The sequence below is a fragment of the Neisseria sp. 83E34 genome (assembly GCF_001308015.1).
In the GTDB taxonomy this organism is placed as follows: domain Bacteria; phylum Pseudomonadota; class Gammaproteobacteria; order Burkholderiales; family Neisseriaceae; genus Neisseria.
Map to the genome: position 1 here is coordinate 115343 of NZ_LGYH01000004.1, position 57671 is coordinate 173013.

The following is a 57671-nucleotide window of genomic DNA, read 5'->3' on the forward strand; positions in this document are numbered from 1 at the left end:
TTTTATGCTTGCCGGCATCCAGGCATTTACCGTTCAGCGAGCTGCGGATGGTTTTGCCTTCGCGATACCATTTCTGGTTGCTTTTGCCATGACATTGGTAGGCGATAACGGGTGCGCCGTCTTGGGTTTGATTGCCGGCCACATCCAAACATAATCCTTGTATGCGGATGCTGTCATTGTGGAAAGTGAATTGTTGGTTGCTTTTACCGTGGCAAGTATGGGCGATGATATCTTTATTGTTAACACCACTCAAATCAAGACATCTGTCATCGGGAGTTCGGATAAGGTAGGTGCTTGATTGCTCATGCTTGCGTGGCAGCGGGTTGAGCTCAGAGCGGGGCGCTTCTGTGTGGATATCGGGAATGGTGTTATACCCGTCGTTAGGATGGCCGATATAAATGCAGCCGCCAAGCAAAAGAGGTACAAGATACAGACTGTGTTTCAATTTCATAAGTTTCATAAGTTGTTTCCTTGTTACATTGTGTTTGATTAATTTTGTAGACTTTCAGACAAGCATATTGCTTGTATTGCTATGAAGTTGGATATTTTGTACAGGCTCTTTACGTGCAGCAGGTTTTGTATTTCCTGCGGTCGCTGCCTTGTATGAAATATGTGTTTCATAGCAAGATTTTGAAACATTCAGTTTCATAGTTTTTATGGGTTATTGTGCTTACAAATGCCTGTATGACATTTTTCAGACAGGCATTTATGTTTAACGGCACTATTTGAAAAATTATTCTTTATCTTCTTTGTTTTCTTTTTTCGGTGCGGGTTTTTTCGCAGCCAAACCTAAAGATTTTTGCCATTGGGCGGGCGATTTCACCAGCTCTAAGGCTTTTCTCAATTGGTCGTCTTTAGCCGGATTGGGTTCGCGGCGAGAAGAAAGATCTTCTTTTTCTTCTTTTTCATCTTTTGCACCGGGCGAAGATGAGGCTTCGTCTGGCTCGAAGATGTTGCCGTTAACTTCTGTACCGCCGCTTGGATTGCCGATGTGGCCGGCAAGGTCGGCTTCTCGGCTTTCGAATAAGCGTTTTTTATCTTTCACTTCCACATCGGGCACGATGCCTTGCGCTTGAATCGAACGGTCGTTAGGTGTGTAGTAAAGAGCGGTTGTCAGTTTGACCGCGCCGCCGTTGGAAAGGGGTAACACGGTTTGTACGGAACCTTTACCGAAACTTTGCGTACCTACGATAACGGCACGTTTATGATCCTGCAATGCACCGGCCACGATTTCGGAAGCCGAAGCCGAACCTGAGTTAATCAGGATGGTAATCGGGATGTTTTTCATTTCGGCAGGCACGCCAACCAGCGGGTCTTGCCCCATACCGATCATATAGTCTTTCTTGACGGCGGAGAGTTTCAAGCCTTCTTTGCCGTCGCGCCCTTTGGTGCTGACTACCGGCTGGCCTTCTTTTAGAAATGCAGCCGACACACCAACAGCGCCGTTAAGTAAACCGCCCGGATCGTCACGCAAATCAATAATCAAGCCTTTGAGTGCGCCGCTGTTTTGTTTATGCAGGGTTTTGAGGGCATCGTTTAAAGCGGTGACAGTGCGCTCTTGGAATTGGCTGATGCGTACATAGCCGTAGCCCGGTTCGAGTAGCTTATAGCGCACGCTTTTCACTTTAATGATGGCGCGGGTGATTTTTACGGTAATCGGCTTATTAACGTCTTTACGTGAAAGAGTTAATGTAATGGATGTGCCGGGTTTGCCGCGCATTTTTTTCACAGCTTCGTGTACGGTCATGCCGCGGGTGGATACGCCGTCGATTTTGGCAATAAAGTCACCGCTTTTTACCCCGGCACGTTCGGCCGGCGTATCTTCAATCGGAGCAATTACTTTAACGAAGCCGTCTTCTGCACCGATTTCCATACCTAAACCGCCGAATTCTCCAGAGGTTGATTCTTTAAGGTCGGTATAGTCTTTTTTGGTCATAAACTCAGAATGCGGATCCAAACCGGCAACCATGCCTTTCATGGCGCCTTCAAGCAAAGCTTCGTCGGTTTTGTCTTGGTAATAATTGGCTTTAATCTGCCCGTATACCTCAGCCATGGTGCGGATAGACTGCACGGGCAGTGAGCTTTGGCTGTCTTTTTCTGCTGCATAGCTCTGAACACTCAGGCTCAGTATCACGCCGCTGAAAGCGCCGAGGGTATAAAGAGCGACTTTTTTCAAAGTGGAATTGGCCATTATTTTTTGCTTTCTCTTTCTTTCTGTGTCTGTCGGAGACAGTTGCGAACTGTGGAACTTTATTGGATTTGTTTTTCAGTATCAACCAATCACGGGTAAAAATATGCTAATGAATCGTTACCTTATCCATGAAAGTGGGTTCATGGGCTGGTTGCGGTAACGGACTTCGAAATACAAACCTTGCTCGCCGGCCGGTAATGTGCCGCTTGTACCGATGTAGCTGCCGGAGCCTACGTTTGCACCGCCGCTCACACCGATACTATTAAGGCCGGTATAAATGCTGACATAGCCGCCGCCATGATCGACCACAACGGTATTGCCGTAGCCGCCGAGCGTGCCGGCATAGGCAACGGTGCCTGATGCGACACTGCTTACGCCGGATGGCGGGGTGGCGAAGAATACGCCGCGCCATGTGCCGCCGCTGGCACGCGCTTGACCGAAACGGCCGGTAACGCTGCCGCCGACGGGCTTGCGCAATCTGCCCTGCATACGGCTGAAGCTGCTGCCTTGACTTTGATCCGGCCCGGATAAGGCGCGGTCTTCAGCAGTAAGGTTGCCGCGCGGAGCAGTGTTGTTTTTTTGTTTGGTTTGTTTTTGCGCTTGGTTGGATTTGTTAATACGCTCTTGAGCAGCCTGTTTGCGGCTTTGTGCTTGAGCTTTTCGGTTAGCGGCGGTGCGTCGGGAAATATCGGCAAGGATGTTGTTTAAGCGGCGTTCGTCTTCGCGTAGTTTGGTAATTTTCTGGGTTTGACTGCTGATTTGGGCGTTGAGCTCGTTGCTTTGCTGCTGCGCTGCGCTGCGGGTTTTTCCCAATTTTTTGAGCGCGGCTTGTTGGGCCGCTTTGAGTTTTTTCAGGCGGTTCAGCTCGGCATCAATGGCTTTTTCTTGCTGCTCGAGCTCTTTTTGCTGCTTAACCAGATTGTGTATCACTTTTTCGTTGGCCTGGTTAATGTGTTTGATATATTCCAGATAACGGGCTTTTTGACCGGGCTCGGCATTTTTTAGGAACAATGAAATAGAGTTGGGTTGGCGGTTTTTATAGTGGCCTGCGAGCAGACGGGTAATTTGGGCTTTTGTGCCGGTAACTTCGGTTTTGACTTTTTCTAACTCGTTTTGTAATTTCTGCAACTGATTCCAGGCTGCGTTTTGCTGGCGGGTGATGGCGGCCAGCTCTGCCCGGGCTTTTTCTAATGCTTTCAGACTGGCATTTAATGCTGCTTGCGCGCGGCGTTGGGCGGCCTGTTTTTGTTTCAGGTCGGTTTGCGCATTGCTGATGGCTTTTTGGATATTTTGCAGCTCTTTTTGGCCGGGCTGGGCAAATGAGGGAAGGCTCAGACACAAAAGAACAGTGAGCAATAGGGGCTTCAGTTGCATGGTTAATTATAGTTAAGCAGACGAAATCTTGCTGATTATAACGGATTTGTGCGTGCCGAACAGCCCTATTGTATTTAGTGGATTGATACCCATATTAGCCGTTATCTTTACGGAATGAATTAATAATATGAAATCCAGCATGAATCTGACAGATCATTTTCTGATTGCCGCTCCTTCTATGAACGATATGTTTTTTGAAAACAGTGTGGTTTATCTATGCGAACACAATGAAGACGGTGCACTAGGTGTCATTATCAATAAGCCTTCGCCGGTTACGATGGATTTGGTGTTTGAAGCGGCAGGGCATCATACACCGGAGCGTTTTAAAGGGGAGTGGGTGATGATGGGCGGCCCTGTGCAGATTGATCGTGGTTTTGTGGTGCATATGCCGATCGGTTCCTGGCAGAGCAGTTTGGCGGTAAATGATCATGTGGCAATGACAACTTCACGCGATATTATCGAGAAACTCAGCCAGCCGGACTTGGTTCAAAAAGCTGTGATTACCATTGGTTATGCGAGTTGGTCGAAAGGGCAGCTCGAGCAAGAGCTGATGGACAATTCTTGGTTGACTGTGTCTGCTGATGAGCGGATTTTATTTGATTTGCCGCATGAGGAGCGCTACGAAGCGGCAATGGCGAAACTGGGTGTTTCTCCGCAAACGCTGATGGGAGGCGCAGGCCATGCCTGAGGCAATCAAGGTGCCGAGAGGTACGGTTTTGGCTTTTGATTTCGGTGAGGTACGTATCGGGGTGGCGCAAGGTGATGCGGAAATCGGTTTGGCACATCCGCTCGCGACGGTAACGGGTGAGAGCAATGAAGCGAAGTTTGCCGCGATTGATAAGCTGGTTAAGGAATGGCAGCCGCATTATTTTGCTGTGGGTTTGCCTACGCATACGGACGGCGCGGAACATGAGTTGACCCGGTTATCACGCAAATTTGGCCGTCGTCTGCATGGCCGTTATAAGCTGCCTGTGTATTGGGTGGACGAGCGCTTGTCGTCGGTTTATGCAGAGGGTTTGTTGGCTGAGGCGCAGGTGTTTGGCCGTAAACAGAAAAGCGTGCTTGATCAAGTAGCGGCGCAGGCGATTCTACATAGTCTTTTTGAAAGTGGTGCGGTTGAATGGTTTGATGGAAATAATAACGGCGATACAATGCCTGTCTGAAAAATAATCCAAGATGTTTTTCAGACAGGCATTGTGTTGCATGATTTAGTTGAAGTAGCGTAGTCGGCTATAAATCAATATGTTTGGTATAAGGAAATGAAATGAATTTGATGGATACTTTAATCGGTGCGGCAAGCTCTGCACTTGGCGGTTCGGGCAGCCAGAATACGGCGTTGCAACTGGTTATGCAGCTGATGCAGCAAAACGGTGGCGCGGGCAATCTGATTAACCAGCTTCAACAAGGCGGCTTGGGCGATATATTGAATTCGTGGGTTTCCAACCAAAGCAGCAACGAATCGGTTTCCGCCGCCCAGATACAGGATGCTTTGGGTAGCGGCGCGTTGGAAAAAGCAGCTTCTGCGGTGGGCGTGGACAGTACGCAGGCGGGTAATCTGTTATCACAATATCTGCCGCAAATTATCGACAGCCTAACTCCGAACGGCAGTGCAGCAGATGCGGATGGTTTCGGTTTGGATGACATCGCCCGTATTGTGATGCAGAATTTTCTGAAATAAGTGCTGCTTTGGTAAAGCAATGCCTGTCTGAAACGTTTCAGACAGGCATTGTTGTTTATTCGTTATAATGTTTGCGTTTTAAATGCTGATATACCTTTAATTAAGGAACACAAGAAATGGAACGAGAAAAAATCCCTGCATCTGTAAAAGCGAATATTTTGGGAGAAGCGCTGCCTTATATCCGTCATTTTTCCGGCAGCACTTTCGTGATTAAATATGGCGGCAATGCCATGACCGAAGAGCATTTGAAAGAGGGTTTTGCCAAAGATGTGACCTTGCTCAAACTGGTTGGCATTAACCCTGTGATTGTGCACGGCGGCGGGCCGCAGATTAACGAAATGCTCGAGAAAGTGGGTAAGGAAGGCGTGTTTGTACAAGGCATGCGGGTTACCGATACGGAAACCATGGATATCGTGGAAATGGTGTTGGGCGGCCATGTAAACAAAGAAATTGTTTCTTTACTCAATCAAAACGGCGGTAAAGCGGTTGGGATTACAGGGCGTGACAACCATTTTATTAAAGCAAAAAAACTGTTTATCAACACGCCTGAGCGCAACGGAGTGGACATCGGCCAAGTGGGCGTGATCGAAAGTATAGACTGCACTTTGATCACCCAAATGATACGTGGGGGCTACATTCCTGTTGTAGCGCCGATTGGTGTCGGGCGGCAGGGTGAAGCGTTAAATATCAACGCTGATTTGGTAGCGGGCAAGCTGGCGGAAGAATTGAATGCGGAAAAACTGATTATGATGACCAACATCACGGGCGTGATGGATAAAGACGGTAATCTGCTAACCAACCTGACTCCGCGCAAGATTGACAACCTAATCGCAGACGGTACGCTCTACGGCGGCATGTTGCCGAAAATCAGCTCGGCTATCGAGGCAGCTACCAACGGCGTGAAAGCCGTGCACATTATTGACGGGCGCGTGCTGAATGCTCTGCTGTTGGAAATTTTTACCGACAAAGGTGTGGGTTCGATGATTTTGGGCAAGGAAACAGAGTAAAGCCGGTTTACACTTAATTAAACAATGCCTGTCTGAAAAGATTTCAGACAGGCATTGTTTAATAAGCTTACACTTTTTGTTTAACCGATGATTTCTAAATCTACGCCTTGGCTGCGGCCGCGACGGCTGCGCAATTGGATATCGAGGCGTAAGTCGTTGGCTGAATCGGCATTTTTAATGGCTTCCTGGAAGCTGATAGAACCTTGCTCATACAGTTTGTATAAAGCCTGGTCGAAAGTTTGCATACCGATATCGGTCGATTTTTTCATAATCTCTTTGATGTTGTGGATTTCGCCGCGGTGAATCAAATCGGAGATTAGCGGGGAATTCAGCAACACTTCCACTGCGGCAATACGCCCTCTGCCGTGTTCCAATGGGATTAGGCGTTGTGAAATAAAAGCCTGCAAGTTTAATGACAGATCAGTTAAAAGCTGGTTGCGGCGCTCTTCGGGGAAGAAGTTGATGATGCGGTCAAGCGCTTGGTTTGAACTGTTGGCATGCAGTGTGGCCATGCACAAGTGGCCTGTTTCGGCAAACGCCAAGGCATATTCCATGGTTTCACGGTCGCGAATCTCGCCAATCAGAATCACATCAGGCGCTTGGCGCAAAGTGTTTTTCAAGGCGGCAAACCAGTTTTCCGTATCTACCCCCACTTCGCGCTGGGTGATGATGCAGTTTTTATGCTGATGCACAAATTCAATCGGGTCTTCAATGGTAATAATGTGGTCGTTACCGTGTTCATTACGGTAGTCGATTAGCGAGGCCAGCGAAGTGGATTTGCCGGAACCTGTGCCACCGACAAAAATAACCAGGCCGCGTTTGCGCATAACCACTTGCTGCAAAACAGGCGGCAGATTCAATTGCTCGAAAGAAGGAATTTCGCTGCTGATCTGACGGAACACCAAAGCGGTTGCGCCGCGCTGCACCATAGCGTTTACGCGGAAACGGGCTGTGCCGGGCAGCTGGATTGCGAAATTACATTCGTTGGTGGTGGTGAATTCTTCAAGCTGCTTCGGGTTCATCACTGAAGCGGCGATTTCTATGCAGCGCTCGGGCGTGAGCGGCTGGTCGTTTAAACGGGTAATTTTACCGTCGAGTTTTACAGCCGGAGGAAAGCCTGTGGTTATGAATAAATCAGACGCTTTGTATTGCACCATGTACCGAAGCCATTGGTAAAGCTCGTCTTTTGTGTCAATTGAATCGTGTAATGTGTTATCCATGGGTGAGGCAACCTTTAGAAGACAATGGTATTGTTTATTAAGTAATGAAAGTGTTTGAAATGTTTAAAGTTCTTTTTTCTGATATGGCACTCTTTCGCGTCGAGTGCGCTTGCAGGAAGGCGGAACCGTGCAATTATATCAGACCATATGTATAATCGGACTTAAGTTCCCTTGCTTTTACAGGTTTTACAACAAATGACCGAAACCAACATTAATAAGAAAACAAATAGACACAGTTTCAGCCTTGCTTGTGTTGCAGTAAGGTTGCATTATGCCTTTGTGAACGATAGCAGCCGGTCGGAAGGAAGCCTATGAAAGCCAATACGATTGCCATTATTGGTGCGATGGAGCAGGAAATCGAGCTCTTGAAAAATTTGATGCACCATCCTGAAGAAGAAAAATTCGGTAATTTCACCTTTTACCGCGGCAGCTTATTTAATAAAGAAGTGATTCTTTCACTCAGCGGCATCGGTAAAGTGAATGCTGCTATTGCAACTACTATGGCAATTAACCGCTATCAGGCCGACTGCGTGATTAATACGGGCAGCGCCGGTGGGTTGGGTGCGGCTTTACAGGTGGGCGACGTAGTGGTGGGTACGCTGATTGCGCACCACGATGTGGATGTGACCGCATTCGGTTATAAAATCGGCCAAGTGCCGAAATTGCGGCCTGCGTTTGAAAGCGATACTGATTTGGTTCGCGCGGCGGGTAAAGCGGCAAGGGTTTTTGCCGGTGCGCGGATTCATAAAGGTTTGATTGTGAGTGGCGATCAGTTTATTCATAGCGTGGAGCAGGTGGCGCGTATCCGCCAGAATTTCTTTGGTGTGCAGGTGGTGGAAATGGAGGCTGCGGCGATTGCGCAGACATGCGAGCAATTCGGTGTGCCGTTTGTCATAATCCGCGCCGTATCGGATTTGGCTGATGAAAAAGCCAATATCAGTTTTGAAGAATTCTTGGAAACGGCGGCGGTCAATTCCGCCAAGATGGTTAATTCGATTATCAGCAGTCTGTAATCCAGAAAGGCCGGTAGTATGGGTTTCAGACAGGCATTTCCGAAAAATAATTGCCAATCTGTGTGTTACAGGATAAAACTTTGGCTTAAACCCGCGTGGATTGGGATATGGTTTGCGGCGGTTTATTTTGCCGGTAATGCTTTGGTGTTTTGTGTGAAAGGCGGTAGTTTGGCCGCGCCGTTAAGCTATATAACTGCTTGGCCTTTTTCTCTTTTCTCTTCGGAATATACGGATCATTACGGCAGCTTTCTGATGCTTAATTCAGTGTGTTGGTATGCGGTGGGGCATGTACTGTATAACATCTGCCGCATCATTAACCGGGGCGTGCCGGCAATTTCTGTGATGTTTATGTTTGGTTATGCTGCGATACTTGCGTTGGTATTTGTGTTGCTGTAAACAAGAATTGGTAAGCGATATGAACAATGCCTGTCTGAAAGGTTTTCAGACAGGCATTTTGTTCGTTTGGAATGCTTATAACTAAAGTGTATTTAGTTACAATTTTATGTTCTTTTTCAAATGGCCGTGTAGTCTTTAATATGTGCCGGCTGTTGTTGTGTTATGGAATCTAACAATGCCTGTCTGAATCGTTTTTCAGACAGGCATTAAGATAAGGTGGAATGATGCTGTTGTTGAAAACACAAACTGTTTTGCCCGGTTTCAAGCTTACACTTGGGTTGAGTATGCTGACGCTTTCTCTGATGGTGTTGATGCCGTTTGCCATGTTGGTTGTTGCGGTAACGGGCATGGGTTGGGCGGGTTTTGTGGAGCAAATTGCCGAACCGCGCACATTGGCTGCTGTGTGGCTGACTTTGAAAACCTCTTTTTTTGCGATGTTGGCCAATGTGGTGTTCGGTACTCTGGTAGCGTGGGTGTTGGTGCGTTACCGCTTTTGGGGAAAAGGGTTGGTAAATGCCTTGGTTGATCTGCCTTTTGCATTGCCTACCGCGGTAACCGGTGTAGCGCTGGCCACGCTTTATGCACCCAACGGCTGGCTTGGTAGTTGGCTGGAACCTTTCGGTATCAAAGTGGCGTTTACGCCGCTTGGAATTTGGGTGGCACTAGTGGTAGTGAGCCTGCCGTTTATTGTTCGCTCCGTTCAGCCGGTGCTGGAAGAATTGTCTCCAGAATATGAAGAGGCAGCGGCATCTTTGGGGGCGAACCGTTTTACAGTGCTTTATCGCGTGCTATTGCCGGAAATTTCGCCTGCTTTGTTAACCGGTGCGGGTATGGCGTTTGCAAGGGCAACGGGTGAATATGGTTCTGTGATTTTTATTGCGGGAAACATTCCGATGGAATCGGAAATTCTGCCTTTGATTATTGCCGGCAAATTTGAGTTGTTTGATGTGAACGGAGCAAGTGCGGTAGCTTTGTTTATGCTGGGTATTTCGTTTGTGATTTTATTTGCTTTGAATATTTGGCAATGGCATTTGAATAAGCGCGGGCGTTGAGCCTGCTTTGCGGAGTAAGACTATGAATACAGCTAAAACCAATCCCCTTCTTACTGAGTCGCGTATTGTACGTTATGTCTTAATCGGCACTGCATTGTCGTTTCTTGGGCTGATGCTGGTGGTGCCTTTAGTTGCCGTGTTCTGGAACGCTCTGGAAAAAGGATGGCAGCTTTATCTTGCTGCGCTGACTGAGGCGGATGCTTTGCATGCGGTTAAGCTGACAGTGTTGATTGCGGCAATAGTGGTGCCGGTAAATATAGTCATAGGTATCGCGCTGGCTTGGCTGCTCACACGTTTTGATTTTCGCGGCAAGCAGCTGTTCACTACATTGTTGGACTTGCCTTTTTCTGTGTCGCCGGTAGTAGCGGGCTTGATGTTTGTACTTTTATTCGGTGCTAACAGTGTGATGGGGGCTTGGTTGGAGGCGCATGGTGTTCAGATTGTGTTTGCTTTGCCCGGGATGGTGTTGGCTACCTTGTTTGTAACTTTTCCGTTTGTGGCACGCGAGCTGATTCCTTTAATGCAAGCACAAGGCGATAGCGAAGAACAGGCCGCCTTGATTCTGGGGGCGAGCGGCTGGCAGATGTTTTGGCGCATTACTCTGCCTAATATCAAATGGGCGCTGCTTTACGGGATTATTCTGACTAATGCGCGTGCTATGGGTGAGTTTGGTGCGGTGAGCATGGTATCCGGCCATATCCGCGGACAGACTAATACACTACCTTTGCAGGTGGAGATTTTATATAACGAATATAATTTTACCGCTGCATTTGCTTTATCCAGCCTGCTGGCTTTGCTGGCTTTGTTGACTTTGCTGCTGCAAAACATGTTGGCCTGGAGGCGGCAAAAACAGCTTGGGTCGGCCGGTAATTGAAGATATGCCTGTCTGAAACAACTGTATTACATTCGACCGGAATGACTTGATAGGAGCCTGGTTATGACTATACGTATCGAACAACTCAACAAATACTTCGGCAGTTTTCATGCTTTGAAAAACATCAGCCTTACGATTCCGACGGGCAGTCTTACCGCGCTGCTTGGGCCTTCTGGCTGCGGAAAAACCACCCTTTTACGAATTATTGCGGGTTTAGAGCAGCCGGATGGAGGCGGTATTTTCTTTGATGATGAAAATGTGACCCTCAAACATGTGCGTGACCGCAAGGTTGGTTTTATGTTTCAGCATTATGCGCTATTCAGGCATATGAATGTGTTCGATAACATTGCTTTCGGCTTACAGGTGCTGCCACGGAAAGTCAGACCGGCCGAAAGCCAAATTAAAGAGAAAGTTTACAACCTGCTTCAGCTGGTGCAGCTTGAGCATCTCGCCAAAGCTTATCCCGGACAGCTTTCTGGCGGTCAGCGCCAACGTATCGCTCTTGCACGCGCGCTAGCTACCGAACCGAAGCTTTTACTATTAGATGAGCCGTTTGGTGCGCTGGATGCCAAAGTAAGGAAAGAATTGCGTCATTGGCTGCGTCAAATCCATCATGAGTTGGGCATTACCAGTGTGTTGGTTACACATGATCAGGAAGAAGCGCTGGAAATGGCCGATAGAATTGTGGTGATGAATCACGGTGTAATTGAGCAAACGGGTAGCGGTGATGATTTATATCATGAGCCTGAAAATGTGTTTGTTACCGAATTTCTCGGTGAAGTGAACGCATTTGAAAATGCAAAAATAGAGCAAGGCAGTCTGTTTATTGGTGGTTATGAAGAAAAACTGGATGGCAGGGGGCATGAGCGGCAAAATGTCATTGCTTATATTCGCCCGCATGATTTGGGATTATCTGTAAAAGCGGACAGCAATAGTATCGGAGCAGCCGAAGTAGTTTCTATACAAACCACCGGCCCTATGGTTCGGCTTATGTTGAAGCATTCGGGCAACAATCGGCTGTTGCAAGTATTGCTTCCGCACAATGAATACCGCGCCGAGTCATTTGTATTGGGGCAAACGGTATGGCTGTATCCTAGAAAGCATATTGTATTCAAGTTACCCGAAATGGTGGAATATGTGATTTAAATTAAATGGCAGATAAAGCATCCGTCATGCTCGGGCTTGATCCGAGCGTTTTCTTTACTTTTCCCAATTTCAAGCCTGAGTATGACGGATGTATTGCTCAAATTTGTTCAGTAAGCGGTACAACATAAATGCCTGTCTGAAAATTTTCAGACAGGCATGGCTTATTATTTTTAACGGTAAGCTTATTTGGTGGTCAGTTGATCAAACAAACCGCCGTCGGCGAAGTATTTTTTCATAATCTGATCCCAAGAGCCGAACACCTCCGTCGGACGGAATGTTTCGACTTGCGGAAACGTTGTTGCGTTTGCCGCCAACACATTTTTGTCTGTCGGTCTCAGGTAAAGTTTGGCGCCAAGCTCTTGGGCTGGTTGGCTCCATAAATAATTCAGATATTCGGTTGCGGCTGCCGTTGAGCCTTTTTTATCGGTAACGCTGTTTACGACTGCAACGGGGCTCTCCATTAGAATCGAATAACTGGGATACACGATTTCAAAATTGCCATTGCCCAATTGTTTTGCCGCTAAATTGGCTTCGTTTTCAAATGTAATCAACACATCGCCGATATTGCGTTGAACAAAAGTGGTAGTGGCCGCCCGCCCGCCGTTTTCAAACACTGGAATATTCTTCAAGAGTTTCTTGGTAAATTCAATTGCTTTGTTTTCATCATTATGGTTGGTTTTTAGCGCATAAGCATAGGCAGCGAGAAAAGAGTAGCGGCCGTTGCCAGAGGTTTTGGGGTTGGCAAACACCACTTTGATGTTGTCTCTAACTAAATCTGACCAATCTTTAACTTGCAGCGGGTTACCTTTCCGTACCAAGAAAACCGTAGTGCTGGTAAAGGGGACGGCATTATTCGGAAACTGTTTTTGCCAATCGGGGGAAACTAAACCTTTTTGCACCAGTAAATCTATATCCGAGCTTTGATTCATAGTAACTACATCTGCCTGCAAGCCGTTTGCTACCGACAATGCCTGCTTGCTGGAGCCACCGTGTGATTGTTGGATATCAATGGTTGAGTTGGGATGTTTGCTTGCGTATTTTTTTGTAAAAATAGGGTTGTATTGTTTGTAGTAATCACGTGTTACATCATATGAAACATTCAGCAAAGTTGTTGCGGCGGCGTTATCACTCGGGGCTGATGCCAGCTTGGTATCGGGCTCGGGGGCGCAGCCGGATAGGGAGAGTGCCGTGAATGTGAATAAGGCGATCAAATATTTTGGCTTCATTTTATTTCCTTTTGCTTAATTTTAGGGATTACTTCTTCATTTTAAGAAAGAGTTTTTAATAAGAAAAAGAATGAATGATTGTTAACTAATGCTTCTTGGTTATATAGAACCGCTTCTGAAGATGCGGGGACAAAAGCTTTAAAAAATGCTATCCTCTAATCTTTTACATTTCTAGCGATAAGATGAAAAAGCTGATACCCATCGGAGTTTCCGGTATAGCCTTGGTAGCGGCAGCCGTATTTGGCGGTGCCCCTTATTTTCTCGGACAAAAAGCCGAACAGGCCTTGAGCGAGCAGCATCAGTTGCTTGCCAAAACCAGCTTTCTCACGGTCGAATCCTATCAATATGAACGCGGCTGGTTCGGTGCGACGGAAACCACCGTTGTCAGATTGAAACCTACTTTGCTGAAAAATATGCAGCAATATTTGCCGGACAATTTAAAAACGATTCTGAACGAGCCGGTTACCATGGTAAACCATATCAAACACGGGCCGTTTGCCGGTGGTTTGATGCCTGTTAGTGCGAAGGTGGAAACCGAATTCAAATATCACCCGGAAACACAAAAAGCGCTGAAGCGGTTTTTTGGCGATCAAGCGCCATTGGTTCTGACTAATGTGATTCACATGAACGGTTCCGGCCAATTGCAAGCCAGCGTGCCTGCTTTCGATTATGAAGAGTTGTCAGGCATTAAATTGAACTGGAAAGGTTTGAGCGGCAATACCGATTATCAGCCCGGCTGGTCGGATTACAGTCACAGCTATCAAGCTCCTGCTTTGTTTGCCAAATTGGCAGACAAAGGTGATGTATCGCTGGAAAATCTGCAAATTAATACGCAAACTCAAGACGGCAAAACCCAGTTATCGCTTGGCAACAGTAGTTTTAAGCTGGATAAATTTTCAGTCGTATGGAAAGAGGGCGTTGATTACAATGTGAAAATCAACGAGCTGATTAATCTGGTAACCGATTTGCAGATTGGTGCTTTTATTAATCCTACCGGTCAGGTAGCGCCTTCGAAAATTGTGGTGGACAAGCTGCAATTTGATACCAAGATGGCAGAGAACGGGGATTGGATTAACAGTGAAGGGAAGTTCCGATTTGCCAATTTGGTTTACGGTGAAGAACAATACGGCCCTTTGAATATTGATGTGGCTGCCGAGCACCTTGACGCTAAGAGCCTTTTGATATTGAAAAACAAAATGGCTGAGGCTGCATCCAAAGAAATGACCGGCCAGCAAATTCAGGATATGTTGATTCAGGCGGCAAAAAACGAAGCTGCAGGCTTGTTTATCAATAATCCTGTAATTAAAGTGCGCACTTTTGATTTGAAGATGCCGCAAGGTAAAGTGCAGTCTAGCGGGGAGTTGCGCTTTAATGGTCTTACCCAACCTGATTTGAATAATTTCAACGCGTTGATTAAAAAAACGTATGCCGATTTCAAATTTCAGGTTCCGCAAAAACTGCTGGAAAGCTTGGTAATCAATCAAGCACGCAATGTGTTTACGGTTAATGCTGAAGATGCTGCCGAAGGTCGCGCCAGCCTTGATGATATTAATGAAACTTTGCGCCTGATGGTTGAGAACGTAGTAGCTTCAATGAGTCGTGATGGTTATATTACGGTAAACAACGGCGATATCAGCACGCAAATGGTTTTGAAAGATAGCCGGTTGCTGTTTAATGGAAAACCGCTCAGAAGTGAGCCCGATGATGTGGACATTGATGACGTGGTTGAACCTAACGAGTCACAGGCAGCAAGTTCCCAACAAGCTGCAAGTCAGCCTAAAGCGGGCGGTTGATTGACTTAAAGGCTGAGGCAGCCGATTTTACTTCGGTTCATTTCAATGCCTGTCTGAAAACTATTTTCAGACAGGCATTGTTTAATTTGCAGTGTCTGCCGTTAAGAATTGATTTACACCGTTTTCGCAACGTGTCAGCTTATTGTCCAGCGTTTTGTTTAAAAGCGCATCGTTGTGCGGCAGAGCATCGCGTTCTGCTTCGTGATGCCATAGGTGGTAGGCAATTCCGCCGAATTTCAGGTTGCGGCGTTTTAAGCCATGATGATAGAGGCGGGCGACAAATTCGCTGTCTTCTCTGCCCCAGCCGACAAATTCATTGTTAAAGCCGTTAACTGCCAATGCATCTTCCCGGAAAAAGCCCATATTGCAGCTTTTAATGGATTTATGGCTCTGGCTTTTTTTGCGCCAGATGAATTTACTTAAATGACCGCAGCGCAACGCTGCTAAGCGTTTTTCTATTCCTTTGTCGAAAAGAGAAACGGGTTCTGTTTGGTCGGGTCGGCTGAGCAATTCCGCGGTTTTCTCTTGGGTAAGCATAACGCGCGAGCCTTGGATAAGCGTGTTTTTTTGGGCGGCTTGTATGTGGTCGCGGATAAACTCGGGATGCAGCACCATATCGCCATCAATAATCACCATATATTCACCGCTGGCGGCTGCGATGGCACGGTTGCGGGCTTGAGCGGCACGAAAGCCTTCGTCTTCCTGCCACAGGTGTTTGACCGGGATGGGACTTTTTGAAGCGAATGCACGGATGACTTCTGCCGTATCTTCACGGGAACCATCATCAGCAATTAGGATTTCAACGGGCTTGACGTTTTGTTGAAGCGTGGAGTAAAGCACTTTTTGCAAGGCATCTGGGCGGTTGTAGGTAGTGATTAACAGTGATACGTTCAATGCTTGGTTACGCTCATTTAGTTTGATGTATTTGTAAAAAGAACCGGCAGCATTGGAAAAGGAGATGGTAAACCCGTCGCTGCCATATTTAAAACCTTGTTTGATGAAATAGTTTTTAATAAAAGAAGAAAATCCGTGCAAAGTTGCGCTGCCGGCAGAGGTGCGTTTGGTAAAACGGAATTGGTCTGCATAAAGTGAAGTGTATTGCTGCATTTTTTGAATCAAACCATCGGCAGAATCAAAAGAATAATGCAAAAGTTCGCCTTTTAGAGCAGCAATTTGGGTTCCTTCCGGTTGCTCTAATGATTCATGAACTTGACGGTCGTTAAAACGTGTGTGTTTGCGGTTGTAGAGGCGGCAGATTATGTCGGGATACCAGCCGCAGCCTTTGATTGCACGGCCGCGATAATGATTTAAGCGGGAGAGGGTGTATATGCGGTTGGTTTGCGATAAATCCGCTTGGCGTATGCTTTGCATCAACTCGGGTGTAACGATTTCATCGCTGTCTATGCTGAAAATCCAATCATGGCGTGCAAGCTTGGCCGAAAGGTTTTTCATGGGGCCGAAACCGATGAACTCGTGTTTGTGTATGCTTACGTTGTTAAAACATGCAGCGATTTCGAGTGTGCGGTCGGTCGAACCGTTGTCTAATAGTAATACTTCGTCGAAACCGCTCAGGCACTGTAATACCTCTGCTAGGTATTTTTCGGAATTTTTAACCATCATGGCAGCGGTAACGGGTATTTTTTCGGCAGTGTCGTTCATTTTCATATTCGATATTTTAAGGAGAGAAGGCCGTCTGAAATATTGCAGACGGCCTTTCTGTTTGTTTTCAGACAGGCATTCTTAAGATCTAAGGCAATTGCCCGATAGATAAAGCCATTTCTTCAAACATTCTATCTGCATCAACTTCGGTTACCCAATAAGCATTTGCCGGTTTGCCGGTTGAATTCCACCAATCCACCACACACGCGCCCATGGTTAATTCGCTGGAAGTTTCCACTTGAACATAGCATTCGCGACCTTGGAATAATTCGGGAAACACCGCGCAAGTAATCGCGCAGGGGTCATGCAACGGGCCGCCTTCGGTGCCGAATTTTTGAATGTCGTATCGCTCATAACTTTGCAGAATGCCGGCCAAACGCGGGCCGTTTTTATTATTCTGCTTGCGCAACACATCCATACGTGGGGTGGTAATGCATGCTTTGTGGGTTACATCGAGCGGCAAAATGGTTGTGGGTACGCCGCTTTGCAACACGATTTGTGCGGCGTGCGGGTCGCAATAAAAATTGAACTCCGCCGCGGGCGTGATGTTACCCGCTTCGAAATAATTGCCGCCCATCAAAACAATCCGTTTGATAGCACGCGCGCAGTCCGGTGCAAGCGTTAAAACTTGGGCGATATTGGTTAACGGGCCGATAGGGCAGATGACAATGCTGTTGTCTTCTGCTGCACGTAAAGTATCAATCAAATAGTTCACGGCGTGCTGCTCTTGTAACGGGCAACGGGGGGAATGGCGTTCAACGCCGTCCAAACCAGTTTTGCCGTGCACCTCTTCGGCGGTAACCAGATTCCGCAGCAGCGGTTTGGCAACACCTGAATACACAGGAAAATTTTCCTTTCCGGCCCAATCGCAAATAATCCGTGCATTTTCAGAGGTATAGCGGATACCTACATTGCCGGCTACTACGGTAACCGACATAAAGTCAATCAACCCGCGTTTGGCTAAGCCATGTGCCATCAGAATGGCTGCTGCGTCATCTTGGCCTGGGTCGGTATCAATGATTAAGCGGATTTTTTCAGACATATTCAAGCGCACCGATAAAAATTAGGAGGAAGTTGGAAGTGTAACGCAGCCAAGATAACGATACAATATGCGCTTTTCTTAATTTCAGACAGGCATTGTTGAGATATGCGTTTGGTGCTGGCCCCGATGCAGGGGTTAACTGATGATGTGATGCGTGATTTATTAACGCGTATTGGTGGTTTTGACGAGTGTGTGAGTGAGTTTGTGCGTATCACGCACACGGTGCATTCCCGTGCGACTTGGTTAAGATATGCACCTGAAATTGCACACGGTAATAAAACATTTTCAGGTGTGCCGTGTACAGTGCAGCTTTTAGGTAGTGATGCAGAAAATATGGCAGTCAATGCGTTGGCAGCAGTGCGGTTTGGCGTGGAAAAAATCGATCTCAACTTTGGTTGCCCCGCACCTACGGTAAATAAGCATCAAGGAGGCGCAGTTTTACTGAAGGAGCCGGACAGAGTGTTCCGTATTGTGAAAACCCTACGGGATGCTTTGCCCGAACATATACCACTTACGGCAAAAATGCGTTTGGGTTTTGAGGATAAAACGCTCGCTTTGGAAAATGCCTGTGCGATTAATGAAGGCGGCGCCTGCGGCTTAACCGTACATGCACGCACTAAAGTAGAAGGTTACGAACCGCCTGCCCATTGGATATGGGTGCGTAAAATTGCTGAAGCTGTGGATATTCCGGTTACGGCAAACGGTGATGTATTCACTTTGGCTGACTATATAGGGATTAAAGAGGAAAGCGGTTGCGACAGTGTGATGCTGGGTCGTGGGGCTGTGATGGTGCCGGATTTGGCAAGGCAGATTAAACAGTATGAAAACGGCGAGCCGGTTCGGCCGATGACGTTTGCAGAAATCATGGATTGGATTTTGTTGTTTGTGGATTTGTGCGTAGAGAAAGAAGGAGAAAACAAATATCCTGTTGCAAGAGTGAAACAGTGGTTGGGAATGATGAAAAAAGCGTATCCTTATGCTGATGGGCTATTTCAGTATATCCGGTCTATAAAAGAGATAAGTGGTATAAAAAAAGCTTTACGAGAGTATAAATTTCAGATAAAAAGAGTTCTTTAATTATTTGATATTTGGGCAATTATTGAAAATTTAAAGATTACCGGGGAACAAAAATGAAATTTAAATATCATATGCCAAGTTCAAAATTCAAACAACATGAGCTCACACATATGCAAGAGATAATAAACCAATCCAAAGAAATTCCTATGTCGGACATTGAGAATGGTCAATTAATCGCGCAGGAATTAAATTCAGAAGGAGCTTTAGCCTTAGAAGAGCAGGAAACTTACCAACTTTTTACTGAAAATTGGGTGGTTCCGGAAGATCAAATACAAACCGCTTATAATCATATCGGTTATACACATTTAGCAAAAAATGCTTCTGTTGATGTTGCCGATGATTCAAGTGCTGTTGATAGTGGTGCAGAAGAGATAGCGCCTATCAATGACTCTGGCTCAGGCAAAATGCCTTGGATTGTTGGCGGTTCGGGTTTATTGTTGGCCGGTTTGGCTGCAGCAGCTGCCGGAGGTTCATCCGGCGGTAGTTCAGATGATGGTCAAGAAAAAACAGCCCGAAAACGGAGTATGGGAGAGGAACGCTCCGCAACACAGCCTGCTGCATCTACTGAAGAACATTCAGGTGAAGAGCATTCAGCGAAAGAAGATCAAACACCAAGCACTGCCGGAGTAACAGCTGAATCGCCTGCTGCTTCGGCTGAGGAAGCGAAACCTGTTGAGGATCCTGTTTCTTCTCCGCCTGCCGGTGATATTAAACCACCGGAAGAGCCTGCTCCTAAGCCGGAAACAAAAGTAGAAAATTCAACACCAGAAAACAATAATGTGCCGGAATCGACTCCTTCGGTTAAAGAAAACGTTGTGCCGGAAACAACAGAGGGCACCGGCAATATCGTTGACCCTAATCATTCTGCGACAGAACAAGCAGAGCCTGTACCGCAACCTGCAGTAAACGGCAAGCAAAGTGGTTTGACGCTGGATATCGCCAAACATTTCTATTCTGCAGATGTGATTAAAAAATACATTGATACCATCAGCAAATCAGGCGGTACGTTTTTGCAACTGCATTTATCGGATGATGAAAATTACGCGTTTGAAAGCACTGTGCTTGATCAACGCGCTGCGAATGCTACCCAAAATGAAGACGGTACTTACACCAACCCAAAAACGGGCAAACAGTTTTTGAGCTACGAGCAGATTGCCGATATTGTGTCTCATGCTAAAGCCAAAGGTGTGGAGCTGATTCCGGAGATAGACACACCTAATCATATGGATGCAATCTTTGATTTGTTGGAGCATCACAAAGGTGCGGATTATGTGCAGAGCATCAAATCCGAAGTGGTAAACGATGAAATCAAGATTACTGATCCTAAGGCTATTGATTTTGTGAAAAGCCTTTATACTGAAGTAATCGGCTTGATGCAGGGCAACAGCAAACACTTCCATATCGGCGGTGATGAATTTGGTTACAGTGCTTTGAACAATCACGAGTTCATCACTTATGCCAATACCTTATCGAAATTCTTGGACGAACAAGGCTTGAAAACACGTATGTGGAACGACGGCCTTTTGAAAACCAGCTTGAAAGAATTGAACCCTGCAATCGAAATTACCTATTGGAGTTACGATGGCAATCCGGGTGTTGATTCGGTGGCTGCTGATCGTCGCGCAGAGCGCGCAAGCATGAAAGACTTGCTGGACGAAGGCTTTGATGTTTTGAATTACAACTGGTATTACTTGTATTTCGTACCCGATGACGGCGTAACCAATGCCGAAAGCGGCGCACATATGGCCAGCGATATTCAAGCTATGTGGGATTTGGGCGTTTGGGATGGTAAAGACCATTCCGACCTGATTACAAATACCGGTAAGGTAATCGGCTCGTCTTTAACGATTTGGGGCGAAAATGCCGATAATCTGACTGATGATCAGATTTATGAATGGAGCGCCAACGGTTTGGCCGCGTTAATCAGCAAAACCAATGCGGATTCAATTAATAAAGACGATTTGTCGAGAGTAACTTTGGATATTACGAAAGAAAATCGAGATGGTGAAGTAATCAATCTGAAGAGTTCTGCTTCTGAATTGGTTGATGTTTCTCTGGCTGACGATTTGCTTTCCAGTTATTCCTTCGTGTGGCTTAACGGTGATACCGATGACATGTTGACATTGTCTTCAGATTGGTCATTCACCGGTGCCAGTGAGTTGAAAGACAATGTGAGCTATAGCCTGTATAAACACGGTAGTAATCACTTATATGTTGATACCGACATAGTGGTAGAAGTGGTTTAAACAGGGAGTAATTTGAGAAATGCCTGTCTGAAAAAGTGATTTTTCAGACAGGCATTACCTTATGCTGGTTTCAGAAGTTACATTATATTCGTCAAGCAGTGTGATATGTTTCCGGCTTTTTCGGTAGTCGGTTTATTGTTTGGTTAAAAACGCTTCCAGTTCCTTATATAAAGGCATGCCACCTTGTGCGCCCGGGCGGGTAACTGAAATGGCTGCGGCTGCGCAGGCTTTTTTCACTGCCTCGTGTAAACCTTGTTTAAGGAACACTGCCAAAGTGCTATTAAACGTATCTCCCGCCCCGGTTGTGTCGACAGGAGTGACTTTAAAGCTGGGCTGGCTATGTTGTGCGCCGGTTTCATCATTGAATAATGCGCCTTTGGAACCTAAAGTCATTACCACTTGGCAAGGTGATTGTCGTAGCATTTCTTCCGGAGACAAGTTTTCAGACAGGCCTAAGCTAATTGCGAGTTCGTAAGCGTTTGGGGTAAGCAGGCTGGTTAAATTGATTAATTCCTGCGGCAATTTTTGCGCGGGAGCAGGGTTGAGGATAAAGGGCTTGCCGTATTTTTTTGCCAGCTTGGCGCCGGCAATTACGGTGTCTAGCGGGGTTTCCAGCTGTGCCATAACCACATCGGCATCGGCAATACGCTGTTCTTCGTTGTGCACATCAGCCGGGGTAAGAGAAAAGTTGGCGCCTGAAACCACAATAATATGGTTGTCGCCTTCTGCTACCGTGATGTTTGCCATGCCGCTGGGCTGGTCTTGAATAATGCGCACGGCATCCGTGTTGACTTGTTCTTTTCGCAAATTGTCTAATAAAGCCTGCCCGAAATGATCCGAACCAACCGCGCCGATAAGCGAAACTTTTGCGCCCAAGCGCGCGGCGGCCACGGCCTGATTGGCGCCTTTCCCGCCCATATATTGATGAAAACCCATTCCTAGCAAGGTTTCGCCTGGTTGTGGAAAACGGGGCGACGAGGTAACTAAATCCATATTAATGCTGCCGATAACGACGATTTTGGGGGCATTCATTTGATTCTCCGGAGATAACAGGTCTTGCTCAAAATATACGATATGCCTGTCTGAAAATATTTTCAGACAGGCATTCTTTATTAAAACAGCTGTCTTGATTCATCAGCTATTTAGAATACCTTTTTTAATGATAAGTTCATCATCCTTCAGCCGCGTGAATGGCTGTTTGGTAAAGGCTTCAGGTTTTAAATATCCACTTCAGCTTTGTCGCCCTCAGCTTCCATCCAAGCGCGGCGGCTGGCGGCTTCGCCTTTGCCCATCAGCTTGACGAAAATATCATACGTTTCTTCACCGGCTCCCTCAGGAATGCTGACGCGCAACAGGCGGCGGGTGTCGGGGTGCATGGTGGTGTCTTTGAGCTGGTCGGGGTTCATCTCGCCCAAGCCTTTGAAACGGCTGATGGAATAGGCGGTTTCTTTCACGCCTTCTTTTTGCAGCCGCTCCAAAATGCCGTCCAATTCGCCCTGATCGAGTGCGTAGAATTTGCGCGCGGGTTTGCTTTTGCCTTGCGCGTTTACGTCCACGCGGAACAACGGCGGCTGGGCAACATAAATATGGCCGTCTGAAACCAGTTTGGGGAAATGGCGGTAAAACAGGGTGAGCAGCAGCACTTGGATGTGCGATCCGTCCACGTCGGCATCGGAAAGGATGGCGATTTTGCCGTAACGCAGGCCGCTTAAATCGGGGTTGTCGTTTGCGCCGTGCGGGTCAACGCCGATGGCGACGGCGATGTCGTGGATTTCGGCATTGCCGAACAGTTGGTCTTGATGCACTTCGAAGCTGTTCAACACTTTGCCGCGCAAGGGCAGGATGGCTTGGGTGGCTTTGTCGCGTGCGAGTTTGGCCGAACCTCCTGCCGAATCGCCTTCCACCAAGAAAAGTTCGTTTTCGCGGATGTCTTCGCTTTCGCAATCGGTGAGCTTGCCGGGCAGCACGGCCACGCCGCTGCCTTTTTTCTTCTCGATTTTCTTCACCGAACGCATCCGCGCCTGCGCCTGCTTGATGGCGAGTTCGGCGATTTTTTTACCGGCTTCGACGTTTTGGTTGAGCCACAATTCCAGCGGGTCGCCCGACACAGCGGCCACGAGTTTGAGCGCGTCTCGGTTGGTGAGTTTGTCTTTGGTTTGGCCTTGGAATTGCGGGTCGAGCACGCGGGCGGACAACACGAACGCCACGCGGCTGAACACGTCGTCGCTCTGCACTTTCACGCCGCGCGGCAGCAGGTTGTGGTGGTTGATGAAGTTGTTCACCGCTTGGAATACGGCCTGTTTCAAACCGGCTTCGTGCGTGCCGCCGAGCGGGGTAGGAATCAGGTTGACATAGCTCTCGCTGTTGCACGAACCTTCTTCCAGCCAAGTGAGCGCAAACGCCGCACCTTCACCCGTGCTGAAATCGCTGTCGTGGCCGTCTGAAATATAGTTTTCCGAAGCGAACACCGGCACGGCTTCCTGCGCTTCGCTGATTAAGTCGAGCAGATAGCTTTTCAGGCCGTTGGGGTAATGCCATGTCTGCACTTCTTTTTCAGACAGGCCTTTTACGGGGCGGGTGAGCGACACGGTAACGCCCGGCAGCAACACGGCTTTGGCGCGCAACAGGCGTTCGAGTTCGGGAATGCTGTATTGCGGGCTTTCAAAATATTTGCCGTCGGGCCACACGCGCACTTCGGTACCGCTGTCTTTCACCGCACATTTGCCGACCTCGGCCAGCGGCTCAACTACTGCGCCGCCTGCAAATACGATGCGGTGGATTTTGCCTTCGCGTTTCACGGTTACTTCGAGGCGTTTGGAAAGCGCGTTGGTTACCGACACGCCCACCCCGTGCAGGCCGCCTGAAAAGGCATACGCGCTGCCGCCGTCTTTCTTGTTGAACTTACCGCCCGCATGAAGCTGCGTGAACACCAATTCCACCACCGGCAAACCTTCTACCGGATGGAGCCCCACCGGAATGCCGCGCCCGTTGTCGCGCACGGAAAGCGAACCGTCTTCATGGATTTCCACTTTGATTTCACTGGCAAAACCGCCGAGTGCTTCGTCGGCGGCGTTGTCGATCACTTCTTGGCAGATGTGGGTGGGGCTGTCGGTGCGGGTGTACATGCCCGGCCGTTCTTTTACCGGCTCCAAACCTTTGAGGACGGTGATGCTGGATTCGCTGTATTGCTTTGCTGGGTTCGACATAAGATGTGTTTGAATAAAAAATAGATTTGGATTTTAACACAACAGCTCTAAAACTGGGCCGCGCCGACATGTAACAAATGCCTGTCTGAAACTTTCAGACAGGCATTTGTTTTTTTAGAGTATCAAGCTTTTTTAGCCAATGCTGCTTTTATAAATGAGCTAAACAGCGGATGGCCTTTTCGTGGGTTTGATGTGAACTCGGGATGGAACTGGCAGGCAAAAAACCATGGGTGGTCGGGCAGCTCAATCGTTTCTACCAAACGCTCGCGGCCTGCGGATACCCCGCCGATAACCAAGCCTGCTTTTTCCAGCTCAGGTACGAAATTGTTGTTCACTTCGTAGCGGTGGCGGTGGCGCTCTTTGATTGAGGTGGTGCCGTAAATTTTGGCAGCAAGGCTGTCGGGTTTCAAATCGACTTCTTGTGCACCCAAGCGCATGGTGCCGCCTAAATCGGCATGTTCGTCGCGTTTTTCGATGCTGCCGTCTGCCGTTTGCCATTCATCGATTAAGCCGACCACAGGATAAGGAGATTTTAAATCGAACTCGGTGGAGTTGGCGCCTTTCATTCCGGCAACGTTGCGCGCATATTCAATCAGCGCGATTTGCATGCCGAGGCAGATGCCTAAATAAGGCACATTATTTTCACGCGCGTATTTGACCGCGGCGATTTTGCCTTCCACACCGCGAACGCCGAATCCGCCCGGCACCAAAATAGCATCCATGTCTTTCAGACAGGCATCACCTTCTTTTTCGATGGCTTCGCTGTCAACATAAGTAATCTGAACGTCGGTTTCTGTGTGGATACCGGCGTGTTTCAAGGCTTCAGTGAGTGATTTGTAGGATTCGGTTAAATCAACATATTTGCCGACCATGGCGATTTTCACCGTGTGTTTCGGATTTTTAATCGCGTAAACGATTTTTTTCCATTCGGTTAAATCGGCCTGCTGAACATTAAGCTGGAGTTGCTCGCAGATAATGGTATCAATACCTTGCTCGTGCAGCATTTCGGGAATTTCGTAAATGCTGTCCGCATCATAACTGCCGGCTACCGCCCGCTCTTCCACGTTGCAGAACAAGGCGATTTTGCGCTTTTCGTCTTCCGGCAAAATGCGATCCATACGGCATATCAACACATCCGGCTGAATACCGATTTCACGCAGTTCTTTTACCGAATGCTGGGTAGGCTTGGTTTTGATTTCGCCTGCTGCGGCAATGTAGGGTACATAGCTCAAATGTACATATAAAGTGTTGTTGCGCCCCAATTGGCTGCGCATTTGGCGGATGGCTTCCAAAAATGGCAGTGACTCAATATCGCCCACAGTGCCGCCGATTTCAACAATGGCAACATCATGGCCTGCTGCGCCTTCATGGATTTTGCGTTTGATTTCGTCGGTAATGTGCGGGATAACCTGTACGGTGCCGCCCAAATAGTCGCCGCGGCGCTCTTTGGCGATTACTTGTTCGTAAACCTGGCCTGCGCTGAAGCTGTTGCGGCGCGACATGGTGGAGTTAATGAAACGTTCGTAGTGGCCCAAATCCAGGTCGGTTTCTGCGCCGTCTTCCGTAACGAACACTTCGCCATGCTGGAAGGGGCTCATGGTGCCGGGGTCTACATTGATATAAGGGTCGAGTTTGAGCATGGTTACTTTCAAGCCACGCGACTCGAGGATAGTAGCAATGGAAGCGGCGGCGATACCTTTGCCTAATGAAGATACTACGCCGCCGGTTACGAAGATAAACTTAGTCATGATGTTTAGTCGCTCGGTTGGAATTCGTAATTTTACTGAAAAAAACAGCTTTCGGCAACGCGGGTTACGGTTGCTTTCGGGAGGTGGTTTACTAAGTGGAATAGCTAAAAAAACAGTAACTGTGTAGGCAGCTATTCTTTCTTCGTGTATGAATTTGAAATTAAGGGGATACTCGGTTAAGGCATAAGTATGACGGTAAAAGTTTAAATAATAAGAATGCCTGTCTGAAAAAGTGGTTTTCAGACGGGCATTAAGTTGGGCCGGTTTATTTGTTATAGGTTTTTTATTATATAAAGAGTGCCCGAAAACAATGCGGGCACTTTTGGTTTATCGGGCGCAGTTTGCCAACCATTTTTCTTGTTGTTCATGGGTCAGCACTTGAAATATTTTATGTTGTACCGAAAGTTCTTCAACGGCGAGATCCATATCTGAATCATAACGTTTCTGAAGATAACGGCGGGCTTCGTGTTTGCTGAAAGGAACGGTTGATAATACTTTGATTAATTCTTGTTTGCGCGAGAAATTTGCATTCCGGTTTCTAATCTTGACTCTTTCTATATTTTTTTTGTGTGCATTCCGGATTTGAAGGAGCGCTTTTTGCTGGCTTTCATCCAAAGATAACGAACGCATATCGCAATTGGGATAAAAATCGCTCAATACAACGGCGGAAGCGTGTAGCGATAAAGTGCACAATGCGGTAGCAGCCGTATATTTGATGAAAGACAAGCTGGAAAATTTCATTTCATGATTCCGTTTATATGAAGCAGATTAAAGCGGGTTCAATATAGCGGACTTTGGCGTGAAGCGGAGTATTTACGGCGTTAACTTCCGTTAATATACTTGATTTTAATATTCTTATTATTTTTGAATATTATTATGCTTTTGTTGTAGTTTTGTTGCCATTGTGTCAGTTTGGGATGGATGGAATAATATGCCTGTCTGAAAATATAGTTGGAGTTTAAGCGTGGTTGATTACCGTATAGCACCTAGTATTTTATCTGCTGATTTCGCACGCTTGGGTGAAGAAGTGGAAAAAGTGATTGATGCAGGTGCCGATTTGATTCACTTTGATGTGATGGATAATCATTATGTGCCGAATCTGACCTTCGGCCCTATGGTTTGCGCAGCATTGAAACCGTATTCGCGGGTGCCGATAGATGTGCATTTGATGGTGGAGCCGGTAGATGATTTGATCGTTGCATTTGCAGATGCGGGGGCAAACATTATTACGTTTCATCCTGAAGCGAGCCGTCATATAGACAGAAGCTTGAATTTGATTAGGGATAAAGGGTGTCAAGCAGGATTGGCGTTGAATCCGGCTACTCCGGTTAATGTATTGGAAAATGTGCTGGATTTATTGGATATGGTATTGGTTATGTCGGTTAATCCGGGATTTGGCGGGCAGAGCTTTATTCCGAATACTTTACCAAAGCTGCGCCGTGTAAGACATTTATTGGATGAATATGAGCGTTGCAGCCGTCGTTGGATTTCTTTAGAAGTGGACGGAGGGGTAAAACCTGAAAATATTGCTGAAATCGCAGCGGCTGGGGCGGATACGTTTGTTGCCGGTTCTGCGATTTTTGGAAAGCCTGATTATGAGGCTGTTATCAGCCGGATGCGCAAGGAGTTGGCTTAAGGTTGATATTATTTTCAGACAGGCCTGTCTGAAAATTTATACTTAAAGATACTTTAGAAACGGTTTGGAAATGGCTTCCAAACCGTTTTTGTGTTGTAACACCGACAAAAATGATTTTCTAAATTCTATCAATAAAGCGTGTTGACTCGGCTCAGTTATTTAAGCCGGAGGTATTTTGTGTGTTCAGATCATGAATATTTTAAGAAAAAGGTGATCTATTATTTTTTAAGTTGAAAAAGAGATGGGTTTGGCTGTTTAAAAGATAGAAAACAGATGTCGCGAGATTTTGTTGCAATATTTATTTATCTAAATTTCATATATGGAAGTATATAAAATACAATACGTTGAGTGTTGATAAGTGTCAGGATTAGCTGAAAAATGCTTGTCTGAAACATTTGATTCAGATAGGGATTCTGAAACCCTGTGTAATTGCATTAATGTTTTATCGTTTCCTTAATTTGTTTTGTAAAGGATGGTAAATCATAAATATATTTATGTATTTAGGTATCGATGTTTTTTTGGGCATCGATAACTTTTATTTATGGCTTTTAGCTGTAAATTTCTCTAAATAATTCATTGTTTTATCTATTTTTTTATATAAATCATATAGATGGTTTTATTTTGGGGTGGAGGCTGTAGAAATGCGTTGCAATAGTGTAAATCTATGTTATTCTCTTACACAGAACTACATGGTGGAAAGAGATGTGTAGTCTGACTATTTTGAATAGAAGTTTGACTGAATTTGGGTTTGGTTTCGGTTTCTGTCATGAAACTTGGTATCAAAACAAAATTAGGTTTTAAAGAAGAACAGTGTTAGGAGGAAACAATCATGTCCAATCACAAACATGATGCTGCCGGTTATTGGAAAGCCAATGTCCGACTTATTTTGACTTGCTTGGTAGTCTGGGCTGTGTGTTCCCACGGCTTTGCTATCTGGCTGCGTCCTTTGCTTGCGGGGATTAAGGTAGGGGGATCTGATTTAGGTTTTTGGTTTGGCCAACAAGGTTCCATTTTAACTTTCATCGCCATCATTTTCTTTTACTCTTGGAGAATGAATAAGCTTGATGAAGAATTCGGTGTGCATGAGGAGTAAACCATGAGCCAATTTGCAATTAATTTGATTTTTGTGGGGGCGTCTTTCGCACTGTACTTCGGTATTGCGATTTGGGCTCGTGCAGGTTCCACCAAGGAGTTTTATGTTGCCGGCGGTGGTGTGCATCCGGTTTTGAACGGTATGGCAACCGCTGCGGACTGGATGAGTGCCGCATCGTTCATTTCTATGGCTGGTTTGTTGGCTATGAACGGCTACGGCGCTTCAGCTTATTTGATGGGTTGGACCGGTGGTTATGTATTGCTGGCTTTATTGTTGGCTCCTTATCTGCGTAAATTCGGCAAATTTACTGTGCCGGATTTTATCGGCGACCGTTTTTACAGCCGTACGGCGCGTTTGGTTGCGGTTGCCTGTTTGATTGTGGCTTCAACCACTTATGTGATCGGTCAGATGACGGGTGCCGGTGTGGCGTTCTCACGCTTCCTTGAAGTAAGCAATACGACCGGTTTGCTGATTGCGGCCGTAGTGGTGTTGTTTTACGCGGTATTGGGTGGTATGAAAGGCATTACTTACACGCAAGTTGCACAATATGTTGTATTGATTATTGCCTACACCATTCCCGCCGTATTCATTTCATTCAACTTAACCGGTAATCCGATTCCGCCTCTGGGTTTGTTTGGAACAGATACTGCTTCCGGTATGCCTTTGCTGCAAAAACTGGATTTGTTGGTAACCGATTTGGGCTTTACTGCATACACTGCTGATGTGCCCAATAAGTTTAATATGTTCCTGTTTACCATGTCGTTGATGATTGGTACCGCCGGCTTACCGCACGTAATCATCCGTTTCTTTACCGTACCTAAAGTATCCGATGCCCGTTCGTCTGCCGGTTGGGCGCTGGTATTCATTGCCTTGCTTTACACCACAGCTCCTGCAGTAGGTTCTATGGCTCGTATCAACTTGGTTAATACTGTGTACCCGAATGGCTCTCAAGAACAAGCTTTGAATTATGAAGCGCGTCCGCAATGGATGAAAAACTGGGAAACTACCGGTTTGCTGAAGTTTGAAGACAAAAACGGCGACGGTAATATTCAATACTACAACGACAAATCTGCTGCTTTTGAAGCAACTGCTAATGAGCGTGGTTGGAAAGGTAACGAGTTAACTGTAAACAACGATATCTTGGTATTGGCTAACCCTGAAATTGCGAATCTGCCGAGCTGGGTAATCGGTTTGATTGCAGCGGGTGGTTTGGCGGCAGCATTGTCTACTGCGGCAGGCTTGTTACTGGCTATTTCTTCAGCTGTATCGCATGACTTGATTAAGAAAACACTTAAACCCGATATCACTGAAAAAGGCGAATTGATGGCAGCGCGTGTGTCTATGACCTTAGCGATTGTCGTTGCTACATGGTTGGGTATCAATCCTCCGGGCTTCGCAGCACAAGTAGTGGCATTGGCTTTCGGGATTGCAGCGGCTTCTATCTTCCCTGCTTTGATGATGGGCATCTTCTCCAAGCGCATCAATAGTACAGGTGCAACAGCAGGTATGCTGGCCGGTTTGATCTCCACTTGTGTGTATATCTTCTTATACATGGGCTGGTTCTTCATCCCCGGCACCAACACTTTCGAGAATGTGGAAGCTAATTGGTTATTCGGTATTTCTCCGCTGTCGTTCGGTACAGTGGGTGCTGTAATCAACTTCGTAGTTGCATTCGTGATTTCTAGTGTAGGTAAAGCACCGCCTCAGGATGTACAGGATTTGGTAGAGAGCGTGCGCTATCCGCGTGGTGCCGGTAAGGCAGTTGATCACTAAATCTTGTGAAATTTGGGCTTCCGCAGGGAAGCCCAAAATTTTAAAATCATATAAACTTGCACAACTGTTTTATAAAATCATTTTAAAACCGTAATCGCGGGCATTAACTTAGTTATTGTTTTAAAGTGATTTGATTGGGTTACGCGAATCAAAACTTTTTCAGACAGGCATTGTTATCAAGGCCGGATAAATATAGACGTTCGGTGTTTAATTTTATAAAGGGAACTTTAATGGTTTGGGAATGGATTGCCACTATTTTTGCCGGGCTGGGCGCTGCGGGTGTGATGCTGGGGCTGCGGTTTGTTTTTAAGAAGTCGCCCAAATGGCTGGTTCCTGCGGGAGCAGGCTTGGGAATGCTGTTATTTCAAATATATAGTGAATATACTTGGTTCAGTCATACCCGTTCATTATTGCCGAAAAATACAGCTGTTGTGGCTGAAATCGGGGAAACTGCGTTTTATAAACCGTGGAGCTATATTAAGCCTCAAGTATTGAAATTCGTGGCGGTAGATACTGATAAAGTTTTGTTTGTGGATGACCATAAAACGATATTGCAAACAAACCTGTATTTTTTTGAACGGCGGATGAGCGCCAACACCTGGCCGATTTTGATTGATTGCAAAAAAGGCTTACAGGCAAATGTTAAAAGCGTAGAAAATGGTGTGCCGATGGCAGATAGTTGGCATAAAGGTCAATATACCGATCAGATTGCAAAAGCGGTTTGCCCTTAAGTGGGTTATTTTAATCAAAGCAATGCCTGTCTGAAACGTTATCTAGATTTAATCTGGTCGGAACCGTAGAATAGCGCCTTTATACTTAATCAGAGAATAGAGTAACGGGAAACTTATGAATATATTGATTTGTAATGATGATGGTTATCTCGCTCAAGGTATTTCAGTGTTGGCGCGTGTAGCAGGCGAATTTGCCAACGTGCGCGTAGTAGCGCCTGAGCGAAACAGAAGCGGTGTGAGTAATTCGCTTACGCTGGATCGCCCCTTGAGCATACGGGAAGCTGAAAACGGCTTTTATTTTGTGAGCGGCACCCCGACCGACTGCATCCATCTCGGTTTGCATTCCTTGCCGGAATTCAAGCCCGATTTGGTTTTATCAGGTATCAATCACGGCGCAAATATGGGAGATGATACGCTCTATTCAGGTACTGTCGCCGCTGCTACCGAGGCTTATCTTTTAGGTATTCCCGCAGTTGCCTTTTCACTTAATGATTATAGCGACCGCTATTGGGAAACAGCAGAAAAAGCAGCTTGGATGATGATTGACCGTTTGGTAAAAAATCCTCCTCCCAAGCCTGTTTTATGGAATGTTAATATTCCTGCCGTTGCGCCAGAAGATATACAAGGCATTAAAACCGTGCGGCTCGGCCGCCGCCATCATGTTCAAAGTATCATTCCTTCCCGCAATCCGCGTGGAGAACCGATTTATTGGATAGGCCCCATCGGCAATATTTCAGATAAAGAAACAGGCACGGATTTCGCAGAATGTGAAGCAGGTTTCATCACGGTTACCCCGCTGAAAATTGATTTGACCGGGTTTGAGCAGATGCAGGAAGTGGCGCAATTTTGGCAGAACGGTGCGTGCTAGAAAAATTTTCAATCAAGATAAAATCTTGCAAAATTCTAGAATAAACGGTTCTTAAGTCCGTAAAAAACTTGAGGATAACGCGCAATTTGATTATGATATGCGCCAAATTCCATCAAATTAAACTAAAGAAGGTAAGCAAAGATGTTAAAGAAAACCGCAATCCGTACCGGCTCGGTTGCCATCGTTTTGATGCTGGGCGCATGTTCTTGGACACAACCCCCGGCTCCAGTAGTGCAAGGCAGCACTGGTTCGGCAGGCAGTTACGGTAGCGAGGCAGGAAGCGCCCCATCTTCTAACCCTTATGGCGCAACGCCTTATGATCCGAATGCAGGTGGCACAAGCGTGGTGAACAACACTCCCGCTCCCTATACTCCACCTGCTCCTGCGGCAAGCGGCGGCAGCTACATACCTTCTAATGCTCCTGTAGACATCAATGCGGTCACACACACTGTGGTGCGTGGTGATACTGTTTACAATATTTCCAAACGTTACAACATTACGCAAGACAATTTGCGTGCTTGGAACGGTTTGTCAGACAATAACATTAATGTAGGCCAAACTCTGCGCGTTAAGCCTGCAGGCTATACTGCTCCGGCTGGAGGAAGCGCTGTTACCACACAACAAGCACCCGCTGCCAAGACCACGCCACCGGCAAGCGGCCCGGCTACGACGCCTACCGTGGCAACAGGCGGTACGCGTACAGTTGAAGGCATAACGTGGCAACGCCCGACATCTGGCAGCGTGATCACCCAATTTACTGCAAGTAACAAAGGTGTGGATATCGGTGGAACGGCCGGTCAACCTGTGGTGGCTGCGGCAGACGGTAAAGTGGTGTATGCGGGTTCAGGCTTGCGCGGTTATGGCAATCTTGTGATTATTCAGCACACCAAAACTTTCCTGACGGCCTATGGTCATAACCAAAGCCTGTCTGTAAAAGAAGGCCAAACTGTGAAGCGCGGACAAACCATCGCCAAAATGGGTAATACTGATGCCGACCGAACTAAACTGCATTTTGAAGTGCGTAAAGACGGTAAGCCGGTTAACCCTGTTAACTATGTTGCGTTTTAAACCTAGCATCTGAGCAAAACACCTGCTTAAATAAATAAGCAGGTGTTTTCTTCATTTGGATTTAAAGGAATGAAAAAGCAGCTATGGCTGAAAGATTGAGGGGCTAATCTACTTCATCTCTTTTATCATTGCTTTGGTATGGAGAAAAAGACTTGGGTTTTTTATAGTCGGGCCCGTTGACACAATGCCTGTCTGAAAATGTTTTCAGACAGGCATTGTTTATTTCTGCAATGAAGCAAACACATCGAAGTAATCAGGGAATGTTTTGTGCGTACATTTCGGGTCGTTAATCACAACCGGCACGCCCAGCAAGGAAACCAATGAAAAACACATCGCCATACGGTGATCATCGTAAGTATCGATTTCGGCATTGGGTGTTAGAGTAGCAGGCGGTGTAATGTGGATGGCTTCCGGTTCTTCTTCTACAATTGCGCCGACTTTCCGCAATTCATTGGCCATGGCAGCGATGCGGTCGGTTTCTTTTACGCGCCAAGAGCCGATATTGCGCAGGCTGCATGGTGCGCCGGTTGCGAGTGCGACTACGGCCAGCGTCATGGCTGCATCCGGGATATGGTTTGCGTCTAAATCGAAGGGCAGCACTTTCTGGCCTTGCGCACGGCTCACTTCGATAAAATCTTCTCCCCAAGATACTGAGGCACCGATTTTTTCCAGCTCATTGGCAAATGCCACATCACCTTGAATCGCATGTTTGCCCAAGCCGGTTACACGGATGGGCACACCTGATAATAAGCCCGCAGCGAGAAAATAAGATGCGCTGGAGGCATCGCCTTCTACATGAATGGTTTCGGGTGCATGATAGCGCGCGCCTGCGGGAATTTTGAATATTTCGTGATTGTGATTTTCCACGTTCACACCGAACTTGGCCATCAGGTTTAAAGTGATGTCGATGTAGGGTTTGGAAATCAATTCGCCTTCCACATGAATTTCAAACGCCTTTCCGGTCAGCGGCAGAGCCATGAGCAAGGCGGTAAGGTATTGGCTCGACACATTGCCGCGAATCGGAATAATCCTCGTGTCTTTATCCTGAAATTCGTTGATGCGCAGAGGGGGAAAGCCTTCATTGCCTAAATAGTCGATTTGCGCACCGGCAATCCTTAATGCGTCCACCAAATCGCCAATCGGCCGCTCGTGCATACGCGGCACGCCGTGCAGATGGTAATCACCGCCGAGTATGGCTAAAACGGCAGTAAGCGGGCGGAATGCTGTGCCGGCATTGCCTAAAAATAAATCAGCATTGCGGTTTGGAAATGAGCCCTTACAGCCATGCACAACCAAACCTGATTCGTTGCGTTCCAGTTTCACGCCGAGTGTTTCCAGCGCTTCAAGCATACGGTCGGTATCGTCTGATTTTAATAAGGACTTGATAACGCAGCTGTTATCGGAAAGCGCAGCTAAAAGCAGGGTACGGTTGCTGATGCTTTTGGAGCCGGGCAGGGCAATGGTAGAGGGTTTTAGCTCGGAAGCGGGCAGGCGGATGAAATCGGTCATGGTTGTGAGTTTCTTGGAAAAAGGGATGCTTATTATGCCAAGAATCGGGTGTTTCTTAAAGATGGGTTTACTATCAATCGGTTTGATGAAATGCCTGTCTGAAAGCTTTCTTTAGTGATTTGTAGCCGCTTCTATCACAACGGTTAAATCCACGTCTCTGCCTACGCCTTTACCTATCAAATAATTCATACCCCATTGGGTGCGGTCAAGTGTGGCGGTAAAGCGGCCTCTGCAAACGCGGTTTTTATGCGGCTGGCCGGTTCGGCAACCGAATTTTTGTGCAACCAATTTAACCGGATGGGTTTTTCCGAGAGCGGTTAAATTGCCGTTTACGGAAACCAGATTGCCGTTTTGGAAATTGAATTGTGTGGAAACAAAGCGCATCTTAGGAAATGCTTGTGCGTTAAATAAATCTTCCGATTTAAGATATTCGGTAAATTGATTGCTGCTTGTTTTGAGTGTGTTTACCGGAATAATAAGGTCGATGGTGCCGGTTTGCCGGGTTTCGTCAAAAGCCAATACGCCGTTAAGGCCGTAGAAGCCGCCGACATGGCTTTTTTGACCCAAGTATAGGAGGCTGAAGCGGGCGTGGGCATGTTGGCTGTTGATGGTGTAGTTGGCTGCGGTTGCGAGTGTTGTCAGTGCAAGAAAAAACAGGCCGGAAAGAAAGTGTTTCATTATATTGAATATGTTAAGTGCGCAGACGCTGAGTGAGGAGTCAATCTAAAATAGTACACTCCGTCATATTCGGGTTAAGCCCGAGTATGATCGGTAAATTTTATTGTTTGAAACGGTAAAAAGCTGCCCTTACGGCAGCTTTGCTTTATTTCAGAATCGTTACTTTCTTGATGATGATCGGTTTGACCGGCACGTTTTGATGGTAACCCTGATTGGTTGTTTGCACTTTGGCAATTTGTTCAACCACATTCATGCCTTCGGTTACTTTGCCGAACACAGCATAGCCTGCATCGCGCGCGCTGTTGCCTTTGCGATTGAGAAAATCATTGTCGACTAAGTTGATGAAAAATTGGCTGGTGGCGGAATTCGGTGATGCGGTGCGCGCCATGGCGATGGTGCCTTTTGTGTTTTTCAGGCCGTTGGCTGCTTCGTTGGTGATGGCTTTTTCGGTGGACTTTTGTGCCATGTCAGCAGTGAATCCGCCGCCTTGAATCATAAACCCGTCAATCACGCGGTGAAAAATGGTGCCGTCGTAAAAGCCTTTGTTGGCATAGTTTACAAAATTGGCTACGGTTTTTGGGGCTTTCGTTTCGTCTAGCGAAAGCTTGATTGTGCCTATATTGGTATCGATCTGTGCCAGCGTTTCGGCCTGCGCGGCAAATGTGCTCAAGCCGATGGCCATGGCTGCGGCCAGATGGAGAAGTTTCATTTGTTTTCCTTTCATAATAGATTGTTTCTGCGGTGTTTATTATATGGCTCGCCATGTTGGCGTGTGTTTTTATTGTGTAAAAGCAAACGAATGCCTGTCTGAAAATGTTGTTAACGTTACACATGGTTTTCAGACAGGCATGGTAAAGTGAGCGCTTAATGCAGCTGGTTTACATATTCCACTTCTTCTTTACTGCCGATAATCACGGCCACGCGCTGGTGCAAGCCCTCAGGCTGGATATCGAGCATATTCTGCTGGGCGTTGCTGCTTTTGCCGCCTGCCTGCTCGATAATCAGGCTGAGCGGGTTGGCTTCATACATTAAGCGCAGTTTGCCGGGCTTAGACGGATCTCGCTTATCGGCCGGATAGAGGAACACACCGCCGCGCATTAAAATGCGGTGGATTTCGGCCACCATGCTGGCTACCCAGCGCATATTATAGTTTTTGCCGCGAGCGCCGGTATCGCCCGCCATCAGCAATTTGATATATTGCTGTACAGGTGCAAACCAGTGGCGCTGGTTGGAGGCATTGATGGCATATTCTTTGGTCTGCTCGGGCACGCTTGGGTTTTCTTTGGTGAGTATAAATTCGTTTTGATTATTCAGCGTAAATACAAACACGCCGTGCTTAAGCGTGAACACAAGCTGGGTTTGCGGGCCGTAAAGCACATAGCCGCTGCCCACTTGCTCGCTGCCTTTTTGCAGGAACGATTGGGTTTCCAAAGTGCCTGTGGGCTTGGCGAGAATGGAGAAAATGGTGCCCACAGAGATATTCACATCGATATTGGAAGAGCCGTCGAGCGGGTCGAAGAGTACTAAATAGCCGCCGTTTTCATTACAGGCCACAAAAGTATCTTCTTCTTCGCTGGCCAAGCCGGCCACGGCAGGGTTGGCTTTGAGTTGCTCAATCAGGATATTGTTGGCGATCACGTCGAGTTTTTTCTGATCCTCGCCTTGCACGTTTCCCGAACCCGCTTCGCCCAACACACCGGCCAGCGCACCCTGACGCACTTTACCGCTGATTTCAACGCAGGCTGCCACCGTGCTTTCCAGCACGCTGCCCAATTCGGCGGGAAGTTGGTTGGTTTGCAGATGTTGTTTTAGAAAAGATGGAAAAGTTTGCATGGTATTCTCGTTGTTTAGGGGTGGATGTAATCGGCTGTAAGTTTAATATAAATGAGGGTTTTAAACAATTTCAGACAGGCATTGTTTAATGATGCCTGTCTGAAAAGTGCCTTTATTCCGAAGGCTCGTAATCGGAAGCTTCAATCTGCGCTTTTTCTTTTTTACGCTTTTTCTTGTTTTCGTCTTTATCCTTATCGGGAATCGCCGCATCAATCACTGCGCCAGTGCCTTTCACCACCACTTTGCTCGCCGTAAACACCGTGGTTGCGGCCAAATCCACCGCGCTGGCCACCAGGCAGCCTTGCAGGCCGAAGCAGCATAGAAAAAGCGCACCCAAGCGCAAAGAAAGTTTCATGTTTTCAAAACCCAAAAATTAAGATGGGCAATATTATAGCGCAAACCGAATGCCTGTCTGAAAGCCTTTTTCAGACAGGCATTTGCTATAATCTTTACTTTTCCCCATTTCAAGCAGGCCGCATTATGGAAGTGATTCAATACGAAAATTCCCCCTTCAAACTCTACCAGCCTTTTCCGCCTGCCGGCGACCAGCCCACCGCGATTGCCGGCCTGCTTGAAGGGCTTTCAGACGGCCTCGCTTACCAAACCCTGCTTGGCGTAACCGGTTCGGGCAAAACTTATACGATGGCGAATGTGATTGCCCGAAGCGGCCGCCCGGCCATCATCATGGCGCACAATAAAACCCTGGCGGCGCAGCTTTATGCCGAGATGCGCGAGTTTTTCCCCGAAAACGCGGTGGAATACTTCGTTTCCTACTACGACTACTACCAACCCGAAGCCTATGTGCCCAGCCGCGACCTGTTTATCGAAAAAGATTCCGCGATTAACGAACACATCGAGCAGATGCGCCTTTCCGCCACCAAAAACCTGATGACGCGCAACGACGTGATTATCGTCGCCACCGTGTCCGCCATTTACGGTATCGGCGACCCCACCGAGTATCAACAAATGGTGCTTTCCGTGAAAGAGGGCGACACCATTGAGCAGCGCGACATTATTTCTACCCTCGTTTCCATGCAATACGATCGCGGCGAAATGGATTTCAAACGCGGCTCCTTCCGCGTGCGCGGCGACGTGATCGACGTGTATCCCGCCGAAAGCTCCGACAACGCCTTGCGCATCAACCTATTTGACGACGAAATCGACCGCCTAGACATTTTCGACCCGCTCACAGGCAGCAACATCCAGCGGGTAGGGCGCTACACCGTGTTCCCCTCCAGCCACTACGTGACCCCACGCGACACCGTGCTGCGCGCTTGCGAAAGCATTAAAGAAGAACTGCGCGAACGCATTGATTTCTTTACCAAAGAAAACCGCCCCGTTGAAACCCAACGCATCGAGCAGCGCACACGCTTCGACCTCGAAATGCTCTACGAAATGGGTTTCTGCAAAGGCATCGAAAACTACTCGCGCCACTTTTCCGGCAAAAAAGAAGGCGAACCGCCGCCCACGCTGATGGATTATCTGCCTGATAACGCCATCATGTTTATCGACGAAAGCCACGTTACCGTTACCCAAATCGGCGGTATGTACAAAGGCGACGCCAGCCGCAAACAAAACCTCGTCGACTACGGCTTCCGCCTGTCTTCCGCCCGCGACAACCGCCCGCTCAAATTCCACGAATTTGAAAAAATCATGCCGCAAACCATCTTTGTTTCCGCCACGCCCGCCAAATACGAAGAAGAACATGCCGGCCAAGTGGTCGAGCAAGTAGTGCGCCCCACCGGCCTCGTCGACCCGCAAATCGAAATCCGCCCCGTCGCCACCCAAGTGGACGACTTACTCAGCGAAATCAACGACCGCATCACCAAAGGCGAGCGCGTACTCGTGACCACCCTCACCAAACGCATGGCCGAACAGCTCACCGGCTATTACAGCGAACTCGGCATCAAAGTGCGCTATCTGCACAGCGATATTGATACCGTTGAGCGTGTTGAAATCATTCGAGATTTGCGCCTCGGCCTGTTTGACGTGCTCGTCGGCATCAACCTTTTACGCGAAGGCTTGGATATCCCCGAAGTCTCCCTCGTTGCCATCCTCGATGCCGACAAAGAAGGCTTCCTGCGCAGCCACCGCAGCCTGATCCAAACCATAGGCCGCGCCGCCCGCAACGTAAACGGCGTAGCGATTTTGTATGCCGACAAAATCACCGATTCCATGAAAGCCGCCATCGAAGAAACCGAACGCCGCCGCGAAAAACAGATTAAATTCAACCAAGAACACGGCATCGTGCCGAAGCAGATTACTAAACAGGTAAAAGACATTATTGACGGCGTGTACCACGACGATTCAGGTAGCCCCAAAGGCAAAGGCCGTCTGAAAACCAAAGTGAAAGTGGGCGAAATTCACACCGAAGAAGACGCCATTAAAGAAATCGCCAAACTCGAAAAAGCCATGCAGGCCGCGGCAAGGGATTTGCAGTTTGAAGAAGCGGCGGTGTTAAGGGATAAGATTCGCGGGATTAAGGAAGGGTTGTTGTTTGGGGCGGAGTGAGTGTAATGAAAAAAATAGATGAAGCTTTTGTACGACGAATTAATGATATTTTAATTGAGCACGATATCCCCATTAGAGATAGACCATTAGAAACAATGTTTCTTTGGATGCAAGAAAATAAGATTGTTGAAAATTTTTTTGAACTTGATGAATATGATTTTATAAAACAAGTATATAAAAAAATTTACCCTAATGAAGATTTTTCTCTAGCTGTTTTGAAAAGTGCCATTGCTATTAGAGATAAAATGTACAACGTGAATGTTCCGATAATTTTTGGTAGCTATATGATAGATATTTTGAATTTGATACAAATAAAACAACAGGAATTGGAAAATATCTTTCAAAACTACCCCGAACAGGGGTGGCGCGCCTATTATGGTGTTGCCGATTTGGTTGATTATGCGTATGCCGTTGATGATTTAAGGTTGGAGGAGGGAGAGTGTTCACAATTGTTGGAACAAGCTACTAATAATTTGATAGCAACGAATAGAATATTATCTCAAGATGAAAATTTGGACGCTGCAGTTCAAACAATCTGCATCACAGCTGAATTATCTCTAAAAGCGGTTTTGGCAAAATTTGGATATAATGAAGAAAGAAGAAGAAATATTGGACATAATATTTATAATCTTGCGAAGGAGATAGTAAAGATAAAATCCATGAATTCTGATGATAGGTTCTTATCTGAATGTGGCCGTTTTCCAAATTATGTACAAAGTCGATATATTTCTTCAGGATTATCTAGAAGGCAGTTAATAAATTTGACTATGCGCGTTCAGTTTGTAGCGGCAGAGGCAGTTAGAAGGATTTCAAATAGAAATCTCGCTAGGGAGCTTGAAATGGATAAATTAAATTTACCACGTCCAAGTTTTGATTTATAGCAAGTGTAGCCTGCGTCCGTAGCAAGCGTAGCCTGTGTGCGTAGGGTGTGTGCCATCGGCACGCACGCGTTGTCGGAATCTTTGAAGCCGCGTGCGTGGCTTACGCCACACACCCTACCTGCAAATAAACAACGAGGCCGTCTGAATTTCAGACGGCCTTCATGCTGTTGTCTCAAATGCGGCAAACAAGCGTAGGTCGGATACTTGTATCCGACAAAATGCTTGGTATAACAGAAATGTTTAATCGTTGTGATAATGTATAAACGTCGGATTCGAGAATCCGACCTACATCTTGTATTATCTGTATCGGTCAATTTGTATCACAAGGGGAAAACTATGCGATATCGTCGATATTACCGTGCGGGCGGAACGTATTTCTTTACGGTGGTGGCGCATAACCGCCAACCGGTTTTAACCGGTGATTCCGTGCGTTCGGCTTTGCGTGAGGCTGTTTGGGCGGTGCGGGGAAAATACCCGTTTGAAATTACGGCATGGGTGTTGATGCCCGATCATCTGCATACCATTTGGCATTTGCCTGAAAACGATGCGGATTGTTCCGAACGTTAGCGGCAAATCAAACGGCACAGCCAATATTTAATCGGTGCTGATGTGCGATTATGGCAAAAACGGTTTTGGGAACACATTATTCGTGATGAGGCGGATTTTGCCCGTCATTTCGATTATGTGCATTTCAATCCGGTGAAACACGGCCATGTGCCACAGGTATCGGATTGGCCATTTTCTACGTTTCACCGTTATGTGAAACAAGGGGTTTATCCGCAGCACTGGGGTGGGGATAGTTTGGATTTTTCGTTGGAGTATGATGAATAAACAGAACCGTAGGTCGGATACTTGTATTCGACAAAATGATCGTGATAGCACCAATGTCGGATTCAAGAATCCGACTACATTGATTAATCGCACCTACATACAAGATGCCTGTCTGAAAATTGTTTTTCAGACAGGCATCTTGTATGGTTGTTAGAGACTGTTTTGCAAGCAGCTATCAGTTTCTTTTTTTATCTTGTTTTTTGAAGTTGCCGCTGCTGGATTTTTTGGCTTTTTTAAATCCGCCGTCTTTACGCGCGCTGCCATCTTTGCGTGCGCCCCATTTTTTATCCGAAGCGCCGCGTTTGTCGCCCCAGCTACCTTTGCCTCCTTTTGGCTTGCCGGCTGGCTTGTTGCGTTTGCGGGTCGGCTCCATGCCTTCGATGGTCATTTCGGGCAGTTTGCGGCCGATGTATTTTTCGATTTTGTGCACTTTCACATATTCGTTTACTTCGGCAAAGGTGATTGCCAAGCCGGTGCGGCCTGCGCGGCCGGTGCGGCCGATACGGTGCACGTAATCTTCGGCTTGTTTGGGCAAGTCGTAGTTGATCACATGGGTGATGGTGGGCACGTCGATGCCGCGTGCGGCTACGTCGGTGGCGACGAGGATTTTGCAGCGGCCTTTGCGCAGATCCATCAGGGTGCGGTTGCGCCAGCCCTGTGGCATGTCGCCGTGCAGGCAGTTGGCGGCAAAGCCTTTATCGTATAACTCGTCGGCCAAAACCTCGGTCATGGCTTTGGTTGAAGTGAAAATCACGCATTGGTCGATATTGGCATCGCGCAGGATGTAATCGAGCAGGCGGTCTTTGTGGCGTTTGTCGTCGCAATATAAAAGCTGCTCTTCGATTTTGCCTTGATCGTCAACGCGTTCGATTTCGATCACTTCGGGGTTTTTGGTCAGCTTGCGCGCGAGTTTGCCCACAGCGCCATCCCAAGTAGCCGAGAAAAGCAGGGTTTGGCGGCTTTCGGGGGTGGCGGCCACGATGGTTTCGATGTCGTCGATAAAACCCATGTCGAGCATGCGGTCTGCTTCGTCGAGAATCAATACTTCGAGGCGGTCGAAATCGACTTTGCCGCTGTCCATTAAATCCATCAGGCGGCCTGGTGTGGCCACAACCAAATCGACGGGTTTGCTTAATGCGCGGATTTGTTGGCCGAATGATGAGCCGCCAACGATGGTTACGGTGCGGAACCATTTCATATTTTTGGCATAGGCTTGCGCATTTTTTTCAACTTGCGCAGCCAATTCGCGGGTGGGCGCGAGCACGAGTGCGCGCGGGCCTTTGCCGGATTTTTCGCTGCGTTTGGTCAGGCGCTGGAGCGTGGGCAGCAGGAATGCGGCGGTTTTGCCTGAGCCGGTTTGTGCGCCGGCCATGATGTCGCGGCCTTCCAATGCTGCGGGCAGGGCTTGCGCCTGAATGGGGGTGGGGGTTTCGTAGCCTTCGGTTTTGAGGGCGGAGAGGATGTTTTTATCGTGCAGTAAATCGCTGAATTTGATAGACATGGTGTTCCTAAAACATCAACAACACCTTCTGCCCGGCAATATGCAGGCAGCCTGAAGCAGGGGAAAAAAGAATAAAGAATATCGCTTTTAAAGGTTGTCGCAAGCTCGAGGGCTTGTGTTAACATCGGCGACAACCTGCAAGGCTGGTTTTGCGTGGGTAAATTTGGCAAAACCAAAAAGAAAAGCCTTATCCGAAGATAGGCATTTTATAAAGTTGGCTGAAGACGATGGCTTCAAATAAAATGAGTGCGAATCTTAGAGGTTTTGTGCTTATTAGTCAAGAAGTTTCTGTTTCAGACAGGCATCGGTTTATTTGGGATGATTCGTAAAAAACATATTTTAAATAATGGGCAAAGCATTGCTTTGCAGCTTCGGCGCAGTGCGAAGAAAAATATTATTATGCGGCCGGTGACGGCGGATGAAATCAGCGTGAACATTCCGCCGTTTTTAAGCGAGCGCAAGCTGGATAAATGGCTGTCTGAAAACGAGCATTTTGTGCTGGATTTGCTGCAACGTGCCGGTAAAGGGCAAGCGGCGGTGCGGCCGGAAAGTGTGTGGTATCGTGGTATGCGGCATGAATTGCTTGAACACGATGCTGCGTTTGTGGCTTTGCAGCAAGGTGCGCTACGGCTGCCGCGGGGTGATTGGGCGGCGCAGAAAAAGCATTTGTCCCGTTATTTGCGGGCGCATGCCGAGGAAATGTTGCTGCCGCGCTTGATGTATCATGCCGCTCAAACCGGATTGCAGCCTGTGGCGGTAAAGTTATCCGATGCGAAAACGTTTTGGGGCGTATGCAGAACGCGTACCGGCATACGCTTAAATTGGCGCTTAATCGGCGCGCCGGATTTTGTAGCGGATTATGTGTGCATACACGAACTCTGCCATCTGCGCCATTTAAATCACAGCAGCGATTTTTGGGCTTTGGTAAACAGGTTTACGCCGTACACGCTTGAAGCGAAAAACTGGTTGAAACGGCATGGTAATGAATTGTTTGTGTCGGGCTGAGTGAATGCCTGTCTGAAAAGAAGGATGATAATGTGAAGCTGACTTTGATGTTTCGGGAATATTGCAGCTTGTGCCACAAAATGCGCGATGAGCTGAAGCCTTTGCAGGAAGAATTCGGTTTTGAGCTGGAAGTGCTGGATGTGGATGAAGATGCGGTATTGGAAGCGCAATATAATGAACTCGTGCCGGTTTTGCTGCATGAGGGCCGGGAGCTTTGCCATTGGCACTTGAATGAAGGGCTGGTTAGGGAATATTTGGCAGGCTGGTAAAGAGGAGGCCGGTAAACGCAGCGGTTGATGGTTTGAGGCAAATGATTGGGATAATGGAAATGCCTGTCTGAAAACTTGTGTTGCTTGTTTTTAGACAGGCATTTATTTGCGGGCGGGTTTGTTGTTTGTAGAAATAATGTAACTGTATTTTCACATACGGAGTTGTAGCCTGCATTTAAAAAGCAACTCCGTTACGGTTCAAACGTGGTGCGGCTGTATTTCACATACCACCATAAAATCAGCCAATAAACCGCCAATAATCCCAATAATATCCACAATAAATATGCTCCTTCGGTAAACGGTGTGCCGATTTGGTTGAACCGCACCGAAGCCTGAATGCCCGCCGTACTCGGAATCAGCCAGCGGAGCCATTGCAAAGGCAGCGGCAGAGATTCGGCGGGCCAGGCGTAGCCGCTGAGGAAAAACATTGGTATCGAAGTAAACATTAGGAGCTGCAAAGAACGCTCGCGTTTTTGAAACCACAAGCCGAACAAGCAGCCGAGTGTGGCAACCGTAGGCGCAAACAACAGCGTAAAAGCCAGCATGCCGCCGATATTCTGCCCGCGCGCATAGTCTTGAATATAAAACACCCAGCCGAAGTAAAACAGCGACATCAGCCAGCCCATCATTGAGAGCGCAAAAATCCTGCCTGCCCATGCCCGCATGGTGGCGTATTGCCGTTTCTGTTCGCGCCATGTGCCTACCAACAAAGCCGAGCCCATCATCAGAAGCTGCTGAACAATCAGCACCGCCACGCCCGGCACAACATAATTGCCGTAGCCTTGCGTAGGGTTATATTGCACCTGCATGGCAAACGGAATCGGATTTTGCGCGGCAAAGGCTTGTTCCGAAGTCATGCCGCCCGCTTGCAGGCGTTTGATTTGGATGCCTGCGGAAACCGTGCCTACCACTTCGGCAAAGCCTGTCTGAACTTCTTTGCTGACCAAAAGATAGCTGCCGTTTGCCAACACGCCTGCCCGTGCGGGCCGCTGCATCATTACATTGTTTTTCAAACCGGCGGGCAGCACCATATAGCCGCCGATTTCCCCTTTCCACAATGCTCTTTTCGCATCATGTTCGCTGGGCATGGCCCGAACGTCTAAGCGCGGGCTGGCTTCAGCCATGCGCACGATACGCTGCGACAAGGTGCTTTTGTCGTAATCGACGATTGCAGCCGGAATCCGCCGCGCCGCCTGCGTGCTGTACGGCCACGGATAGAAAAAACCGTAGAGCACGGGCGCAATCACCAGCATCAGCAACACGCCTTTATCGGAAAAGATGTTGCGGATGGTGTCGATAAATGCGTTGGTAAAAGTTTTTTGTTGCATCGGCGAATTCAGAAGTGTTTTAGAGCGTTATCCAGCCTAAGGTGTTGGCGAACACCAGCAAAATGGCCAGCGGCGCCAGATAGCGTAAAGCAGTATGCCATATCACGCCGATAAACGGCGGCATGGTCGAGCCTTGCTGCATATGCTGCAGCACATCATTGCGCTTTTGCATCCAAGCAGTAAATAAGGCAATCAGCAAAGCGCCGATAGGCATCATCCATGAAGTGATCAGGTAATCCCATAAATCAAAAACGGTTTTGCCGAAAATGGTGTGGTCGGCCAATATGCCGAATGATAGGGCAGAGGGAATTCCTACGATGAGAATTGCGGCACCCAGCAGCCAAGCGGTTTTGCGACGCTTGTGTTCATGATTGTGTATCACAGCGGCCAATACCGTTTCGAGCATCGCAAAAGCCGACGTTAAGGTGGCAAACGAAACCAGCAGCATAAATATCGCAAATAAAACGCCGCCAAACGGAATTTTTTGGAACACGGCAGGTAACACGATAAAAATCAGCCCCGGCCCGGCGCCCGGCTTGAAGCCGAATGCAAATACGGCAGGGAAAATAACCAAGCCGGCAAGCAATGAAACCAGCATGTTCAGCCACATCACGCTGTTGGCCGAGCGGAACAAATCCTGTTTATTCTCCAGATAAGCCGCATAAGTAATCATGGCCGATACGCCCAGACTTAAAGCGAAAAAGGCTTGCCCCAGCGCAGTCAGCACGGATGATGCGTTTACCTCGCTGAAGTCGGGTTGCAGAAAAAACGAAACTCCCGCCATCGAGCCCGGCAAAGTGAGCGAGCGAACGGCTAACAGCAGAAACATCATAAATAAAATCGGCATCAGCCAACGGTTGGCTTTTTCAATACCCTGCGAAATACCGCCTTGCACCACGGAAACGGTGAGCAGCATAAAGAGAATCTGATAGCCGATAGCAGAGAAAGGGTCGCTGATAGTATGGTTAAACAGGGTTTCAAAATCGGTTTGCGCCGAAACAGCTCCCTGAAAAGCATGCACCACATAAGCCAGCACCCAGCCGCCGACCACACTGTAAAACGACAACAACACAAAACACGCCAGCACGCCCATACGCCCGACCCAATGCCAAGGGGTGTTTGGCGCCAGCGTTTTAAAAGCATCAATGGCGTTTTTCCCCGATTTTCTGCCGATATAAAATTCAGCCAGTAAAATCGGCAGGCCGATTAAGATGGTAAAGATTAGAAACAGCAGAAAAAACACTGCGCCGCCGTTGGTGCCGGCAGTGTAGGGAAATTTCCAGATGGCGCCCAGCCCGATTGCCGAGCCTGCCGCAGAGAGAATAAAACCGATTTTGGATGACCAATGTGTTGATTTAGACATGTTTTGAAAGCGTTATTTCAATTTAAAAACAAACATTCATCTTGCTGTGAGGGCGCGATTGTAGCACCGTTTGCTGTTGGCGCGGCAATGCCTGTCTGAAAAATATTCAAGCAGCTATGTATTCAGACAGGCATCCATAAAACCCGTATCACACACGCATTATCTGGCGCCCCAACGCTCAGGCAATTGGTAAGCGCGCTGCGCCAGCTTGGTTGCCGCCAGCATCAGGAGTGTGGCGGCCAGCGCCGACCATAATAAAGGCTCGGCCGCCCATTGCCATGGAACCCCCATTTCCAGCAACCCTTGCTGCAATTCGAGATAATGCGTCAGCGGCAGAAGATCCGACCAATTCTGCGCCCATGGCGGCATGGCGATACGGGGAAATGCAATGCCTGAAAACGCGAAAGCAGGCGCAGTAATGAAACCTGTACTCGATAAGCCCATGCGCAGCGACATCGGCAAAGCCGTAACAATCACACCCAGCCACAGCGATACCAGCATCATTAAACATAGCCCTAGAAACGTTGCCAGCCACGAGAGGGCGCCAACATCATGTATCTGCGCCAGCAGCCATAGCAACATGCCGCTCCATATAGTAAAAGTCAACGTCGGCCACAACAGTTTGCCGCACAAGGCAGACAGCGAATCAGCGAAACGCACGCGCTGATGTTTCAAGCGGCAGCCCGCTTTGGTTAGCCAATCATGCAAACTTTTATCGCGTATTTCGCGCCCGAAAGCCACTGCACCGGCCGTCATGGCCAAAATATGCAGCAGGCCCGGAATCAGCGTGGAGGCCAAAAACTGCTGATAATCTGTGGAAATATTAAACAGGGCCGAAGTGGCCGTGCGTATCGGGCTGAATGTGTTTTCCGCCTGTTGCGGAGATGCCCCGCGTTTGTTGAGCGCTTTCATTTCCACACCTGCCGAGAGCGTGCCCGCCACCGCTTGCACATCGCGCACCAACACGCCGGAAAACGAACCGAATTGCCCGTTGAGCTGCAAAATCAGCGGCGAGGCCTTGCCCTGCTTGATTTGGCGCGAAAAATCATCAGGAATCACCACCACGCCATACACATCTATTTTATCCATAGCTTGTTGCGCGGCGCGTTCGTCGGTGTAGGTTTGAGCCACTTTCAAAGCAGGCGCACCGTCGAGATAGCGCACCACTTGGCGCGACAGGGCGCTATGGTCTTTATCCAGCACGCCGATAGGCAAATCGGTAATGGTGGCGCGGCCGAATATCCACCAAACCAACAGCACACTGGCCAGCGGCAGCCATAATAGCAAGGCAAGCTCCCAGCGTTCGCGGCTCAAATACCGCCATTCCAAACGCGCGCTTTGCCAGAAAATATCAATCAGTTTATTCATATGGTTTTGCTTTTTCAGACAGGCATTGATGCCTGTCTGAAAATATTCAATTCAATATAGAAGCGGCCCCGATGGAGCATCAATTTAATTGTGAACATATCCACCGGTTGAAAGCTTTCCGAGTTAGGCCTAAAGATACACTGCATGGGTTTTAATTGATAAGCTGCAATTATATTGCAGAAAATCAAAGATAAGCAGCCCGGATTTATGCAATATGTTTCAGACAGGCATCCGCATATGCCTGTCTGAAAAAAGATAGCCGGTTTACTGGTTGTATTCATTATAGCTGTTTTGATTTCCCTTTAGTTTTATGCAGCCCAGCCGCCGAAGGAGGATTTATGACTTACTACGCCGGACTCAAACGGATTCAAGATACCACCATCCGCCACCGCACCATCGAAGGCCTGCAACGCCTGCGCCGAGCTTTAGCCGAGCAGATTCCTACCCGTACCGTTTCTGACACGCTGCTGCTTGCCACATGGAACATTCGCGAGTTCGATTCCGGCAAATACGGCTACCGCAGCGAAGAAGCTTATTACTACATTGCCGAAATCCTCAACCACTTCGACTTGATTTCCATCCAAGAAGTGCGCGACGGACTCTACCCGCTGCAACACCTGCAACGGCTGCTTGGCGACAACTGGCAGTTTCTCGTTACCGACGTAACCTTAGGCTCATCGGGTAACTCCGAGCGAATGGCCTATTTGTATGACCGTCGTAAAGTCAGCTTCACCGGTTTGGCTGCCGAACTCGTACTGCCCAAAGACAAAGACGCAGAAGAAGAACCCTTGCAGCTTGCCCGTTCGCCCTATGTGGCAGGCTTCAAAGCAGGCTGGGCTTATCTCACGCTCGCCACCGTGCATATTTATTACGGCCAAAGCGTTGCCGTCGATCCGCGCCGTTTCAACGAAATCAAATCCTTCAGCCAAACCATCGCCAAACACGCCGCCAAACTTTCCGGTGCACCGCAATATCAGCCCGGCGCAGAAGTAAAGCCCGACAACCTCATCATGCTCGGCGACTTCAACATCTTCAACCGCAACGACGTAACCATGCAGGCCATCACCGAAGCCGGATTCGTCGTGCCCGAAGAGCTTAAAACCATTCCCGGCTCCAACGTCGCCAAAGACCGCCATTACGACCAAATTGCCTATTACAAACAACTTGCCAAACTCAAACCCACCGGCCGCGCAGGCATTTTCGACTTCTTCGAACACGTTTACCGTCTGGAAGACGAAGCCGTCTATGCCAAAGAGCGTGAAATCAAACCCGGTCGCAGCTTCAAAGACTGGCGCACCTATCGCATGAGCGATCACCTGCCGATGTGGATTGAGTTGGGGATTGATGATAGCGATGCTTATTTGGATGGGTTGAAATAAGGCAGGATGTTTCGTTTAAAAAAGGCTGTCTGAAAATTTTTTCAGACAGCCTTTGTTCCGATTAGACAAAGCGTTGCATATTTCTCTAATTGATACAACCAGATGTTTATTAGGCTTTATTCCTCTCATTATACTGCACCTCCGCAAATTCTAATTTAACGCACTGTAGATTATCCTCATTTTGCATACTACATCTGAAATGCCGTTATCCAAAAACATATTCCGGCTATAAGTGAAAGCGGAGTCATAACATATTTTTCTTTCCTACTTTTTGAAATCATGTTCATAATAGTATTCAAAGATAGGTAAGTGGCAAAGAAGAAACAAATATTTTTAGTAACCTTAAAAGACAACCACAAGGAAATAAAACCTCCGGCTTGCAAAATAATTATCATTGCAAAAATTTGGATAGCCACCGAAATGACTGCCACAACTCTAAATTTCTTAGGTAAGATTTTATGTTGTCCACCCATTGTAAATTCGCCCAAAGGCAAACCGCAAGCAACAAGAACTGTCATAGTTGCTATAACTCCAAATAATACTGCACCTAATATTGAAAGCATAAATCAATATTCTCCCTTCGCAAAATACAAAAAATTTCAGTTACAAATTCTAATTTATCATTCACTACTTCCAAAAAAAAACCTACCAAAACGATGGAAGGCTTTCTAAAAATTTACTTTAATTCAACAACTCCCTTTTGAACCTACTTTTTCAACTTTTTAAACAGTATCATTCAGAGAGTTTTAATACACCAAAATCGCTCAAAACCTGTTTTTTTAAGCGTTTTATAGCAGTAACATATTTGCTTCTGTTATTCCCACTCAATTGTGGCAGGCGGTTTGCCGCTCACATCGTAAACCACGCGGTTGATGCCGCGTACTTCGTTGATGATGCGGTTGGACACTTTGCCCAACAGCGAATAAGGCAGTTCGGCCCAATGTGCGGTCATGAAGTCGCTGGTTACAACGGCGCGCAACGCCACAACATATTCGTAAGTGCGGCCGTCGCCCATCACGCCGACGGATTTTACCGGCAGGAACACGGCAAAGGCTTGGCTGGTAAGGTCATACCATGAAGTGCCGTTTTCGTCGGTAGTGTTGCGCAGTTCTTGGATGAAAATATCGTCGGCGCGGCGCAGGAGGTCGGCGTATTCTTTTTTCACTTCGCCGAGAATGCGCACGCCCAAGCCGGGGCCGGGGAAGGGGTGGCGGTACACCATTTCGCGCGGCAGGCCGAGGGCTACGCCGAGCTCGCGCACTTCATCTTTAAACAAATCGCGCAGGGGTTCGAGCAGCTTCAGGTTGAGGGTTTCGGGCAGGCCGCCGACGTTGTGGTGGCTCTTGATGGCGTGGGCTTTTTTGGTTTTGGCTCCCGCGCTTTCGATTACGTCGGGGTAAATCGTGCCTTGTGCCAGCCATTTGGCGTTTTGGCGTTTGCCGGCTTCGGTTTGGAACACTTCTACGAATTCGGCGCCGATGATTTTGCGTTTTTGTTCGGGGTCGGTCACGCCGGAGAGTTTGCCCATGAAGTCGTTGGTGGCATCAACGTGAATCACGTTCACGCCTAAATTGCGGGCGAACATATCCATTACCATTTGACCTTCGTTAAGGCGCAGCAGGCCGTGATCGACGAATACACAGGTGAGTTGGTCGCCAATAGCGCGGTGGATCAACGCGGCGGCAACTGAGGAATCTACGCCGCCGGACAAGCCGAGAATCACTTCGTCGCTGCCTACTTGCTCGCGGATTTTTGCCACGGCTTCGTCGATGTAGTTGGGCATGGTCCAGCTGGGTTGCGCGCCGCAGATGTCGAGCACGAAGCGGTTTAAAAGGGCGCGTCCTTGTTTGGTGTGGGTAACTTCGGGGTGGAATTGGATGCCGTAGAATTGTTTTTCTGCATTTTCCATCATGGCAACGGGGCAGCTTGGCGTATCGCCGATGATGCAGAAGCCTTCGGGCAGTTTGGATACTTTGTCGCCGTGGCTCATCCATACGTCGAGCGTGTTGGGCATGCCGTCTGAAAGGCCGCGGGTGAGTTCGCAATCGATGGTTTTCACTTGGGCGTAGCCGAATTCGCGCTGGTCGCCGGGGGAAACTTCGCCGCCGAGGTGGTGCGCCATAAACTGCATGCCGTAGCAGATGCCGAGCACGGGAATGCCTAAGTCGAAAATGCCGGTGTCGGCCTGATAGTCGGATTCGTAAACGGAATTGGGGCCGCCGGAAAGAATGATGCCTTTGGGGTTGAAGGCTTTGATGTCTTCCAAAGGCATGTCGTAGGAGTGCAGTTCGCAGTAAACATGGGCTTCGCGCACGCGGCGGGCGATGAGTTGCGTTACTTGCGAGCCGAAGTCGAGAATGAGGATTTTGTCTTGAATCATGATGGATTGGCTGGAAAATTTTAAGAAAGATTTCGGGCTGGATTTTAACATAGAAAATGCCTGTCTGAATGGTTTCAGACAGGCATTTAATGAGAAGGAATGTTAGTCCGGCCTTTGCAGGCGTTCATGTTTATAGGGGATGATATTGCTGCGTGAAAGCAGCAGCAAGCAGCCTAAGATAATCATGCCTAAGGCGATAAGCGGGGCGTAATCGAGAAAATATTGGCTTTTGAGATAAACAGCCGCGCCGATATAAATCAAGATAGGGCCGGCGACAATGGATTGTTTGTTGATGCCGTCCATAATTAGCACCGCTACGCCGGCCACAGCTAAGGCGGAGGAAACCAAGGTAGCGGTAGCAGGCAAGATGTCGGTGGCTTTTAAAAACCAAACGGCACCTGTGATAATCAGAAACAGCGGCAAAAAGAGGGAAGGGCGTGGCATGAGGTTAAGCTCCTGCTAAAACGTATATATTTCGGATAGGCGCATTATTGGGGCGCAAGGCCTGTCTGAAAAGGCCGGATAAAACGCTCTTGCGTGTTTTTACGGTTTGTTGCCATATTGCATATCTAATATGCAACACAATTATGGTTCACAGCTATTTTCATTAGATAAAATGAATGCCGCCGGATTCGGCGGCTTGGTTTCACCATCTGAGCTTAACGCTCATTTTTCATCAAGCGCTGTTTTTCGCGCTTCCAATCGGCTTCTTTCATGCTTTGGCGTTTGTCGTGTTGTTTTTTACCTTTTGCCAAGCCGATATCCATTTTGATATAGCCGCGATGATAGTGCAGGTTTAAGGGAACAATCGTGTAACCGGCCCGCTCTGTTTTGCCGATGAGTTTATTGATTTCAGATTGCTTCAGCAGCAATTTCCGTTGGCGCACGGGATCGGGCTTAACATGGGTAGATGCGGTAGGCAGGGCGGTGATGTGGCAGCCAACCAAATAAAACGCATCTTTTTTCCAATGAATATAGCTTTCTTTCAACTGCACGCGGCCGGCGCGTATGGCTTTTACTTCCCAACCGTCAAGCACCAAGCCAGCTTCGATTTGGTCTTCAATGAAATAATCGTGAAACGCTTTTCTATTATTGGCGATACTCATGATATAAGCTTCAAAAATACATTCAGACAGGCATTGTAGCATAGGCCTGTCTGAAAAATCAGGTTGCTTGGATTAAGGTGAAACGACTTACGATTTGGCCTTGATATTCCAGCTTTTCAGAAAACATAGCGGCGGGGCGAACCCAAAGGCCGTATTCTCCGTAAAGTGCGCGGTAAACAACTAACCATTCTTCTGTTTCGGAATGCCGGGCAAGAGCCTGCAGTTCGTAAAGGTTTCCTTTGTAATGGCGGTATATGCCCGCAGGAATATCAGGCTTGCTTGGTGATGTGTTTTGCATAATATGCTGCGATTTTGTCGATAGAAGCTTGATCGTTGGGGGAAAGAACACGTTTAAGGGTTTTGAAGCGTAATGTTTGTAAATCTTGTTCTTCCGCTTTTGAGCAGTCTGCAGACTGGTTGTTTCTGAGATGGTTTATGATTTCGTCAAGTTGTTTGAGTGCGTTTTCGTAAGTGTTCATTTTATTCTGCCTTGTGAACAGTAAATTAAAAATGATAAATTAATGGCAGGTTTTTTAAACCTGCCATATTTGTTGATTGGAATCAATCCAACCCAATATCAATTAAGCGGCTTGAATATTAGCAGCTTGTTTACCTTTGGGGCCTGAAGTTACATCGAAAGAAACTTTTTGACCTTCTTTCAAAGTTTTAAAGCCTTCCATATTGATAGCTGAGAAATGTGCAAACAAATCTTCGCCGCCCTCATCGGGAGTGATGAAACCAAAACCTTTAGCGTCGTTAAACCATTTAACAGTACCGGTTGCCATGTAATACTACTTCCTATACAAAAAAATTAACAAATGAAAGCAAAATCAGGCAACGCTGTAAAACTAAAAGCCATCGATCTCTCCAAAAGCTATTATTTTTATTGATGCCAAGCTCTGCTTGATGTCTTTTTACCTGTGTAAAGCATGCCCGTCAAGTAATGTTTTGGAAAAACATAAAAATTTATTAAAATGGGAAAAAATACAACAGAAAACGGGATATCATGAGTCAAAAAAACCGTAACGATGCAGATAGTGCCACACTGAGCAATCAGGCACGAACACGACCGCCGAAAAAATATGGGGTGTACCTTTTGAATGATGATTACACCACAATGGATTTTGTGGTGGAGATTTTGCGCGGAGTATTCGCACTGACACACGAACGTGCAGTAGCGGTGATGCTGTTGGTACATCATGAAGGCAAAGGTTTGTGTGGTGTTTATACGCGTGATATTGCAGAAACCAAGCAATATCAGGTAACGGAGCGGGCAAAGCAGGAAGGTTGCCCACTAAAATGCAGCGTAGAGGAGATATAAGTGATTTCAGCCGAATTAGAACGTATTTTGCAATATATCTATGCCGATGCCAGAGCACGCGGCTATGAGTTGATCAGCTTGGAGCATTTGCTGCTGATTTTGATTGAGCAATCGGATGATGTGCATAACCTTTTAAAAGCCGTAGGTGCGGATTTACAACTTTTAAGCAGCCAGTTGATGAATTCTGTGGTGGAAAATACGCCGATGTTGCCGCAGGATTCTATGGGGCATATAGAAACACAGCCTACTATTGGTTTTCAACGTGTTTTGCAGCGTGCCATCATACATGCCCAATCCGCAGATAAACAGGAAGTGCTGCCGATGGATATCTTGGTCGCCCTGATGGGCGAAAAAGAATGTCCGGCTGTATATTTCCTTAGTTTGCAATCAATAGGCCGTTATGAAATTCTCAACTATCTTGCACATGGTGAAAGCCACACGGATAGTGCGGATTATCGTTCTGTGGGCGAAGATACGGACTCAAAAGAAAAAAGCAAAGACGATTTGAGCAGCTATACGGTTAATTTGAATGCCGAAGTTATTGCAGGAAGAATAGATCCTTTAATTGGAAGAAAACATGAGATGGAGCGTTTGGTGCAGGTTTTGTGCCGTCGGCGAAAAAACAACCCATTGCTGGTGGGTGAAGCTGGTGTTGGGAAAACTGCGCTGGCAGAAGGGTTGGCTCATCAGATTGTAAATCATCAAATTCCCGAAACATTAAAAGATGCTGTGGTTTTTACTTTGGATATGGGCGCTTTGCTGGCAGGCACCAAATACCGTGGCGACTTCGAAGCTCGGGTAAAGGCGGTGTTAAAAGCGTTGGCTGAAGTTCCTAATGCAATTTTATTTATTGATGAAATCCACACCATTATCGGGGCAGGCAGTACTTCCGGCGGCACAATGGATGCTTCAAATCTACTTAAACCCGCATTGGCTAAAGGGCAACTTCGCTGTATCGGTGCCACTACTTATGATGAATACCGAACAATTTTCGATAAGGATCATGCTTTAAGCCGGCGTTTCCAAAAAATAGATGTGGTAGAGCCGACAGTAGAAGAAACCGTGCAGATTCTGCGTGGGTTAAAACCTATGTTTGAAGATTTCCATCAAGTTCGGTACACGCATGGGGCATTAGAGGCTGCTGCTGAATTGTCTGCCCGCTACATTAACGAACGTTTTTTACCTGATAAGGCAATTGATGTGGTTGATGAGGCGGGTGCTGCACAACGGATTCTGCCTAAATCCAAACAGAAAAAAGTGATTGGAAAGGCGCAGATTGAAGCTGTGATTGCCAAAGTGGCGCGAATTCCTGAAAAGACTGTTTCGCATGATGACAAACAAGTGCTGCAATATCTGGCACGTGATTTGAAAAATATGGTGTTCGGGCAAGATAAAGCGATTGATGCATTGGCAGCAGCGGTAAAAATGTCGCGATCAGGTTTGGGGCAGCCCGATAAACCCATCGGTAGCTTTCTGTTTTCCGGCCCGACCGGCGTGGGAAAAACCGAAGTTGCCAAGCAGCTGGCATTTGCACTTGGTGTTCCGTTGCAACGATTTGATATGTCGGAATATATGGAGCGCCATGCAGTATCACGCTTGATTGGTTCTCCGCCGGGGTATGTCGGCTTTGAACAAGGAGGCTTGCTTACTGAAGCTGTGAATAAACAGCCTTATTGTGTTTTACTGCTCGATGAAATTGAAAAAGCGCATCCTGATATATTCAACGTTCTACTTCAGGTAATGGATTACGGTAAATTAACCGATAATAATGGCAAAAGCGCTGATTTCCGCAATGTAATTATTATTATGACAACCAACGCAGGTGCAGAGAGTTTAAGCCGTCCCACTTTGGGTTTTACTAATCAACGTGAACGCGGTGATGAGATGGTTGCTATCAATAAAACGTTTACTCCGGAATTCCGTAACCGTATTGATGCAGTCATTCCATTTGCACCGCTGAGTGAACCGATTATTGCAAAAGTAGTGGATAAATTTTTGCTGCAATTGGAAAAGCAGCTGCTTGATAAAAAAGTGGAAGTGGAGTTCACACCAAGTTTACGGAAATATCTGGCAGAAAAAGGTTTTGATCCACAAATGGGCGCGCGTCCTATGCATCGTTTGATTCAGGATAAAATCCGCAAGGCGTTGGCTGATGAGCTGTTGTTTGGTAAGTTAACGGACGGTGGGTTTGTCAGAATAGATTGGGATAAGGAAAAAGAAACAGTAGTATTGAAGTTTAAGAAAATTGAGCAGAAAAATACGGCAGTTGCTGATGCTTAATAATTGATCATGAATGCCTGTCTGAAAAAAGTTTCAGACAGGCATTGTTTATTTATAGCTAATCAAATTAATTTTAATATGAAATTAAAACTATAACTAAAGTAATTTTAAAAGATGGTTTTTAAGAAAAGTTATTTGCCGTTAAAAATATAGCATATACCTTGAAAACTCTTGTTGTGAAACAATCTAATTTTTAAGTATATCTTTTGAGGTATAGCTGTTGATTGCGCATAAATTTGCCAATAATCAAAATTAAAGACGGTTAGCGTTTTGTTTTAGTGAGTTTACCGTAAGTAACTTCTATTTCATTTATCGAAAGGACTTTAGTATGAACTTAGATACCATCAAAGAAATTCAGAACAAGCGGTCTTATCCAAGTGTGACGATTACCTTACCTACTTACCGTACATCGCCTGATAATGACAAAGATCCTATTCGGTTAAAAAATTTGGTAAGTGAAGCAGTGAATCGCTTGGAAGAAGAATTCGGTAAGCGCGAAACAGCCGATATTGTGACTGAAATTCATCGATTAGCCGATAACGTAGATCATGAGCATAATCTTGATGGATTGGTTATTTTTGCGAGTGCCGAATACAGCGGTCTTTTCAAATTGCCTTTCAGATTACCAGAGCACCTAAGTATTGAAGATAATTTCGTAACTCGGGATTTAGTTTATGCAATGAATCGTAGTCCATTGTACTTGCTGACAGTGTTAAGTGAAAATGGTTCGCGATTGTTTGTGGGCCGTAAGGACTTACTTAACGAAGTGAATGCGTATGGCTTTCCGTTCAGCTTGGAGAATGTTGTCGCAAGTGCGAGCATTAGTCAGGATATCAGCCATGTGCGGGATCAGATTCTGACCGATCAAATGCGCGAAGTAGGTGATGCTTTGGTGGAAGCTCAAAAGCAAATTCCAGCTCCTATCGTGGTAGTTGGTGTGGATCGAAATATTGGACACTTCCGTGACGGGGCCCGCAATAGTGACGATGTTATGCTGTATATACACAGTGG

At 47.2% G+C, this 57671-nt stretch carries 53 protein-coding genes and 1 pseudogene (2 of these 54 running past the window's edge); 27 read left to right on the plus strand and 27 right to left on the minus strand.

Annotation, left to right across the window (positions count from 1 at the left end; translation table 11 throughout):
* The 3 genes from AKG09_RS11625 to AKG09_RS05365 all read right to left on the minus strand — a co-directional run.
* A protein-coding gene (locus AKG09_RS11625) for a lectin (RefSeq protein ID WP_231623903.1) crosses the window boundary here: on the minus strand, nt 1-460 show its 5' portion. It extends 65 nt beyond the left edge of the window; 460 of the gene's 525 nt are visible here — the first part of the coding sequence; its start codon is at nt 458-460; the stop codon falls past the left edge of the window.
* A gap of 273 nt (nt 461-733) precedes the next feature.
* Entirely contained in the window at nt 734-2191 is a 1458-nt protein-coding gene (locus AKG09_RS05360) for a S41 family peptidase (RefSeq protein ID WP_054618443.1), read from the minus strand.
* A 117-nt stretch (nt 2192-2308) separates the two neighbouring features.
* Nucleotides 2309-3565, minus strand: coding sequence for a murein hydrolase activator EnvC (locus AKG09_RS05365; protein WP_054618444.1), 1257 nt, complete (start codon nt 3563-3565; stop codon nt 2309-2311).
* Nucleotides 3566-3704: 139 nt separating this feature from the next.
* On the opposite strand from AKG09_RS05365, the gene AKG09_RS05370 reads away from it, so the two are divergent.
* The 4 genes from AKG09_RS05370 to argB all read left to right on the plus strand — a co-directional run bounded on the left by AKG09_RS05370 (nt 3705) and on the right by argB (nt 6250).
* Nucleotides 3705-4253 (plus strand): YqgE/AlgH family protein, encoded by a 549-nt coding sequence (locus AKG09_RS05370; protein ID WP_054618533.1) that lies wholly within the window; start codon nt 3705-3707, stop codon nt 4251-4253.
* Nucleotides 4246-4728 carry a Holliday junction resolvase RuvX gene (gene ruvX, locus AKG09_RS05375; RefSeq protein WP_054618445.1) on the plus strand — a complete coding sequence of 161 codons (483 nt, stop codon included), beginning with the start codon at nt 4246-4248 and terminating at the stop codon, nt 4726-4728. Before AKG09_RS05370 ends, ruvX begins: the two co-directional genes overlap by 8 nt.
* Before the next feature lie 101 nt (nt 4729-4829).
* Nucleotides 4830-5243: a YidB family protein gene (locus AKG09_RS05380; protein WP_054618446.1), complete on the plus strand. Its 414-nt coding sequence runs from the start codon at nt 4830-4832 to the stop codon at nt 5241-5243.
* Between the two features lie 116 nt (nt 5244-5359).
* A complete protein-coding gene (gene argB, locus AKG09_RS05385) occupies nt 5360-6250 on the plus strand; it encodes an acetylglutamate kinase (protein WP_054618447.1) in 891 nt (296 codons plus the stop codon).
* 80 nt (nt 6251-6330) lie between these two features.
* Here argB and AKG09_RS05390 read toward each other — a convergent pair whose 3' ends face one another.
* Nucleotides 6331-7470, minus strand: a complete 1140-nt coding sequence (locus AKG09_RS05390) for a PilT/PilU family type 4a pilus ATPase (RefSeq protein WP_054618448.1) — start codon at nt 7468-7470, stop codon at nt 6331-6333.
* 311 nt (nt 7471-7781) lie between these two features.
* Here AKG09_RS05390 and AKG09_RS05395 point away from each other — a divergent pair, with 311 nt between their 5' ends.
* From AKG09_RS05395 to AKG09_RS05415, 5 genes are all read left to right on the plus strand, one after another.
* Nucleotides 7782-8483 (plus strand): 5'-methylthioadenosine/adenosylhomocysteine nucleosidase, encoded by a 702-nt coding sequence (locus tag AKG09_RS05395; protein ID WP_054618449.1) that lies wholly within the window; start codon nt 7782-7784, stop codon nt 8481-8483.
* A gap of 18 nt (nt 8484-8501) precedes the next feature.
* Nucleotides 8502-8879 carry a hypothetical protein gene (locus AKG09_RS05400; RefSeq protein ID WP_054618450.1) on the plus strand — a complete coding sequence of 126 codons (378 nt, stop codon included), beginning with the start codon at nt 8502-8504 and terminating at the stop codon, nt 8877-8879.
* Nucleotides 8880-9103: 224 nt separating this feature from the next.
* Complete coding sequence (gene cysT, locus AKG09_RS05405) at nt 9104-9931, plus strand: sulfate ABC transporter permease subunit CysT (protein ID WP_054618534.1); 828 nt, start codon at nt 9104-9106, stop codon at nt 9929-9931.
* Between the two features lie 22 nt (nt 9932-9953).
* The gene (gene cysW, locus AKG09_RS05410) at nt 9954-10805 is read left to right on the plus strand and encodes a sulfate ABC transporter permease subunit CysW (RefSeq protein ID WP_054618451.1); all 852 of its coding nucleotides are present in this window, start codon (nt 9954-9956) and stop codon (nt 10803-10805) included.
* 63 nt (nt 10806-10868) lie between these two features.
* Nucleotides 10869-11951: a sulfate/molybdate ABC transporter ATP-binding protein gene (locus AKG09_RS05415; protein ID WP_054618452.1), complete on the plus strand. Its 1083-nt coding sequence runs from the start codon at nt 10869-10871 to the stop codon at nt 11949-11951.
* A gap of 182 nt (nt 11952-12133) precedes the next feature.
* Here the strand turns inward: AKG09_RS05415 and AKG09_RS05420 are convergent, their stop codons facing one another.
* A complete protein-coding gene (locus AKG09_RS05420) occupies nt 12134-13177 on the minus strand; it encodes a sulfate ABC transporter substrate-binding protein (protein WP_054618453.1) in 1044 nt (347 codons plus the stop codon).
* A 182-nt stretch (nt 13178-13359) separates the two neighbouring features.
* On the opposite strand from AKG09_RS05420, the gene AKG09_RS05425 reads away from it, so the two are divergent.
* Nucleotides 13360-14970, plus strand: coding sequence for a YdgA family protein (locus AKG09_RS05425; protein ID WP_054618454.1), 1611 nt, complete (start codon nt 13360-13362; stop codon nt 14968-14970).
* An 81-nt stretch (nt 14971-15051) separates the two neighbouring features.
* Here AKG09_RS05425 and AKG09_RS05430 read toward each other — a convergent pair whose 3' ends face one another.
* Nucleotides 15052-16635, minus strand: a complete 1584-nt coding sequence (locus AKG09_RS05430; RefSeq protein ID WP_369814083.1) for a glycosyltransferase — start codon at nt 16633-16635, stop codon at nt 15052-15054.
* Nucleotides 16636-16717: 82 nt separating this feature from the next.
* The gene (locus AKG09_RS05435; RefSeq protein WP_054618455.1) at nt 16718-17671 is read right to left on the minus strand and encodes a nucleoside hydrolase; all 954 of its coding nucleotides are present in this window, start codon (nt 17669-17671) and stop codon (nt 16718-16720) included.
* Between the two features lie 105 nt (nt 17672-17776).
* Between AKG09_RS05435 and AKG09_RS05440 the strand changes: the two genes are divergently transcribed.
* Together AKG09_RS05440 and AKG09_RS11630 are read left to right on the plus strand one after the other, a co-directional pair.
* Entirely contained in the window at nt 17777-18748 is a 972-nt protein-coding gene (locus AKG09_RS05440) for a tRNA-dihydrouridine synthase (RefSeq protein WP_054618456.1), read from the plus strand.
* Nucleotides 18749-18894: 146 nt separating this feature from the next.
* Nucleotides 18895-20994 (plus strand): family 20 glycosylhydrolase, encoded by a 2100-nt coding sequence (locus AKG09_RS11630; RefSeq protein ID WP_197272118.1) that lies wholly within the window; start codon nt 18895-18897, stop codon nt 20992-20994.
* Between the two features lie 132 nt (nt 20995-21126).
* Here AKG09_RS11630 and rbsK read toward each other — a convergent pair whose 3' ends face one another.
* From rbsK to AKG09_RS05465, 4 genes are all read right to left on the minus strand, one after another.
* On the minus strand, nt 21127-22026 hold the full coding sequence (rbsK, locus tag AKG09_RS05450; protein WP_054618457.1) for a ribokinase: 900 nt from the start codon (nt 22024-22026) through the stop codon (nt 21127-21129).
* Nucleotides 22027-22211: 185 nt separating this feature from the next.
* The gene (locus AKG09_RS05455) at nt 22212-24200 is read right to left on the minus strand and encodes a DNA topoisomerase IV subunit B (protein WP_054618458.1); all 1989 of its coding nucleotides are present in this window, start codon (nt 24198-24200) and stop codon (nt 22212-22214) included.
* Between the two features lie 122 nt (nt 24201-24322).
* Nucleotides 24323-25948 (minus strand): CTP synthase, encoded by a 1626-nt coding sequence (locus tag AKG09_RS05460; RefSeq protein WP_054618459.1) that lies wholly within the window; start codon nt 25946-25948, stop codon nt 24323-24325.
* 327 nt (nt 25949-26275) lie between these two features.
* Nucleotides 26276-26689, minus strand: a complete 414-nt coding sequence (locus tag AKG09_RS05465) for a Spy/CpxP family protein refolding chaperone (RefSeq protein ID WP_054618460.1) — start codon at nt 26687-26689, stop codon at nt 26276-26278.
* A 223-nt stretch (nt 26690-26912) separates the two neighbouring features.
* Between AKG09_RS05465 and rpe the strand changes: the two genes are divergently transcribed.
* From rpe to AKG09_RS05495, 6 genes are all read left to right on the plus strand, one after another.
* A complete protein-coding gene (rpe, locus tag AKG09_RS05470; RefSeq protein WP_054618461.1) occupies nt 26913-27584 on the plus strand; it encodes a ribulose-phosphate 3-epimerase in 672 nt (223 codons plus the stop codon).
* A gap of 829 nt (nt 27585-28413) precedes the next feature.
* Nucleotides 28414-28677, plus strand: coding sequence for a DUF4212 domain-containing protein (locus tag AKG09_RS05475; protein WP_054618462.1), 264 nt, complete (start codon nt 28414-28416; stop codon nt 28675-28677).
* Nucleotides 28678-28680: 3 nt separating this feature from the next.
* On the plus strand, nt 28681-30450 hold the full coding sequence (locus AKG09_RS05480; protein WP_054618463.1) for a sodium:solute symporter family protein: 1770 nt from the start codon (nt 28681-28683) through the stop codon (nt 30448-30450).
* A 170-nt stretch (nt 30451-30620) separates the two neighbouring features.
* Nucleotides 30621-31181: a hypothetical protein gene (locus AKG09_RS05485; protein WP_231623904.1), complete on the plus strand. Its 561-nt coding sequence runs from the start codon at nt 30621-30623 to the stop codon at nt 31179-31181.
* 115 nt (nt 31182-31296) lie between these two features.
* Nucleotides 31297-32049, plus strand: a complete 753-nt coding sequence (gene surE, locus AKG09_RS05490; protein WP_054618465.1) for a 5'/3'-nucleotidase SurE — start codon at nt 31297-31299, stop codon at nt 32047-32049.
* A 141-nt stretch (nt 32050-32190) separates the two neighbouring features.
* Nucleotides 32191-33117, plus strand: coding sequence for a peptidoglycan DD-metalloendopeptidase family protein (locus tag AKG09_RS05495; protein WP_054618466.1), 927 nt, complete (start codon nt 32191-32193; stop codon nt 33115-33117).
* 219 nt (nt 33118-33336) lie between these two features.
* Here AKG09_RS05495 and aroA read toward each other — a convergent pair whose 3' ends face one another.
* From aroA to AKG09_RS05520, 5 genes are all read right to left on the minus strand, one after another.
* Entirely contained in the window at nt 33337-34626 is a 1290-nt protein-coding gene (gene aroA, locus AKG09_RS05500) for a 3-phosphoshikimate 1-carboxyvinyltransferase (protein ID WP_054618467.1), read from the minus strand.
* 111 nt (nt 34627-34737) lie between these two features.
* Nucleotides 34738-35304: a YceI family protein gene (locus tag AKG09_RS05505; protein ID WP_054618468.1), complete on the minus strand. Its 567-nt coding sequence runs from the start codon at nt 35302-35304 to the stop codon at nt 34738-34740.
* 145 nt (nt 35305-35449) lie between these two features.
* On the minus strand, nt 35450-36013 hold the full coding sequence (locus tag AKG09_RS05510) for a peptidylprolyl isomerase (protein ID WP_231623905.1): 564 nt from the start codon (nt 36011-36013) through the stop codon (nt 35450-35452).
* Between the two features lie 155 nt (nt 36014-36168).
* A complete protein-coding gene (locus AKG09_RS05515; RefSeq protein ID WP_054618470.1) occupies nt 36169-37137 on the minus strand; it encodes a class 1 fructose-bisphosphatase in 969 nt (322 codons plus the stop codon).
* A gap of 112 nt (nt 37138-37249) precedes the next feature.
* On the minus strand, nt 37250-37492 hold the full coding sequence (locus tag AKG09_RS05520; protein WP_082391847.1) for an NF038104 family lipoprotein: 243 nt from the start codon (nt 37490-37492) through the stop codon (nt 37250-37252).
* A 125-nt stretch (nt 37493-37617) separates the two neighbouring features.
* Here AKG09_RS05520 and uvrB point away from each other — a divergent pair, with 125 nt between their 5' ends.
* The 3 genes and pseudogenes from uvrB to AKG09_RS05535 all read left to right on the plus strand — a co-directional run bounded on the left by uvrB (nt 37618) and on the right by AKG09_RS05535 (nt 41360).
* A complete protein-coding gene (gene uvrB / locus AKG09_RS05525) occupies nt 37618-39648 on the plus strand; it encodes an excinuclease ABC subunit UvrB (RefSeq protein WP_054618537.1) in 2031 nt (676 codons plus the stop codon).
* 5 nt (nt 39649-39653) lie between these two features.
* Nucleotides 39654-40529, plus strand: coding sequence for a HEPN domain-containing protein (locus tag AKG09_RS05530; RefSeq protein ID WP_054618471.1), 876 nt, complete (start codon nt 39654-39656; stop codon nt 40527-40529).
* A gap of 336 nt (nt 40530-40865) precedes the next feature.
* Nucleotides 40866-41360 (plus strand): annotated as a pseudogene (locus AKG09_RS05535) (transposase).
* Between the two features lie 175 nt (nt 41361-41535).
* Here the strand turns inward: AKG09_RS05535 and AKG09_RS05540 are convergent.
* Nucleotides 41536-42861 (minus strand): DEAD/DEAH box helicase, encoded by a 1326-nt coding sequence (locus AKG09_RS05540; RefSeq protein ID WP_009116627.1) that lies wholly within the window; start codon nt 42859-42861, stop codon nt 41536-41538.
* Between the two features lie 318 nt (nt 42862-43179).
* Here AKG09_RS05540 and AKG09_RS05545 point away from each other — a divergent pair, with 318 nt between their 5' ends.
* Together AKG09_RS05545 and AKG09_RS05550 are read left to right on the plus strand one after the other, a co-directional pair.
* Complete coding sequence (locus AKG09_RS05545) at nt 43180-43866, plus strand: M48 family metallopeptidase (RefSeq protein ID WP_054618472.1); 687 nt, start codon at nt 43180-43182, stop codon at nt 43864-43866.
* Nucleotides 43867-43898: 32 nt separating this feature from the next.
* Nucleotides 43899-44135: a glutaredoxin family protein gene (locus AKG09_RS05550; protein WP_054618473.1), complete on the plus strand. Its 237-nt coding sequence runs from the start codon at nt 43899-43901 to the stop codon at nt 44133-44135.
* A gap of 191 nt (nt 44136-44326) precedes the next feature.
* On the opposite strand, the gene AKG09_RS05555 is transcribed toward AKG09_RS05550, so the two are convergent.
* From AKG09_RS05555 to AKG09_RS05565, 3 genes are all read right to left on the minus strand, one after another.
* A complete protein-coding gene (locus AKG09_RS05555; protein WP_054618474.1) occupies nt 44327-45463 on the minus strand; it encodes an ABC transporter permease in 1137 nt (378 codons plus the stop codon).
* A gap of 19 nt (nt 45464-45482) precedes the next feature.
* Complete coding sequence (locus tag AKG09_RS05560; RefSeq protein ID WP_054618475.1) at nt 45483-46826, minus strand: sodium-dependent transporter; 1344 nt, start codon at nt 46824-46826, stop codon at nt 45483-45485.
* Between the two features lie 159 nt (nt 46827-46985).
* Nucleotides 46986-48194, minus strand: coding sequence for an ABC transporter permease (locus tag AKG09_RS05565; RefSeq protein ID WP_054618476.1), 1209 nt, complete (start codon nt 48192-48194; stop codon nt 46986-46988).
* Nucleotides 48195-48532: 338 nt separating this feature from the next.
* Between AKG09_RS05565 and AKG09_RS05570 the strand changes: the two genes are divergently transcribed.
* On the plus strand, nt 48533-49573 hold the full coding sequence (locus AKG09_RS05570; RefSeq protein ID WP_054618477.1) for an endonuclease/exonuclease/phosphatase family protein: 1041 nt from the start codon (nt 48533-48535) through the stop codon (nt 49571-49573).
* Between the two features lie 188 nt (nt 49574-49761).
* Here the strand turns inward: AKG09_RS05570 and AKG09_RS05575 are convergent, their stop codons facing one another.
* From AKG09_RS05575 to AKG09_RS05605, 7 genes are all read right to left on the minus strand, one after another.
* Nucleotides 49762-50136 (minus strand): hypothetical protein, encoded by a 375-nt coding sequence (locus AKG09_RS05575; protein ID WP_054618478.1) that lies wholly within the window; start codon nt 50134-50136, stop codon nt 49762-49764.
* A 251-nt stretch (nt 50137-50387) separates the two neighbouring features.
* A complete protein-coding gene (guaA, locus tag AKG09_RS05580) occupies nt 50388-51953 on the minus strand; it encodes a glutamine-hydrolyzing GMP synthase (protein WP_054618538.1) in 1566 nt (521 codons plus the stop codon).
* 102 nt (nt 51954-52055) lie between these two features.
* Entirely contained in the window at nt 52056-52397 is a 342-nt protein-coding gene (locus AKG09_RS05585) for a hypothetical protein (protein ID WP_054618479.1), read from the minus strand.
* A gap of 215 nt (nt 52398-52612) precedes the next feature.
* Nucleotides 52613-53059 carry an SsrA-binding protein SmpB gene (smpB, locus tag AKG09_RS05590; protein WP_054618539.1) on the minus strand — a complete coding sequence of 149 codons (447 nt, stop codon included), beginning with the start codon at nt 53057-53059 and terminating at the stop codon, nt 52613-52615.
* Between the two features lie 58 nt (nt 53060-53117).
* A complete protein-coding gene (locus AKG09_RS05595) occupies nt 53118-53357 on the minus strand; it encodes a DUF1653 domain-containing protein (protein ID WP_054618480.1) in 240 nt (79 codons plus the stop codon).
* Entirely contained in the window at nt 53329-53538 is a 210-nt protein-coding gene (locus AKG09_RS05600; protein WP_054618481.1) for a hypothetical protein, read from the minus strand. The genes AKG09_RS05595 and AKG09_RS05600 overlap by 29 nt, the downstream gene beginning before the upstream one ends.
* A 102-nt stretch (nt 53539-53640) precedes the next feature.
* The gene (locus tag AKG09_RS05605; protein ID WP_054618482.1) at nt 53641-53844 is read right to left on the minus strand and encodes a cold-shock protein; all 204 of its coding nucleotides are present in this window, start codon (nt 53842-53844) and stop codon (nt 53641-53643) included.
* Nucleotides 53845-54065: 221 nt separating this feature from the next.
* Between AKG09_RS05605 and clpS the strand changes: the two genes are divergently transcribed.
* From clpS to AKG09_RS05620, 3 genes are all read left to right on the plus strand, one after another.
* The gene (gene clpS, locus AKG09_RS05610) at nt 54066-54380 is read left to right on the plus strand and encodes an ATP-dependent Clp protease adapter ClpS (RefSeq protein WP_054618483.1); all 315 of its coding nucleotides are present in this window, start codon (nt 54066-54068) and stop codon (nt 54378-54380) included.
* On the plus strand, nt 54381-56660 hold the full coding sequence (gene clpA / locus AKG09_RS05615) for an ATP-dependent Clp protease ATP-binding subunit ClpA (RefSeq protein ID WP_054618484.1): 2280 nt from the start codon (nt 54381-54383) through the stop codon (nt 56658-56660).
* Between the two features lie 328 nt (nt 56661-56988).
* Nucleotides 56989-57671 carry the 5' portion of a hypothetical protein gene (locus AKG09_RS05620; RefSeq protein WP_054618485.1) on the plus strand. It continues 406 nt past the right edge of the window, so the window shows 683 of its 1089 coding nt (coding positions 1-683); the start codon lies at nt 56989-56991; its stop codon lies off the right edge, out of view.

Coding starts and splice junctions, on each gene's coding strand:
- AKG09_RS05360 (WP_054618443.1), bottom strand. CDS start 2,191: ATGGCCAATTCCACTTTGAAAAAAGTCGCTCTTTATACCCTCGGCGCT.
- AKG09_RS05365 (WP_054618444.1), bottom strand. CDS start 3,565: ATGCAACTGAAGCCCCTATTGCTCACTGTTCTTTTGTGTCTGAGCCTT.
- AKG09_RS05370 (WP_054618533.1), top strand. CDS start 3,705: ATGAATCTGACAGATCATTTTCTGATTGCCGCTCCTTCTATGAACGAT.
- ruvX (WP_054618445.1), top strand. CDS start 4,246: ATGCCTGAGGCAATCAAGGTGCCGAGAGGTACGGTTTTGGCTTTTGAT.
- AKG09_RS05380 (WP_054618446.1), top strand. CDS start 4,830: ATGAATTTGATGGATACTTTAATCGGTGCGGCAAGCTCTGCACTTGGC.
- argB (WP_054618447.1), top strand. CDS start 5,360: ATGGAACGAGAAAAAATCCCTGCATCTGTAAAAGCGAATATTTTGGGA.
- AKG09_RS05390 (WP_054618448.1), bottom strand. CDS start 7,470: ATGGATAACACATTACACGATTCAATTGACACAAAAGACGAGCTTTAC.
- AKG09_RS05395 (WP_054618449.1), top strand. CDS start 7,782: ATGAAAGCCAATACGATTGCCATTATTGGTGCGATGGAGCAGGAAATC.
- AKG09_RS05400 (WP_054618450.1), top strand. CDS start 8,502: ATGGGTTTCAGACAGGCATTTCCGAAAAATAATTGCCAATCTGTGTGT.
- cysT (WP_054618534.1), top strand. CDS start 9,104: ATGCTGTTGTTGAAAACACAAACTGTTTTGCCCGGTTTCAAGCTTACA.
- cysW (WP_054618451.1), top strand. CDS start 9,954: ATGAATACAGCTAAAACCAATCCCCTTCTTACTGAGTCGCGTATTGTA.
- AKG09_RS05415 (WP_054618452.1), top strand. CDS start 10,869: ATGACTATACGTATCGAACAACTCAACAAATACTTCGGCAGTTTTCAT.
- AKG09_RS05420 (WP_054618453.1), bottom strand. CDS start 13,177: ATGAAGCCAAAATATTTGATCGCCTTATTCACATTCACGGCACTCTCC.
- AKG09_RS05425 (WP_054618454.1), top strand. CDS start 13,360: ATGAAAAAGCTGATACCCATCGGAGTTTCCGGTATAGCCTTGGTAGCG.
- AKG09_RS05430 (WP_369814083.1), bottom strand. CDS start 16,635: ATGAAAATGAACGACACTGCCGAAAAAATACCCGTTACCGCTGCCATG.
- AKG09_RS05435 (WP_054618455.1), bottom strand. CDS start 17,671: ATGTCTGAAAAAATCCGCTTAATCATTGATACCGACCCAGGCCAAGAT.
- AKG09_RS05440 (WP_054618456.1), top strand. CDS start 17,777: ATGCGTTTGGTGCTGGCCCCGATGCAGGGGTTAACTGATGATGTGATG.
- AKG09_RS11630 (WP_197272118.1), top strand. CDS start 18,895: ATGTCGGACATTGAGAATGGTCAATTAATCGCGCAGGAATTAAATTCA.
- rbsK (WP_054618457.1), bottom strand. CDS start 22,026: ATGAATGCCCCCAAAATCGTCGTTATCGGCAGCATTAATATGGATTTA.
- AKG09_RS05455 (WP_054618458.1), bottom strand. CDS start 24,200: ATGTCGAACCCAGCAAAGCAATACAGCGAATCCAGCATCACCGTCCTC.
- AKG09_RS05460 (WP_054618459.1), bottom strand. CDS start 25,948: ATGACTAAGTTTATCTTCGTAACCGGCGGCGTAGTATCTTCATTAGGC.
- AKG09_RS05465 (WP_054618460.1), bottom strand. CDS start 26,689: ATGAAATTTTCCAGCTTGTCTTTCATCAAATATACGGCTGCTACCGCA.
- AKG09_RS05475 (WP_054618462.1), top strand. CDS start 28,414: ATGTCCAATCACAAACATGATGCTGCCGGTTATTGGAAAGCCAATGTC.
- AKG09_RS05480 (WP_054618463.1), top strand. CDS start 28,681: ATGAGCCAATTTGCAATTAATTTGATTTTTGTGGGGGCGTCTTTCGCA.
- surE (WP_054618465.1), top strand. CDS start 31,297: ATGAATATATTGATTTGTAATGATGATGGTTATCTCGCTCAAGGTATT.
- AKG09_RS05495 (WP_054618466.1), top strand. CDS start 32,191: ATGTTAAAGAAAACCGCAATCCGTACCGGCTCGGTTGCCATCGTTTTG.
- aroA (WP_054618467.1), bottom strand. CDS start 34,626: ATGACCGATTTCATCCGCCTGCCCGCTTCCGAGCTAAAACCCTCTACC.
- AKG09_RS05505 (WP_054618468.1), bottom strand. CDS start 35,304: ATGAAACACTTTCTTTCCGGCCTGTTTTTTCTTGCACTGACAACACTC.
- AKG09_RS05510 (WP_231623905.1), bottom strand. CDS start 36,013: ATGAAACTTCTCCATCTGGCCGCAGCCATGGCCATCGGCTTGAGCACA.
- AKG09_RS05515 (WP_054618470.1), bottom strand. CDS start 37,137: ATGCAAACTTTTCCATCTTTTCTAAAACAACATCTGCAAACCAACCAA.
- AKG09_RS05520 (WP_082391847.1), bottom strand. CDS start 37,492: ATGAAACTTTCTTTGCGCTTGGGTGCGCTTTTTCTATGCTGCTTCGGC.
- uvrB (WP_054618537.1), top strand. CDS start 37,618: ATGGAAGTGATTCAATACGAAAATTCCCCCTTCAAACTCTACCAGCCT.
- AKG09_RS05530 (WP_054618471.1), top strand. CDS start 39,654: ATGAAAAAAATAGATGAAGCTTTTGTACGACGAATTAATGATATTTTA.
- AKG09_RS05540 (WP_009116627.1), bottom strand. CDS start 42,861: ATGTCTATCAAATTCAGCGATTTACTGCACGATAAAAACATCCTCTCC.
- AKG09_RS05545 (WP_054618472.1), top strand. CDS start 43,180: ATGATTCGTAAAAAACATATTTTAAATAATGGGCAAAGCATTGCTTTG.
- AKG09_RS05555 (WP_054618474.1), bottom strand. CDS start 45,463: ATGCAACAAAAAACTTTTACCAACGCATTTATCGACACCATCCGCAAC.
- AKG09_RS05560 (WP_054618475.1), bottom strand. CDS start 46,826: ATGTCTAAATCAACACATTGGTCATCCAAAATCGGTTTTATTCTCTCT.
- AKG09_RS05565 (WP_054618476.1), bottom strand. CDS start 48,194: ATGAATAAACTGATTGATATTTTCTGGCAAAGCGCGCGTTTGGAATGG.
- AKG09_RS05570 (WP_054618477.1), top strand. CDS start 48,533: ATGACTTACTACGCCGGACTCAAACGGATTCAAGATACCACCATCCGC.
- AKG09_RS05575 (WP_054618478.1), bottom strand. CDS start 50,136: ATGCTTTCAATATTAGGTGCAGTATTATTTGGAGTTATAGCAACTATG.
- guaA (WP_054618538.1), bottom strand. CDS start 51,953: ATGATTCAAGACAAAATCCTCATTCTCGACTTCGGCTCGCAAGTAACG.
- AKG09_RS05585 (WP_054618479.1), bottom strand. CDS start 52,397: ATGCCACGCCCTTCCCTCTTTTTGCCGCTGTTTCTGATTATCACAGGT.
- smpB (WP_054618539.1), bottom strand. CDS start 53,059: ATGAGTATCGCCAATAATAGAAAAGCGTTTCACGATTATTTCATTGAA.
- AKG09_RS05595 (WP_054618480.1), bottom strand. CDS start 53,357: ATGCAAAACACATCACCAAGCAAGCCTGATATTCCTGCGGGCATATAC.
- AKG09_RS05600 (WP_054618481.1), bottom strand. CDS start 53,538: ATGAACACTTACGAAAACGCACTCAAACAACTTGACGAAATCATAAAC.
- AKG09_RS05605 (WP_054618482.1), bottom strand. CDS start 53,844: ATGGCAACCGGTACTGTTAAATGGTTTAACGACGCTAAAGGTTTTGGT.
- clpS (WP_054618483.1), top strand. CDS start 54,066: ATGAGTCAAAAAAACCGTAACGATGCAGATAGTGCCACACTGAGCAAT.